At 62.2% G+C, this 56,266-nt stretch carries 51 protein-coding genes and 4 pseudogenes (1 of these 55 cut by a window edge); 32 read left to right on the top strand and 23 right to left on the bottom strand.

What is annotated here, in order from left to right; all coding sequences use genetic code 11:
- The 4 genes in view from CC207_RS11575 to CC207_RS11560 are tightly spaced (at most 8 nt apart) and all read left to right on the top strand, a layout consistent with a single transcriptional unit that may run on beyond the window.
- Nucleotides 1-183 carry the final stretch of a DUF3833 domain-containing protein gene (locus tag CC207_RS11575; protein WP_088852127.1) on the top strand. Its footprint begins 354 nt before the window's first position, so only the last 183 of its 537 coding nucleotides appear in the window; the start codon falls outside the window, past its left edge; the stop codon is at nucleotides 181-183.
- Nucleotides 180-485: a DUF6482 family protein gene (locus CC207_RS11570; protein ID WP_028689314.1), complete on the top strand. Its 306-nt coding sequence runs from the start codon at nucleotides 180-182 to the stop codon at nucleotides 483-485. The genes CC207_RS11575 and CC207_RS11570 overlap by 4 nt, the downstream gene beginning before the upstream one ends.
- A gap of 8 nt (nucleotides 486-493) precedes the next feature.
- On the top strand, nucleotides 494-2,020 hold the full coding sequence (locus CC207_RS11565) for a cryptochrome/photolyase family protein (protein ID WP_088852126.1): 1,527 nt from the start codon (nucleotides 494-496) through the stop codon (nucleotides 2,018-2,020).
- A complete protein-coding gene (locus CC207_RS11560; RefSeq protein ID WP_083242113.1) occupies nucleotides 2,017-2,199 on the top strand; it encodes a DUF2256 domain-containing protein in 183 nt (60 codons plus the stop codon). The genes CC207_RS11565 and CC207_RS11560 overlap by 4 nt, the downstream gene beginning before the upstream one ends.
- On the opposite strand, the pseudogene CC207_RS11555 reads toward CC207_RS11560, so the two are convergent.
- Nucleotides 2,137-2,289: pseudogene (locus CC207_RS11555) on the bottom strand (DUF2878 family protein); the annotation flags it as partial. The gene CC207_RS11560 and the pseudogene CC207_RS11555 overlap by 63 nt on opposite strands.
- A gap of 340 nt (nucleotides 2,290-2,629) precedes the next feature.
- Between CC207_RS11555 and CC207_RS11550 the strand changes: the two are divergent.
- Genes CC207_RS11550 through CC207_RS11520 form a run of 7 tightly spaced genes read left to right on the top strand, consistent with a single transcriptional unit; the run spans nucleotide 2,630 to nucleotide 8,906 of the window.
- Nucleotides 2,630-3,307, top strand: coding sequence for a thermostable hemolysin (locus CC207_RS11550; protein WP_088852124.1), 678 nt, complete (start codon nucleotides 2,630-2,632; stop codon nucleotides 3,305-3,307).
- Complete coding sequence (locus tag CC207_RS11545) at nucleotides 3,297-4,760, top strand: AMP-binding protein (protein ID WP_088852123.1); 1,464 nt, start codon at nucleotides 3,297-3,299, stop codon at nucleotides 4,758-4,760. The genes CC207_RS11550 and CC207_RS11545 overlap by 11 nt, the downstream gene beginning before the upstream one ends.
- An 8-nt stretch (nucleotides 4,761-4,768) precedes the next feature.
- On the top strand, nucleotides 4,769-5,449 hold the full coding sequence (locus tag CC207_RS11540) for a TenA family transcriptional regulator (protein ID WP_088852122.1): 681 nt from the start codon (nucleotides 4,769-4,771) through the stop codon (nucleotides 5,447-5,449).
- The gene (locus CC207_RS11535; protein ID WP_069017769.1) at nucleotides 5,436-6,242 is read left to right on the top strand and encodes an SDR family oxidoreductase; all 807 of its coding nucleotides are present in this window, start codon (nucleotides 5,436-5,438) and stop codon (nucleotides 6,240-6,242) included. The genes CC207_RS11540 and CC207_RS11535 overlap by 14 nt, the downstream gene beginning before the upstream one ends.
- Nucleotides 6,239-6,880: a tetratricopeptide repeat protein gene (locus CC207_RS11530; protein ID WP_028689321.1), complete on the top strand. Its 642-nt coding sequence runs from the start codon at nucleotides 6,239-6,241 to the stop codon at nucleotides 6,878-6,880. Before CC207_RS11535 ends, CC207_RS11530 begins: the two co-directional genes overlap by 4 nt.
- A 2-nt stretch (nucleotides 6,881-6,882) precedes the next feature.
- A complete protein-coding gene (locus tag CC207_RS11525) occupies nucleotides 6,883-7,545 on the top strand; it encodes a response regulator (protein ID WP_050705370.1) in 663 nt (220 codons plus the stop codon).
- Entirely contained in the window at nucleotides 7,542-8,906 is a 1,365-nt protein-coding gene (locus CC207_RS11520) for a sensor histidine kinase (protein WP_028689323.1), read from the top strand. The genes CC207_RS11525 and CC207_RS11520 overlap by 4 nt, the downstream gene beginning before the upstream one ends.
- A 228-nt stretch (nucleotides 8,907-9,134) precedes the next feature.
- Here the strand turns inward: CC207_RS11520 and CC207_RS11515 are convergent, their stop codons facing one another.
- Both CC207_RS11515 and CC207_RS11510 read right to left on the bottom strand, forming a co-directional pair.
- Nucleotides 9,135-10,232, bottom strand: coding sequence for a mechanosensitive ion channel family protein (locus CC207_RS11515; protein WP_028689324.1), 1,098 nt, complete (start codon nucleotides 10,230-10,232; stop codon nucleotides 9,135-9,137).
- A 72-nt stretch (nucleotides 10,233-10,304) separates the two neighbouring features.
- Nucleotides 10,305-10,805 carry a DUF4142 domain-containing protein gene (locus tag CC207_RS11510; RefSeq protein WP_028689325.1) on the bottom strand — a complete coding sequence of 167 codons (501 nt, stop codon included), beginning with the start codon at nucleotides 10,803-10,805 and terminating at the stop codon, nucleotides 10,305-10,307.
- Nucleotides 10,806-11,131: 326 nt separating this feature from the next.
- Here CC207_RS11510 and CC207_RS27150 point away from each other — a divergent pair, with 326 nt between their 5' ends.
- Complete coding sequence (locus CC207_RS27150) at nucleotides 11,132-11,296, top strand: DUF6021 family protein (RefSeq protein ID WP_167388388.1); 165 nt, start codon at nucleotides 11,132-11,134, stop codon at nucleotides 11,294-11,296.
- 77 nt (nucleotides 11,297-11,373) lie between these two features.
- Here CC207_RS27150 and CC207_RS27555 read toward each other — a convergent pair.
- Nucleotides 11,374-11,466 (bottom strand): annotated as a pseudogene (locus tag CC207_RS27555) (protease); the annotation flags it as partial.
- 152 nt (nucleotides 11,467-11,618) lie between these two features.
- Here CC207_RS27555 and CC207_RS11500 point away from each other — a divergent pair.
- Together CC207_RS11500 and xth are read left to right on the top strand one after the other, a co-directional pair.
- Entirely contained in the window at nucleotides 11,619-11,861 is a 243-nt protein-coding gene (locus CC207_RS11500) for a hypothetical protein (protein WP_016486338.1), read from the top strand.
- Nucleotides 11,858-12,655 (top strand): exodeoxyribonuclease III, encoded by a 798-nt coding sequence (gene xth / locus CC207_RS11495; RefSeq protein WP_050705374.1) that lies wholly within the window; start codon nucleotides 11,858-11,860, stop codon nucleotides 12,653-12,655. The genes CC207_RS11500 and xth overlap by 4 nt, the downstream gene beginning before the upstream one ends.
- Here xth and CC207_RS11490 read toward each other — a convergent pair.
- The 6 genes from CC207_RS11490 to CC207_RS11465 form a co-directional block, all read right to left on the bottom strand.
- Entirely contained in the window at nucleotides 12,652-12,918 is a 267-nt protein-coding gene (locus CC207_RS11490) for a hypothetical protein (protein WP_081791533.1), read from the bottom strand. The two genes, xth and CC207_RS11490, sit on opposite strands and share 4 nt — an antisense overlap.
- A 77-nt stretch (nucleotides 12,919-12,995) precedes the next feature.
- Nucleotides 12,996-13,460 carry a hemerythrin domain-containing protein gene (locus tag CC207_RS11485; RefSeq protein WP_028689328.1) on the bottom strand — a complete coding sequence of 155 codons (465 nt, stop codon included), beginning with the start codon at nucleotides 13,458-13,460 and terminating at the stop codon, nucleotides 12,996-12,998.
- Between the two features lie 144 nt (nucleotides 13,461-13,604).
- Nucleotides 13,605-14,048, bottom strand: coding sequence for a DUF421 domain-containing protein (locus CC207_RS11480; protein ID WP_062364383.1), 444 nt, complete (start codon nucleotides 14,046-14,048; stop codon nucleotides 13,605-13,607).
- Between the two features lie 9 nt (nucleotides 14,049-14,057).
- Entirely contained in the window at nucleotides 14,058-14,564 is a 507-nt protein-coding gene (locus tag CC207_RS11475; protein WP_178080965.1) for a hypothetical protein, read from the bottom strand.
- 11 nt (nucleotides 14,565-14,575) lie between these two features.
- The gene (locus CC207_RS11470) at nucleotides 14,576-15,079 is read right to left on the bottom strand and encodes a CinA family protein (RefSeq protein WP_028689331.1); all 504 of its coding nucleotides are present in this window, start codon (nucleotides 15,077-15,079) and stop codon (nucleotides 14,576-14,578) included.
- Between the two features lie 362 nt (nucleotides 15,080-15,441).
- Complete coding sequence (locus CC207_RS11465; RefSeq protein WP_028689332.1) at nucleotides 15,442-16,299, bottom strand: SDR family oxidoreductase; 858 nt, start codon at nucleotides 16,297-16,299, stop codon at nucleotides 15,442-15,444.
- Nucleotides 16,300-16,493: 194 nt separating this feature from the next.
- Here CC207_RS11465 and CC207_RS11460 point away from each other — a divergent pair, with 194 nt between their 5' ends.
- Together CC207_RS11460 and CC207_RS11455 are read left to right on the top strand one after the other, a co-directional pair.
- A complete protein-coding gene (locus CC207_RS11460) occupies nucleotides 16,494-17,018 on the top strand; it encodes a hypothetical protein (RefSeq protein WP_016486361.1) in 525 nt (174 codons plus the stop codon).
- A 79-nt stretch (nucleotides 17,019-17,097) separates the two neighbouring features.
- The gene (locus CC207_RS11455; RefSeq protein ID WP_028689333.1) at nucleotides 17,098-17,412 is read left to right on the top strand and encodes a DUF6555 family protein; all 315 of its coding nucleotides are present in this window, start codon (nucleotides 17,098-17,100) and stop codon (nucleotides 17,410-17,412) included.
- On the opposite strand, the gene CC207_RS11450 is transcribed toward CC207_RS11455, so the two are convergent.
- From CC207_RS11450 to CC207_RS11430, 5 genes are all read right to left on the bottom strand, one after another.
- Nucleotides 17,378-18,628 carry a zinc-dependent alcohol dehydrogenase gene (locus tag CC207_RS11450; protein ID WP_088852119.1) on the bottom strand — a complete coding sequence of 417 codons (1,251 nt, stop codon included), beginning with the start codon at nucleotides 18,626-18,628 and terminating at the stop codon, nucleotides 17,378-17,380. The genes CC207_RS11455 and CC207_RS11450 overlap by 35 nt on opposite strands.
- Before the next feature lie 255 nt (nucleotides 18,629-18,883).
- Nucleotides 18,884-21,082 carry a xanthine dehydrogenase family protein molybdopterin-binding subunit gene (locus CC207_RS11445; RefSeq protein ID WP_088852118.1) on the bottom strand — a complete coding sequence of 733 codons (2,199 nt, stop codon included), beginning with the start codon at nucleotides 21,080-21,082 and terminating at the stop codon, nucleotides 18,884-18,886.
- Nucleotides 21,079-22,080 (bottom strand): xanthine dehydrogenase family protein subunit M, encoded by a 1,002-nt coding sequence (locus CC207_RS11440; protein ID WP_062573746.1) that lies wholly within the window; start codon nucleotides 22,078-22,080, stop codon nucleotides 21,079-21,081. Before CC207_RS11440 ends, CC207_RS11445 begins: the two co-directional genes overlap by 4 nt.
- Nucleotides 22,077-22,604 (bottom strand): (2Fe-2S)-binding protein, encoded by a 528-nt coding sequence (locus CC207_RS11435; RefSeq protein ID WP_062573747.1) that lies wholly within the window; start codon nucleotides 22,602-22,604, stop codon nucleotides 22,077-22,079. Before CC207_RS11435 ends, CC207_RS11440 begins: the two co-directional genes overlap by 4 nt.
- Nucleotides 22,605-22,702: 98 nt before the next feature.
- Entirely contained in the window at nucleotides 22,703-24,490 is a 1,788-nt protein-coding gene (locus CC207_RS11430; protein WP_088852117.1) for a thiamine pyrophosphate-requiring protein, read from the bottom strand.
- Between the two features lie 148 nt (nucleotides 24,491-24,638).
- Here CC207_RS11430 and CC207_RS11425 point away from each other — a divergent pair, with 148 nt between their 5' ends.
- A complete protein-coding gene (locus CC207_RS11425; protein ID WP_088852116.1) occupies nucleotides 24,639-25,163 on the top strand; it encodes a cupin domain-containing protein in 525 nt (174 codons plus the stop codon).
- A 409-nt stretch (nucleotides 25,164-25,572) separates the two neighbouring features.
- On the opposite strand, the gene CC207_RS11420 is transcribed toward CC207_RS11425, so the two are convergent.
- Complete coding sequence (locus CC207_RS11420; RefSeq protein ID WP_062364375.1) at nucleotides 25,573-26,556, bottom strand: MDR family oxidoreductase; 984 nt, start codon at nucleotides 26,554-26,556, stop codon at nucleotides 25,573-25,575.
- A gap of 47 nt (nucleotides 26,557-26,603) precedes the next feature.
- A complete protein-coding gene (locus CC207_RS11415) occupies nucleotides 26,604-27,236 on the bottom strand; it encodes a TetR/AcrR family transcriptional regulator (RefSeq protein ID WP_178080964.1) in 633 nt (210 codons plus the stop codon).
- Between the two features lie 80 nt (nucleotides 27,237-27,316).
- Between CC207_RS11415 and gcvA the strand changes: the two genes are divergently transcribed.
- The 6 genes and pseudogenes from gcvA to CC207_RS11385 all read left to right on the top strand — a co-directional run.
- Nucleotides 27,317-28,246, top strand: coding sequence for a transcriptional regulator GcvA (gene gcvA / locus CC207_RS11410; RefSeq protein WP_028689341.1), 930 nt, complete (start codon nucleotides 27,317-27,319; stop codon nucleotides 28,244-28,246).
- 207 nt (nucleotides 28,247-28,453) lie between these two features.
- On the top strand, nucleotides 28,454-30,952 hold the full coding sequence (locus CC207_RS11405; protein ID WP_088852114.1) for a CoA transferase: 2,499 nt from the start codon (nucleotides 28,454-28,456) through the stop codon (nucleotides 30,950-30,952).
- A gap of 118 nt (nucleotides 30,953-31,070) precedes the next feature.
- Entirely contained in the window at nucleotides 31,071-32,228 is a 1,158-nt protein-coding gene (locus CC207_RS11400; RefSeq protein WP_088852113.1) for an iron-containing alcohol dehydrogenase, read from the top strand.
- A 45-nt stretch (nucleotides 32,229-32,273) separates the two neighbouring features.
- On the top strand, nucleotides 32,274-33,770 hold the full coding sequence (locus tag CC207_RS11395; RefSeq protein ID WP_088852112.1) for a CoA-acylating methylmalonate-semialdehyde dehydrogenase: 1,497 nt from the start codon (nucleotides 32,274-32,276) through the stop codon (nucleotides 33,768-33,770).
- 303 nt (nucleotides 33,771-34,073) lie between these two features.
- On the top strand, nucleotides 34,074-35,708 hold the full coding sequence (locus tag CC207_RS11390; protein ID WP_088852111.1) for a BCCT family transporter: 1,635 nt from the start codon (nucleotides 34,074-34,076) through the stop codon (nucleotides 35,706-35,708).
- A 100-nt stretch (nucleotides 35,709-35,808) separates the two neighbouring features.
- Nucleotides 35,809-35,963: pseudogene (locus CC207_RS11385) on the top strand (transposase); the annotation flags it as partial.
- A 327-nt stretch (nucleotides 35,964-36,290) separates the two neighbouring features.
- On the opposite strand, the gene CC207_RS11380 reads toward CC207_RS11385, so the two are convergent.
- The gene (locus CC207_RS11380) at nucleotides 36,291-36,947 is read right to left on the bottom strand and encodes a response regulator transcription factor (RefSeq protein ID WP_069017762.1); all 657 of its coding nucleotides are present in this window, start codon (nucleotides 36,945-36,947) and stop codon (nucleotides 36,291-36,293) included.
- Entirely contained in the window at nucleotides 36,944-38,368 is a 1,425-nt protein-coding gene (locus CC207_RS11375; RefSeq protein WP_036985830.1) for a sensor histidine kinase, read from the bottom strand. The genes CC207_RS11380 and CC207_RS11375 overlap by 4 nt, the downstream gene beginning before the upstream one ends.
- Nucleotides 38,369-38,549: 181 nt before the next feature.
- Between CC207_RS11375 and CC207_RS11370 the strand changes: the two genes are divergently transcribed.
- Both CC207_RS11370 and CC207_RS11365 read left to right on the top strand, forming a co-directional pair.
- Nucleotides 38,550-40,172: an acyl-CoA synthetase gene (locus CC207_RS11370; RefSeq protein WP_062364358.1), complete on the top strand. Its 1,623-nt coding sequence runs from the start codon at nucleotides 38,550-38,552 to the stop codon at nucleotides 40,170-40,172.
- 99 nt (nucleotides 40,173-40,271) lie between these two features.
- Entirely contained in the window at nucleotides 40,272-42,041 is a 1,770-nt protein-coding gene (locus tag CC207_RS11365) for an acyl-CoA dehydrogenase C-terminal domain-containing protein (RefSeq protein ID WP_028689349.1), read from the top strand.
- Nucleotides 42,042-42,188: 147 nt separating this feature from the next.
- Here CC207_RS11365 and CC207_RS11360 read toward each other — a convergent pair.
- Both CC207_RS11360 and CC207_RS11355 read right to left on the bottom strand, forming a co-directional pair.
- Nucleotides 42,189-43,055, bottom strand: a pseudogene (locus CC207_RS11360) (tyrosine-type recombinase/integrase); the annotation flags it as partial.
- Between the two features lie 153 nt (nucleotides 43,056-43,208).
- Complete coding sequence (locus CC207_RS11355) at nucleotides 43,209-44,123, bottom strand: LysR family transcriptional regulator (RefSeq protein ID WP_028689350.1); 915 nt, start codon at nucleotides 44,121-44,123, stop codon at nucleotides 43,209-43,211.
- Nucleotides 44,124-44,330: 207 nt separating this feature from the next.
- On the opposite strand from CC207_RS11355, the gene CC207_RS11350 reads away from it, so the two are divergent.
- The 6 genes from CC207_RS11350 (at nucleotide 44,331) to CC207_RS11325 (ending at nucleotide 53,763) form a co-directional block, all read left to right on the top strand.
- Nucleotides 44,331-45,353 (top strand): zinc-dependent alcohol dehydrogenase family protein, encoded by a 1,023-nt coding sequence (locus CC207_RS11350; protein ID WP_062573758.1) that lies wholly within the window; start codon nucleotides 44,331-44,333, stop codon nucleotides 45,351-45,353.
- A 191-nt stretch (nucleotides 45,354-45,544) separates the two neighbouring features.
- Nucleotides 45,545-46,945: a hypothetical protein gene (locus CC207_RS11345; protein ID WP_069017759.1), complete on the top strand. Its 1,401-nt coding sequence runs from the start codon at nucleotides 45,545-45,547 to the stop codon at nucleotides 46,943-46,945.
- 116 nt (nucleotides 46,946-47,061) lie between these two features.
- A complete protein-coding gene (locus CC207_RS11340) occupies nucleotides 47,062-48,717 on the top strand; it encodes a VRR-NUC domain-containing protein (protein ID WP_088852109.1) in 1,656 nt (551 codons plus the stop codon).
- The gene (locus CC207_RS11335; RefSeq protein WP_088852108.1) at nucleotides 48,714-50,969 is read left to right on the top strand and encodes an ATP-dependent DNA helicase; all 2,256 of its coding nucleotides are present in this window, start codon (nucleotides 48,714-48,716) and stop codon (nucleotides 50,967-50,969) included. Before CC207_RS11340 ends, CC207_RS11335 begins: the two co-directional genes overlap by 4 nt.
- Before the next feature lie 79 nt (nucleotides 50,970-51,048).
- On the top strand, nucleotides 51,049-52,686 hold the full coding sequence (gene pgm / locus CC207_RS11330) for a phosphoglucomutase (alpha-D-glucose-1,6-bisphosphate-dependent) (RefSeq protein WP_088852107.1): 1,638 nt from the start codon (nucleotides 51,049-51,051) through the stop codon (nucleotides 52,684-52,686).
- Nucleotides 52,687-52,875: 189 nt separating this feature from the next.
- On the top strand, nucleotides 52,876-53,763 hold the full coding sequence (locus tag CC207_RS11325; RefSeq protein WP_088852106.1) for a pirin family protein: 888 nt from the start codon (nucleotides 52,876-52,878) through the stop codon (nucleotides 53,761-53,763).
- 95 nt (nucleotides 53,764-53,858) lie between these two features.
- Here the strand turns inward: CC207_RS11325 and CC207_RS11320 are convergent, their stop codons facing one another.
- Together CC207_RS11320 and CC207_RS11315 are read right to left on the bottom strand one after the other, a co-directional pair.
- The gene (locus CC207_RS11320; RefSeq protein WP_028689357.1) at nucleotides 53,859-54,275 is read right to left on the bottom strand and encodes a RidA family protein; all 417 of its coding nucleotides are present in this window, start codon (nucleotides 54,273-54,275) and stop codon (nucleotides 53,859-53,861) included.
- Nucleotides 54,275-55,591, bottom strand: a complete 1,317-nt coding sequence (locus CC207_RS11315) for an NAD(P)/FAD-dependent oxidoreductase (RefSeq protein WP_036985833.1) — start codon at nucleotides 55,589-55,591, stop codon at nucleotides 54,275-54,277. The genes CC207_RS11320 and CC207_RS11315 overlap by 1 nt, the downstream gene beginning before the upstream one ends.
- A gap of 286 nt (nucleotides 55,592-55,877) precedes the next feature.
- On the opposite strand from CC207_RS11315, the gene CC207_RS27550 reads away from it, so the two are divergent.
- Nucleotides 55,878-56,266 (top strand): DUF1028 domain-containing protein (locus CC207_RS27550; RefSeq protein WP_256582070.1); only part of this gene is annotated, 389 nt, incomplete at its 3' end.

Below are 56,266 nucleotides of genomic sequence, written 5' to 3'. Positions count from 1 at the left end.
TTGCGATGGCGTTACCAGCTGGACCTGCCAGTTGACGGGCGGCACTGGCAGGTAGACCTGGACGACTGGATGTACCTCATGGATGACGACACCCTGATCAACCGTTCAAGCATGAGCAAGCTGGGCGTCGAAATCGGCCAGATCACCCTGTTTTTCCGCCGCCAGCCAGAGGGCACACAATGAACCTGATAGCGCTTACCCAGCTGGTCTCGACCGGCGCAGCAAAGGAGCTTGAACTGCTGTCGCTGGAGGGCGGCTTCTACCTTCTGCGCGCCTTGACCGACGCCGGCCCCGTGACATTGAGCGATGCCCATGGGCAGCCCGTTCGCGTGCGTTCCACTACCGAGCTGCGGCAGCTGTTGGCCGACCTGCCACCCGTGCCTTGCATGCTGGTACAGCAGGTGGTGCATGATGAGATGTGCGGGCAACGTGACGGCCCCATTGCGCCGCTTCGCGTACCGGTCACGCTCACCAGCCAGTGGTAGCCTGAACGATGCGCCTGGGCCTTGTGCTGGGTGACCAGCTGTCGTTCGACTTGGCGAGCCTGGCTGCCCTTGACCCCGCCCGCGATGCTGTTCTGATGGCGGAAGTGGAGGGTGAGGCTCGCTATGTGCCGCATCATCCGCTCAAGATCGTGCTCATCTTCAGTGCCATGCGGCACTTTGCCCAGACCCTGCGTGAGCGGGGTTGGCAGGTGCATTATGTCGAGCTTGATGCTGACGGCAACAGCGGCAGCATCGTTGGCGAGTTGCATCGCTGGCAAGAAGCCCTGGGCGCCACGCAAATTCACCTGACCGAGTGCGGGGAATGGCGCCTGGAGCAGGCTCTGCGTGATGCCGGTTTGCCCCTCGTGTGGCATCGCGACACGCGTTTTCTGTGCTCTCGCGAAGCCTTTGCGCGCTGGGCCCACGAGCGTCGTCAGCTGCGTATGGAGCACTTCTACCGGGGCATGCGCAAGCGAACCGGCCTGCTTATGCAGCCCGACGGCAGCCCGGCAGGTGGGGCCTGGAATTTTGATGGTGACAACCGCAAGCCCCTGCCTCGCCAGTTGCGTGGGCCGTTCGCTGCGCAGTTCGCGCAGGACGGGATCACAGCAGCGGTGGTCGCCTTGGTACGACGGCGCTTCAGCGAACACTACGGGGACATCGACGGCTTTGACTACCCCGTGACCCACGCCGAGGCAAAGCAGCTGTGGCAGCACTTTCTGGATTTTGGCCTGGCGGCTTTCGGCGACTACCAGGACGCGATGGCCGAGGGCGAGCCGTACCTGTTCCATGCGCGCATCAGTGCGGCGCTCAACATCGGGCTTCTGGATGTGCGATGTGTGTGTGAAGAGGTCGACAAGGCCTGGCGCGAGGGGCGGGTGCCGCTCAATGCAGCGGAAGGCTTCATTCGCCAGTTGATCGGCTGGCGCGAGTATGTGCGCGGTATCTATTGGCTGCGCATGCCTGAGTATGCCGGGCTCAATCACCTGGGCAACGACCGAGCGTTACCTGAATTCTATTGGACCGGGCGCACCCGCATGCGCTGCATGGAGCAAGCCATCGGGCAGACCCTGCGGTTGGGCTACGCGCACCATATCCAGCGGTTGATGGTGACCGGCAACTTCGCCTTGCTGGCGGGTATCGTGCCTACCGCGATTTGCGAGTGGTACCTGGCGGTATATATGGATGCCTTCGACTGGGTCGAGCTGCCCAACACGCTTGGCATGGTGATGCACGCCGACGGCGGCTACCTGGGGTCCAAGCCATACTGCGCCAGTGGTCGTTACATCCAGCGCATGTCCGATCATTGCCAGGCGTGCAGTTACAAGGTGAATCATGTGATCGAGGACGACGGCTGCCCGTTCAATGCCCTGTACTGGCATTTCCTCATCCGCCATCGCTCCTTGCTGTCGACGAACCCGCGTTTGGCTCTGGTCTATCGCAGCCTTGATGGCATGACTGCTAGTCGGCGCGACGCCGTGTGGCAGCGTGGCCAAGCACTGTTGGCGCAGCTTGATGCGCAGCAGCCGTTATGAAAAAGAGTCTTTTGCCCAGCAAGGTCTGCGTGGCATGTGATCGGCCGTTCAACTGGCGCAAGCGCTGGGCCCGCTGTTGGGACCAAGTGCGCTACTGTTCAGAGCGATGCCGCAGGTCAGCGCCGCGCCGCGAGGCGCGCGAGCAGTGGCATGGCCAAGGCCCATATCGGCATCAGTAGCAGGCCGGTTTGCAGCGCGCCAAGCGGCAGGGCGACATCCGCAAACCTTGCGCCGCCTACGTAGGCCAACGGGCCACCCCGTGCACCCATCCCTCTTGAAGCGCGCATCGTGGCGCTGTGCAATGTGTATGACGCCTTGTGCATGCCCCATCCCTACAAACCCAGGTAGAGCCGCGCCCAAGCCTTCCTCCTGGAGCAGTCAGGGCAGCATTTTGATCCGCATTTGGTCCAGGTCATCCAAGGATGCTTCGAGCAAATCGAGCAGTATTTCGAATCATCCAAAACGGCACAGGGCCTTCGCCTACAAAGGTGGGTGTTTGTGGCAGTTAGCCGTCAGGCCGAATTCACCTGAAGTCGAAAACGTCACTTCAGATTCTATTCAGATTCGACCCCGATAATCCCCCCGTCGAACCCAATCGGGGGGAGTTTCATGACCGAATCTCAATGGAGCAGTCTGCTCCCGCTACCCATCGGTAGCCATGCCGACCACCGCGCGCAGCTTTCGCTTTGTCTGGAGGGAGATGCTTCACGTGCGGATCTTGAGCAATTCATCCACGCGTGCTTCGCCGCCGTGCATCAAGCGAATGTGCAGCATTACCTGCCAGAACTCCTGGCATTGCATGACAGCCACGGCCGCCTGATCGCCGCGGCCGGCATGCGCCCGGCCAGCCAGGGTCCAGTATTTCTCGAACGGTACCTGGACGTGCCTTTGGAAACCGCCGTTTCTCAAGTTGCGGGTATTTCATTGGATCGCACCTGCATAGTCGAGGTAGGAAACCTGGCCTCCCTCAGCGCTGGCAGTGCTCGCATCATGATCATCGCTGTCACGTGGTTGTTGGCCAACCGCGGCCTTGAGTGGGTCACGTTCACTGGGGCGGCGACACTGATAAACAGTTTTCAACGGCTTGGGCTTACGCCCTGCGTGTTGGCCGCCGCCGATCCCGATCGCCTACAGGGGCAGATGGATCAGTGGGGGACCTACTATGACCAACATCCGCAGGTGTTTGCCGGAAACATCGGCTATGGCTTCGACGCCCTGTCCCGAGCCGGCGTGTTCCAAAGGCTGGGTTTTCCAGTGCTCGCCGAGGAGACTGGCCATGCCGCGTGAACTGGAGCGGTTTCAAGAGCTGCTGATGTCGTTCGCCCGAGATCATGCCGGTGCCGTGGCGGTGAAAGGTGATGCTCACAGCTACACATACCGGCAGTTACTCGGTGAAGTGGGACTGCGAGCCCATGTGCTGCACCGGCAACCTGCTGGGGCATTGGTGCTGGCCCTGGATAACGGCCCTGATCTGCTGTTCTGGGACCTGGCCGCCTTGTTCGCGGCGCGCCCCTGCGTGATCGTGCCGTCGTTCTTCAGCGCGACGCAGTTTGATCACTGCATTGCTCAGAGTGGTGCTTCAACCGTGCTTTGCACGACGCAGTGGGAGCCGCGACTGGTCAGTGAGGGGTTTGTTCAGGAAGGTGAGTTCTGGGTGCGCGAGCGGCTGGCCAGCGCCCGATTGCCTGATGGTACCGCCAAGATTACCTACACCTCTGGCAGCACCGGGCACCCTAAAGGTGTCTGCCTGAGCGCTGACGCCATGCTGCGGGTAGCACGGGAATTGGAGGCGGCAAGCCGGCCCACTGAACCGCAACAGTACCTGGCCGTGCTGCCTTTGGGCGTATTGCTGGAGAACCTCGGCGTATATGCCGCACTGATGGCGGGTGCCTGCGTACAGCTCTATCCGCAGCATCAGTTGGGCATGGGCGGGGCAAGTCAGGTGGATTTCAAGCGACTGCTGGGCGCCATTGCCCTCAGTGGTGCGCAGAGCCTGATCCTCGTTCCGCAGTTGCTGATGGGGCTGGTCACGGCCATCGAGCGCGGGTTGATGCGCGTTGGCCCACTGCGTTTCGTGGCGGTGGGCGGTGCCCGGGTATCGCCAAGCCTGCTAGCCCGGGCCGAGGCGGTCGGGTTGCCGGTGTTCGAAGGCTACGGCTTGTCGGAGTGTGCCTCCGTGGTCGCATTGAATCGCCCTGGTGCCGTACGCCACGGCAGCGTCGGCCAGCCATTGCCCCATGTGCAAGTGCGTATTGCCGACGACGGCGAGGTGCTGGTGGCCGGCTCGACACTGCTTGGCTACCTTGAGGACGCCCCGGTGACCCAGTCCTGGTGGGCAACGGGCGACCTGGGCCACCTCGACGAAGAAGGCTATCTGTTCCTCGATGGACGCAAGAAACACCAGTTCATCACCAGCTTCGGGCGCAACGTCAACCCGGAGTGGGTAGAAGCCGAACTCACCCAGAGCGGCGTCATCGCCCAGGCATTCGTGCATGGCGAAGCCTTGCCGCACAACCTGGCTCTGCTTTGGCCTCTTGACCCTGCCGCCAGCGACGATGCCATCGAACAGGCCGTGCAGCAGTGCAACGCGCAGTTGCCCGACTACGCCCGGGTACATACCTGGCGGCGCTTGCCGGCCCCCTTCAGCACCCGTGACGAAACCCTGACTGCCAACGGCCGCCCGCGACGCGAGGCGATCCTGCAGCACTACCAAACCCTGTTATCCGACATCTCGTTGTGAGGCTCCCCATGTCCTTTTTCGACACCCTGCAACTACAAACAACCCAAGAGCGTCAGGCGTTGTTCGCCGTGCCGGTGATCCGTGACGCCCTGGCCGGCCAGGTCAGCCTGGACAGTTACATTGCCTTCCTGACCCAGGCCTACCACCATGTCCGCCACACGGTTCCGCTGATGATGGCCTGTGGCGCGCGCTTGCCGTCGCGCCTGGAGTGGCTGCGCGGCGCGGTGTGCGAGTACATCGACGAGGAATACGGCCATGAGCAGTGGATCCTCAACGATATCAACGCCTGTGGTGGTGATTGGGAGGCGGTGCGCGATGGTCGGCCGGCGCGGTCGATCGAGCTGATGGTCGCCTACCTCTACGACCAGATCGCCCGCGGCAACCCGGTCGGGCTCTTCGGCATGGTCAACGTGCTCGAAGGCACCAGCATCGCCCTGGCCACCCAAGCGGCGGGCACGATCAAAACCACACTGAACCTGCCTGACAAGGCGTTCAGCTACCTGAGCTCCCATGGGGCGCTGGACCAGGACCACATGGTGACCTACAAGCAACTGATGGACCGCCTCGATGATGCCGCAGACCAGCAGGCCGTCATCCATGCGGCGAAGGTCGTCTATCACTTGTACACCGAAATGTTCCAAGGCTTGCCGCGCGCGGGGCAGCGAGAGGTGCATCATGCGCTTGCCTGAGTCCGTGGTGATCCTCACCGGCGCCAGTGGCGGCATCGGCCTGGAGCTGGCCGAACAGTTGTGCGCTGCCGGTGCCCAGGTACTGGCTGTCAGTCGGCACATGGGCAAGCTGGCAGGCTTGATGAATCGCTACCCGGATCGCCTGCGTTGGCAGGAGGCCGACTTGCGCAGCCAGGCGGGGCGCGAACAGGTCGTGAGCCGAGCCCGCGAGATGGGCACTGTCAACGTGCTGATCAACGCGGCCGGCGTGAATCGCTTCGCCCTGCTCGACCAATTGGACGAGCACGCGCTCGACGAGCTGCTGGACATCAACCTCAAGGCACCGCTGCAGCTGACGCGCGCCTGCCTGCCGCTGCTGCGTGCTCAGCCCAAGGCACTGGTGGTCAATGTCGGGTCCACCTATGGCTCGATCGGCTATCCCGGCTACGCCACCTACTGCGCCAGCAAGTTCGCCCTGCGCGGTTTCTCCGAGGCACTGCGACGCGAGCTGGCCGACACCACGGTCAACGTCTTGTATGCCGCCCCCCGGGCGACCCGTACCGGCATGAACAGCAGTGCTGCGACTGCGCTCAATCAAGCGCTTAAAGTCGGTATGGACGACCCGGCGGATGTTGCTCGCGCCGTGCTCGAGGCGGTGCAGTCCGAGCGCAGCGAACTTTACCTGGGGTGGCCGGAAAAGCTTTTCGTGCGCATCAACAGCATGTTGCCGGGCGTGGTCGACCGTGCACTGCGCAAGCAACTGCCCGTCATTCGGCGCTATATCGCTAACCACTCCAAGGAGTCGATCAAATGAAGCGTCTGTTCGTCGCCAGCTTGTTGGCATTCGCACCCTTGACCTGGGCATTGGACCAGGCAGGCACACAGCACCTGAGCGATCTGCAGCAGCACTGGGCGCAGATCCAGTACCAGGTACCCAAGGACAAACGTGCCGACGCCTTTGAAAAGCTCTCCGCTGACGCGGCGGCATTCGTTCATCAGTACCCCGGATCACCTGAGCCGTTGATCTGGCAAGGCATCATCGACAGCAGCTGGGCGGGCGCCACTGGTGGCCTCGGCGCACTGGGCAAGGTCAAGGCGGCGAAGGCCAGTCTTGAGCAGGCCATGAAACTGGACCCCAATGCCCTGCAGGGTTCGGCCTATACCAGCCTGGGCACTTTGTACGACCAGGTGCCCGGCTGGCCAATCGGTTTCGGCGACACCGACAAGGCTGACGCCCTGCTGCGCAAGGCGCTGCAAATCAACCCAAATGGTATCGACAGCAACTATTTCTGGGCCGATCATCTGTATCGACAAAAGCGCTACCCTGAGGCTACTGCTGCTCTGCAGAAAGCCTTGCAGGCCCCGGCCCGCCCAGGGCGTGAGTTGGCTGACCAGGGCCGGCGTGCCGATATCGATGTTTTAATGAAAGCGATCAAGGACAAACAGGACTGAACATGCGGCTGCTGCTGGTTGAGGACGACATCGCACTGGGAGAGGGCATCTGCGACGGCTTGCGCCAGGAAGGCTATACGCTCGACTGGTTGCGTGACGGCGTCAGTGGCTTGCATGCGCTGCAGCATGAAGCCTTCGACCTGGTGATCCTGGACCTTGGCCTGCCGCGCATGGATGGCCTGGAACTGCTGCGGCGGGTGCGCGCCGGCGGCGACAGCCTGCCGGTGCTGATCCTCACCGCGCGGGATGCGCTGGACGACCGCATTACCGGGCTTGATGCCGGTGCCGACGATTACCTGGTGAAACCTTTCGACCTCAACGAACTGAAGGCACGCTTGCGCGCGTTGCTGCGGCGCAGTGCGGGGCGAGCGAAGGTAGTGGTCGAGCATGCCGGGGTCAGCCTCGACCCTGCCACCCAGCAAGTGCACTACAACGGTGTCGAAGTGGTGCTGACCCCGAAGGAGTATGTGCTGTTACATGAACTGTTGGCGCAACCCGGCAAGGTATTCACCCGCGAGCGCTTGACCCAGCTGCTGTATGGCTGGGACGAAGAGCCCGAGAGCAATACGCTGGAGGTGAACATCTACCACCTGCGCAAGAAGCTGTTCAACGGGTTGATCCGAACGGTACGCGGCATCGGCTACCTGGTCGAGGCCAAGGCATGAGCTCGCTGCGCCAGCGCACACTGTGGCGGGTGATGTTGTTGCTGCTGCTCGGCACCGGTCTGCTGGCGCTCTACAACTACCACGATAGCCGCCGCGAAATTAACGAGGTGTATGACGCCCATCTCGCCCAGAACGCCCGCCTGCTGCAGGGTGTCATGAGCCTGCCGGTGCAGGACGGCTCGCGTGAGGCGCTGTACCAGGCCTTCAATGAGGCGTTGGGCAGGGCAGGGCGACATCAGGTGGGGCACCCTTACGAAAGCAAGCTGGCTTTTCAGGTCTGGCAGGTCGGCGGAGCCCTTCTGGTGCATACACCCAGCGCGCCAGCGTTCGATTCGCCACCGACGGTACCAGGCTTTTACGACTTCACCAGCGGCGGCGAACAATGGCGCGGTTTCGTCTTGCCGGTGCCGGAAAAACGCTGGGTGATCTGGGTCGGCGAGCGTGATGACGTACGCTACGACCTGATCGACCGTATTGTCCGCCATACCCTGTTCCCGTTCCTCCTGGGCAGCTTGGCATTGGCGCTGTTGGTCTGGGCGGCGATCGGCTGGGGGCTGCGGCCGTTACAGAACATGGCCAATGTCATCCGTGCGCGCCACGCCGACTCCCTTGAGCCATTGCAACTGGTGCCGCTTCCCTCGGAGCTTGAGCCGATGCAGGCCGCCATCAATCGCCTGTTGGCGCAGATCGAGGACCTTTTGCGGCGTGAGCATCGGTTCATTGCCGATGCCGCTCACGAAATGCGCACGCCGCTGGCCGTCCTGCGCCTGCATGCACAGAACGCGCTGGCCGCCAGCAACGACATGGAGCGGCAAAAAGCGCTGGGGTTCTTGATGGGCGGGGTCGACCGGCTGACCCGGGTGGTCAACCAGTTGCTGACACTCGCCCGCGTCGAGCCGAAACTGGGGCAGCGTGCCAGTACCTGCGTCGACCTGGCTGAGGTGGTTACCGAGACCTTGGCTGAGCTGACCCCGTGGATACTTGATCGCGGCCTGGAGCCCTCGCTGGAGATCGGTGAAGGCGACCATCACCTGGCGATCGATGCTGGCGCGTTGGGCATTGCGCTACAGAACCTGGTGTCCAACGCGGTTGAACATTCACCTCCGGCAGGCCGCATAACCGTATCACTCAGGCGTCTGGATGGCGCCTTGGAGCTAGTGGTCGAGGACGAGGGGCCAGGTATCGATGAAGCAAGCCTTTCTCGTGTATTCGAGCGCTTCTATAGCCGCAACAGCCCGAATGGCGCCGGCCTTGGTCTGTCGATCGTTGCGACCATCATCGATCGCCTGGGCGGGCAGGTCCGGTTGGAGAATCGAGCGGGCGGGGGACTGGCCGCCACCTTGCTGCTGCCAAGGGATTGAGTCCATCGGCACATGCGCTGGCCAAGTCCTGCCGATGACCTGCGCCGCCCGGGCTTGAACTGGCACTGAGCCTCGCCGCCGGTGCGGCGAGGCCAGGAGGGCAGCAGTTGTGCGACTGCCTGGCCATCCTTCTGGCGGCGTTGGTCTTGTGCACGATCAGGTACATCGGTGGGGACGGCATCGGGTAAACGCCCACCTGGCCGAGATGGGCCAAAATGCGACCCGCCGTCACAGTACCTGAGACTGAACGAAGGGTTGCGGCAGCGCCGTAACTTTGATGGCACGCACTGGCACGGCAAATTTGGCGCCGATTCGGGTGAAGCGTTCGAGCAGGTGAAAGTTGATGGCCTGTTGAATATCCATGTAGAGGTTATAGCCAGGGTCTCTCACGATATAGACGCATTCGAACTCCAGCGCCTCTTTGCCAAAGCCGCGCAAGTGAGCGCGGTCGAAACGCACCTGCTGCTGGGCCTTGATCGCCTCTTCGACGATGGCGGGCGCCTGTTTCACCGCCTCGGTGGGCGTGTCGTAGGACAAGCCGAACTCGAACACAATACGTCGTTCCTGCAAGCGCTTGTAGTTCTGGATGGTGCTGCTGATCATGCTGGCATTGGCCATGACGATCTGCTCACCGCCCAGGCTGCGGATGCGAGTAGTCTTCAGCCCAACATGTTCCACCGTGCCGGCCAGTGGGCCGATGACGATGAAATCACCGACTTCGAAGGGTTTGTCGACGGCAATCGACAATGAGGCGAACAGGTCACCCAGGATGTTCTGCACGGCCAGGGCCACGGCAATGCCGCCCACACCCAGGCTGGCCACGAAGGCGGTGATATTGACGCCGAGATTGGACAGCATGGCCAGCAACACTACCGACCACAGCAGCACCCGTGCCCCCCAGGCCGAAAGCGTGGCCAATGCACTGCCTTGATACAGGCCGTCGGCGCTGTGCCGGCTGAAGTAGCGTGTCAGCCCCAGCGCGATGGCGCGATTGACCCAGAGGCCGATCTGCAAGGCGGCGACCACGAACCACAAGCTACTGACCCGGCCCAACCAGCGCTCGGGCAGGTCCAGCATGCTCAAACCGACCAGCAGCGAAGCGAGCAGCAGCAGGCTGTTGCTGGTACCAGCCAGTACCTTGGCCAGCACCTGACTCATCGCCCCGTCATGTTCGGACCAGCGCTGCACCCGGCGCATCAACAGGCCGATGACAGCTCTGGCAATCACGAACGTCAGCACGGCAACGCACAGCGCTACCAACAGGTTGAGGATGGAAATGCCGAAGAATGTGGTGTCGGTGAACAGTTCGATGATTCGATCATTCATGGGGAGCCCACCTCCAGATGGCTCAAGGCAGGGCCGCAAGGCGGCCCCTGGGATTGCGCGGTGACGTGTGGGTTACTTGCCGTGGGTGGCTTTCAGCGCCCTGGCCTGTTCCAGATGGTGTTGCAGCGTTGGCAGCTTGTCGCTGGCAAAGGCCTTCAGCTCAGGCTTGTCGGAGGAGGCGGCCTCTTTCTTGAACAGTTCCACGGCCTTTTCGTGCGCGTCGACCTGGTTATTGACGTAGGACCGGTCGAACGACTCCTCGCGCCATTCGAGGATCATCTTCTTGACCTTGTCGGTCAGCGCCGCCTCGTCGGGCACGCTGATGTCCAGCTTGCGGGCGATATCACCGAGTTCCTGGTTGGCTTTGGTATGGTCTGTGACCATTTGCTGGGCGAATTGCTTGATGTCTGCGCTTTGGCTCTTTTCGTGCGCCAGGTTGCCGGTGACCACTTCGGCGATACCGGCTTCAGTGGCCGCATCGACGAAATCGTCCGAAGACGCTGCCTGTACCTGCAGCGAAGCCAGGCCCATCAACAGGGTTACCCCGGCGATTTTCAAGAATGGTTTGTTCATCTTTCACTCCTTCGCTTGGTGGCTGCGACCTCTATGCCGCAATCGGTTGAGCCGTAGGAGCAGGTGAAGGTTTAGTTTTTCTCGAATAACCGGCCACTGTGAGGGCGCAACCGGCGTTTTGGGCACCGCTCATCCACTATGTCGCAATCAGAACGAACTCACGGGTACCGTTCAGACTTGTCCAGCAGATGGCATGTAGAAGGAACTTTACCGATCTTGCGATCCTCCACCGGATGCGAGTGCTTCACCGAAATATTTCATGAACAGCCCGTTCAGAAAGGGGCAAGACCCTGACGGTGAATACATCACACTCCGGAGACCGCAAAATGAACAAATCCGACGATCAGCAGCAGAAAGGCCCCCATTCCTCCGATCATGCAACGACTGATCAGGACCTGGGATTCGATCCGGACTCTCCAGACCTGGACGACCCTCAAGTGGACCCCCAAGGCCCAGCGAAAGCGCCCAGGGATGTGGAAAAGAAACCGTGAGCTTGCCTACCCTGAATGTTTGCCTGAGCAGAACAGTAGGTTGAAGTGTTTGCTAGCCCACGGTTAGCAAGTGAACAAGCAAGGGCTTGGATCAACCGATCATTGAAGGCGGGTATATCATCCGGCATGCGGCGGGTGATCAGATTCCCGTCCACCACCTCTTCATCTACTTTCGCCAGGTGTGGACGTGGGACGTCTCGGACGGAGTGAGAAGTTCCATCGCACTACTTCAGCGGTAGGGTTGCTAACCGTCTGACCGTTGCGGTTGAACATTGCGCGGTGCTTGGGCTCTCACTTGCAGGGATAGAACGAGGCGGCCGTCATGAGCATCGAACGCAGCATTCCTGAACTTGAAGCCTGGTACGCGCAGTACGACGACATCAGCTACCGGCGCGAATCGCCGGACGCCTACCACCATGAACTGGTTCGCACCGCCGAGGCGCTAAGGGACGATGGTGCCATTGACTGGGATGACTGGTTGGCGCTGAAGGCACTGGCCGACGAGGCTCATATCCGGGCTCTGGAAGATGCCGTGCAGGCTCATGTGAGCGACCCTGACGCATGAGAGCGCTGAAGATCGCCACCTTCAATATCAATGGCATCCGCAGCCGCCTGCCCGCGCTGTTGGCCTGGCTGGAGCGGGAGCAGCCGGACATTGCCTGCTTGCAGGAACTAAAGGCGGCCGACCAGCAGTTTCCTCGCCAGGCCATCGAAGCGGCAGGTTATGGCTGCCTTTACCAGGGGCAACCCTCCTGGAACGGTGTGGCGATCCTGGCGCGCGATAGCGAGCCGCTGGAGGTACGTCGCGGGCTGCCCGGCATGCAGGACGATCAGCAGAGCCGCTATCTCGAAGCTGCGGCGCACGGTGTACTGGTGGGCTGCCTTTACCTGCCCAACGGCAACCCGCAACCCGGCCCGAAGTTCGATTACAAACTGCGCTGGTTCGAGTGCTTGATCAAGCATGCCCAAACACTGCATGTCAGCAGCCATCCTGCGGTATTAGCGGGGGACTTCAACGTTGTGCCCACCGATCTGGACATCTATAACCCGCGCTCATGGCTCAAGGACGCGCTGCTGCAACCTGAATCGCGGGCGTTATTCCAAGAATTGTTGGCCCAGGGCTGGGTCGATGCTGTTCGTCACCTTTATCCCGAGCAGCGCATTTACACGTTCTGGGACTATTTTCGCAATCACTGGGCGCGTAATGCCGGGCTTCGTATCGATCACCTGCTGCTCAACTCGGGTCTGAGCCCTTATTTGAAGCGGGCGGGCGTGGATGCCTGGGTGCGCAACGAAGCCAAGGCCAGTGATCATGCGCCGGTCTGGATCCAGTTGGGCGGGCGCCGCCAGCAACGCTAGGCTGTTCCCTGCAACGTGCGGGCAGCTTGCAGTTGTGTGTTTTTTCGCCACCCTCGCAGATTCATGGCACAGAGGCACAATTGCAGGATGATCAATGCCCAGGCTTCTGCTTGCCAGCCCCAGACGGCCCACAGAACGTTGCTTGCAAGAAAACAACAGAAACCTGCCTTCCTGCGCCCCGGACGGCGTGAACCGATGCACCAGGCTGCCAGCACGGTCATTACCATGGCGGGCCATTCAAGTAAGCCAATCCAATATTCCATGAAACCTTCCGACTGATGATGGGTAGCTGAAACTGATCACCTGCCAGCGTACTGAGCGCTGGCAGGTGATCGCTTGACTAAGCTGCTCGCTGCTCGCCCTTGAGCATCTTTTTCTGCATTTCCATGGTTTGCCCCAGCTCCTCGAGGGTGTCCTTGCTGAGCAGCTTCTTCGCGGTGGGGAAGAGTTCGCCTTCCTCTTCCTCGATGTGATGCTCCAACAACTCTTTCATGACCTTGACCCGCCCGGCGAATTCGACGGTGCCGGTTTCGGTATGCAGGAGGTCGGGTAGGACGAGGGAGTCGACAGTCCGGTGTTCTTCCTTGGCCTCGTAGTACATCTTCGCTTCTTCCTTGCCACCCGCTTGCTTGATGGCCGGGTAGAGTATTTCTTCCTCGAGCGTGGTGTGGATCCGCAACTCCTGCTCGATCCTGTGAAGTAACTCGGCCCGTTTCTTCACTGCGCGCTCGGTGGTGGTCGACAGTTCTTCGAGAAGTTTTTTCACCAGCTTGTGGTCTTGAATCAGTAAGTCGATAGCGTTCATTGGCGTTACCTCATCACGGATTGAGTCAAGAACTTGCTCGTGGTTGAGTACGCGCAGAGTGACAGGGTTCAATGCTTACGATGGCTGGCATCATCGCGTGTGCATGCGAAGCGATGGACGTAGCTTTACTGTTGCCAAAAGGCCTCACTTGGCAGGAATGATCGAAATCTTTCCATTGCGTTCGACGATGGCGAACTTGACCTGCTCAATGTCCTCGATGCCTTGGCTGTCCCGCGCTGACTCGAGGATATCGTCCTCCGTGAGGCGTACCCGGCGCATGCGGTGATGCAGAAAGCGCCCATTCTCGACAACCAGGGTAGCGTGCCCATCCAGAAACCTGGCCAAGGGCTTGGAGTTGAGCTTCGCGAGCGAAAGACCGACGTCCAGGACGATCAGCGTGGCAATCACCAGCATGGCATTGGTGAACGAAAAGTCTTCGCCCAGAAGCGCCTGCTGGGTGGCCTCCCCGATGATCAGCAGCAAGACGAAGTCAAAGGTCGTCAGGTCGGCCAGCGAGCGCCGCCCGGCTACGCGAAACAGCAGCATGAGGGCGACGTACATTCCGGCTGCGCGGAGGATCGAATCCATGACGCACCCCTAGGGGTAAAGGAATGTGGAGAAACGAACGGCGCTTTTGGGGCCAGCCCTGACGATGCCCTCCAGAGTGCCTACGTGCTCACTTCGAAGGGTCAGGTACAAGGTGGCCACGCCATCTTGCCTTGTACCCAATTGGAACAGCATGGCCTGGCCATGTGACATCGACCGTTGCGGCTCCGGTTGTAACGTCTCGATACTGGCGTCACGAAGCAATGATCCTGCGAGTTGCACCTCTACCGGCTGACCAGGGGTACCCTGAACGGTGATGAAAAGGCTATCTGTCGTGCCGCTTCGGCTGAGGCGCTGATACTCAACCCGTACCCTGCCATCCTGGCTCACCACCTCGGCATCGCTCAACGGGCCATTACCGAACAGGCCTGCCAAGGCAAGCAGTACCATGGTCACGAGTACATACCACCCCACGCGCTCAAAGCGCCAGACGCGCTGCTGCATCGGCATGTCTTCTTGAACAGGGTGACGCCGGGATACCAGTTCATCTTCCGACATGATCACAGCCCTCAAGCGCGCTCACCGTGTAACCAGCGCTGGTGATAGTGGGAAACCTGGGTCAGACCGAACAGGGCGCCTTCGCGCATGACTTCAGATCGCTCGCCGAAGAACCGTCGAGTGCGCGTGAAAACGGCAATTGGATCGCCGGCGAAAGCCCACGCAAAGCACATCGTCCCCGGCGGTATTCCGGATTCGGGCGCCGGGCCGGCTACCCCGGTGGTGGCTATAACCACATTGGCATCGCTGTCTCGCAAGGCGCCCAAGGCCATTTCCCAGGCCACTGCTTCGCTGGTCAAGCCGTATCGTTCGATGGTTTCGGCGCTGACGCCCAGCAGGCGTTTCTTGGCGCTGGGTGAGTAGACGACGTAGCCGCTTTCCAGCACCTCTGCGGTACCCGGTACCGCCGCCAGCAAAGCCACCATGCAGCCCGCAGTGCACGATTCTGCTGTGGTCAAAATCAGTTTGTTGTTCTTGAGATAGCCGAGGGCGGCCAGTACAGGGTCGTTTGCCATTCCAGTGTCGACTCGCTTGTTTTGCGGTGGACGCGATCCTGGGGTATTTGGTTCATCGCATCTATTGCCCGGCTATCTCGAGAAGTGAATGTGACGTGAACTTTGCCCGTGCTTCGGCTTCCCTAGTTCAAAGGCAATGGCAGGAGAGCAACATGAAGAAAGTGAGCGATAGGCAAAAGGAGTCTGCGCAGACGAGGCCGCATGGGGAAGAAGAGCGAGACAACGATGCTCATCGTCCGGATGGATCCACCGGTACATCACATGACTCGACAGCGCAAAAAACGGCCCGTGATCACGATCGGCACAAACACTGAATCTGCCCCGCAAAAGGGAGGCCCGCCAGCACGGCGAGCCTCTTGGCGCTAAAGTATCGGTTTGCCGCCAGTCACCGCGTAACGTGAGCCACTGATGTAACTGGCCTGGTCGGAGCCCAGCAGCACGTAGATCGGCGCGACCTCGACCGGCTGCCCCGGCCGCCCCATCGGGTAGCTGGAACCAAAGTTCTTGACGGCCTCGTCCGGCATGGTTGCCGGAATCAAAGGCGTCCAGATAGGGCCTGGCGCGACACTGTTGACCCTGATGCCTTTCTTGCCCAGCAACTGAGCCAAGCCAGCAGTGAAATTGGCAATGGCCCCCTTGGTCGTGGCATAGGCCAGCAGGCTGGGGGATGGATCGTCGGAGTTGACCGAGCTCGTATTGATGATCGAACTGCCCTTGGGCATGGAGGGTAGTGCCGCCTGGCAAATACGGAAGATGGCGGTGATATTGGTATCGAACGTTTTCACCCATTCATCATCGTCGATTTCCTCCAGGGTCTCATGGGACATCTGGAACGCCGCGTTGTTGACCAGGATGTCGATACGCCCGAACTGGCGGACGGTCTTTTCGACGATGTCGTAGCAGTGCTGTTTCTGCGCCAAGTCTCCGGGTAACAGCAGGCATTGACGGCCCGCGGCCTCGACCCAGCGCGCGGTTTCTTGCGCGTCTTCATGCTCATTCAGGTAAGCGATGGCGACGTCTGCACCTTCACGGGCATAGGCGATCGCTACTGCCCGCCCGATGCCGCTGTCTGCTCCGGTGATGAGCGCGATCTTGCCTTCGAGTCGATTGTGACCGGTATACGACTGCTCACCACAATCCGGGTAGGGTTCCATTTTGCGCTGTGAGCCGGGGACATTTTGAGGCTGTGAAGGGAAGGGCGGGGTAGGGAAGTCTCGCATGGTAGAAGCTCCTGCAGTTGAGAACGTTCATACCGGTTCGAAAGGCCGGGCCCCGGCGTGTTGGTTTCAATCTGCGGTTGATACGACGAGCGGTGGGGATACCAATCCAATTGAATTTCACGCCCCATCGCCGTTCTACCGAGCTCAGCTCCAGGCGCATCTCGTCGTTCGGAGCCCAACTCCCGGAGTAGCAAGTGCCTCGAATCATTACCCCAACGACCCCTGAACACGAGATCAGCGAGCACAATGCCAGGATGTTTGGTTCTCCCAAGGAGCGTCTGGACTTTTACCGGCGTGAGATCCAGTACGAAACCAGCATCCTGGCCAACCGCACCGACGCCTACCTGGCGGCGCAGTCATTCCTGGTCATCGCCTTCGTCTCCTCCATGGGCAACCTAAATCAAGGATGGGGCGAGATGTTCACCCTGATCGTGCCCGCGTTCCTCGCCCTGCTCGGGGTATTGAGCTCGCTCAATGCCTGGCCTGGCATCCGTGCGGCCTACAACATCATCGATCATTGGCAGCTCAAGCAAAGCCATCTGCTGCGCAGCGAGCCGTTGATGGGGTTGGCTTACGACGAATCGCCGCTGTTCTGCGAGGCGGAAACCTCGCGTGCAGGCCATCGGAAATCACTGCTGTTCTCGCTGCGCACACCGTGGATCTTTCTGGTGTTCTGGGTGCTGCTGGGTAGCTACTCGGTGTACATCCAACTCGCCTGACAGTCCGCTGCATGGATTGGCTGCGCGTCGTCCTGCGAATCCGATGGAATTATCTCTTCCAGGAGTCGCTCAATAGCGTATGAACCAGGGAGCGGATCTTGTGCCAGCACTTCAATTGTACGTAATCGAGTATGACCTTCACGGTGACCATCGGACGTTCATCATCCGCCTGGAGAAAATGGACAACGCCGTGGCTTGGCACTGGGCCAGTTGCGATGCCGGCGTTGGCATCATCCCAAGATTCAGTCAGCAGAAAATCAAGTTGGTCAGTCGACCGATGGCCGAGCGCTACGGCATCGCCAAGGTGAAGTGGCGGCTCGCTGGCGATGGCCCTGAATTCGTGGCGCCACCTATCGACGTCAAAAAGTTTTCGGGCGTTGCTGGAGGTAGTTGAAGCCCAGCGCCCGATCCATCTGCCCAGGGCCCAGGGTGCCCGCTGCAGCGCCTGGCACGAGGATGACCTTGCGACAGTCATCCTGCTTCTGATCGAACAACTTGTAGCCCATGGCTGCTTCTTCGAGGGCCAGGCGGTGAGTGACGATCAATTCCGGTTGTAGACGTCCTGCTTCGATGTGTTCCAGCAGTTCGGGCAGGTATTTCTGGACATGGGTCTGGCCCATCTTGAAGGTAAGGCCCTTGTCGAACGCGTCGCCGAACATGAATGCGTGAATGAAGCCCGCGTACACACCGGGGACACTCACGACGCCGCCACGCCGCACGGCTGCAATGCTCTGGCGCAATGCTTTGCCACTGCTGCCTTCAATCTTCAGGGCCGTCATCACCGTTTCGGCAGTGCTGCCCTTGGCCTCGAAACCGACCGCGTCGATCACTGCATCGACCCCGCGCATGCCGGGTGTCTGACGAATGATGCTGTCGGCTGGATCGTCGTCCTGCTCGAAATTGATCGGTATGACGCCGTAAGCCTCGCGGGCGTAGGCCAAGCGGTAATCATTGTCATCGACCATGAAGATGGTCTGAGCGCCGAGCATTCGCGCGCAGGCTGCGCTCAGCAAGCCCACTGGCCCGGCGCCGTAGACTGCCAACGTTGAACCCGGGCCAATCTCGGCATTGATGACCGCCTGCCAAGCGGTGGGCAGAATGTCCGAGAGGAACAGCACCTTGTCATCGGCCAGGTTTGTGGGCACTTTGAACGGGCCGACGTTACCCTTGGGTACCCTCACGTAATCCGCTTGGCCACCAGGGATTCCGCCATAGAGATGACTGTACCCGAACAGCGCGGCGCCCGGTAGAATGCCTTTCTTGTTGATGATCGAGCCACGACCTGTGTTGGTGGTTTCGCAGGCAGCGAACAGATCACGCTGACAGAAAAAGCAGTGGCCGCAAGCGATCACGAAGGGAATCACAACCCGATCGCCGATCTGGAGATTGGTGACGGCACACCCTGTGTCTTCGATGATGCCCATGAATTCATGGCCAAAGATATCGCCCGCTTCGGTTTCTGGAATTTTTCCTCGGTAGAGGTGCAGGTCGGAACCGCAAATGGCCGTAGCGGTGACCCTGAGGATGATGTCGTCTTCTTGCTCGATGATGGTATCAGGGACGTTATCGACTCTGACGTCGTTTGCTCCGTGGTAGGTCAGTGCTCTCATGAAAGTCAGCTCCTGCAGCCGCGTGTTTGCGTTATCGGTATGCAGGGGAAGCCATGGCGGACAGTAAAGTTCAGACCAACAAGTCTGGCGGTACTGATTTACTGCAGCCCCGAAAATTGGCGGAACCATTCAGATCATCCTGGTATCTGAGCAATCATCGTCGTACCGAGGAGCGCGAGGTGCTCGTGCGGACGATCCTGCCGACCTGGCTGCTGCTGACCGCAAAGCGGGTGGGGGGACTTGGCCCCCGCCCGATCAGAGCACTTTGTCGAGCGTGATCGGAAACTCCCTCACACGCTTGCCTGTGGCATGGTAGACCGCGTTGGCCACCGCAGCGGCCACCCCGACGACGCCGATTTCGCCCACGCCCTTGGACCCCAGTTCGTTGACAATGTCATCGTGCTCTTCAACGAAGATCACTTCGATATCCCCACAGTCTGCATTGACCGGAATGTGGTACTCCGCCAGGTTGTGATTGACGATGCGGCCTAGCCGATGGTCGGTCAACGCTGCTTCGTGCAGGGCCATGCCCACCCCCCACACCACGCCACCCAGGATCTGACTGCGCGCGGTTTTCGGGTTGACCACCCGTCCTGCGGCCACAGCGCTGACCACCCGGGAGACCTTGATCGTGCCAAGCTCTTCGTCGACGTGGACTTCCACGAATACCGCCGAATGGGTGGCGGTGGAGAATGGTTGGCGCCTGGCGCCGGGCTCGGCGTCGATCTGCACTTCGAACGCACCGGCGGGTGCGCTGGCGACGATGTCCGCCAATGCCAGGCGATGGCTGCCAGCGTGCAGATAGCCGTCGGCGAAAGCGATCTGCTGCCCGGCAGTGCTGGCCACCTGGGGGTGCATGTTGCGCGCGTGTGCCAGCACCTTGGCGCGCAGTACCTGGCAGGCCTGGCGCACGGCCGAGCCCACCGACGACACCGTGAATGATCCACCCTGAAGCGGTGCGGTGGGGAGTGAAGAGTCACCCAGCACGAAGGTGACATCCTGCACCCTGACGCCAGCTGCCTCGGCGGCGATCTGGGTCATGACGGTATAAGTGCCGGTCCCGATATCGGTGGTGGCACTGCTGACGGTGAGATGGCCCTGGGCATCGATGCGCGCCCTGGCGCTGGCCTTCATCTGCATGGCTTCCCAGACGCCGCCGGCCATCCCCCAGCCGACCAGCTGGTTGCCATTGCGCATGCTGCGCGGTTGGGGAGTGCGGTTATGCCAGCCAAAACGTTCGGCACCTTGCTGGTAGCACGCCAGCAGTTCCTTGCTGGAGTAAGGTTTGCCCTCGTTGGCGTTGTTGGCGGCGAAATTGCGCCGGCGCAGATCTACCGGGTCGACCTGCACTGCACAGGCGAGCTCATCCATGGCGCATTCCAGCGCAATCATCCCGGACGCAGCCCCAGGCGCCCGCATGTCCAGCGGGGTGTACACATCGAGCGAGGCCAGGCGATAGCTGAGCGCAACGTTGTCGCATTGGTAAAGCATGCCGCTCCATTCCACCAGGTGCTCGGTGAAGTCCTCGAAGCGGGAGGTCTGGCCAAGCGCATCATGAGCGATCGCCAGCAAGCGCCCGTTTGCGTCTGCACCCAGGCGCAAGCGTTGCTCGGTGCGGGGCCGGTAGCCAAAAGTGAACATCTGCTGGCGTGTCAGGGTCACGCGCACCGAGCGCTTCAGGTGCAACGCCGCCATCACTGCCAGCGGCAACTGGTACTGCGGGCGCAAACCCGAGCCGAAGGCGCCGCCGACGAATGCCGCGCGCACACGGATGTTTGCCTTGGGCAGGCCGAACACCTTGTGCAGGTAGTCCTGGCAGTTCTGCGTACCTTGGGTCTTGTCGTGGATTTCCAGGGTGCCGTCGGCCTTGTAGTGCACGGTCGACGCATGGGGCTCCATCGGGTTGTGGTGCTCGTTGGCCGTCAGGTAGGTGGCATCCACCTGCACCGGCGCCCTGGCAAACTGCCCGGCGAAGTCGCCACGCGGCGCTGGCGTTTCGGCGGGTGCCGCATGCGATTGTTGGCAGGCGCCCAGGTCTGTCTGGTGAGCCTGCTCGGCATAGTCGATTTTGATCAGCGAGCCTGCATAGCGGGCCAGTTCCAGGGTTTCGGCGATCACCAGCGCCAACGGTTGCCCACTGTACAGCACTCGATCATTGAACAAAGGCCGAAACGGTGAGCCCTCGGCAGTGTCGGCATCGCTGTAGTCGTTGTCATAACTGGATATAGGCGGGCGATGGCCATGGTCGAGCACGGCGATTACCCCGGGCACGCGCATGGCCTGCGTGCTGTCGATGTCGAGTACCCGGCCGCGGGCAATGGTACTGGACACGACGCTGCCGTGCAGCAGGCCCGCCTCGGGGTATTCGCCCGCATAGCGGGCCTGCCCGGTGACCTTCGCCACACCGTCCACGCGGTCCAGGGGTGTGCCGAATACGGGTGTGCTTTTGATCATGAGCGTGCCCTCCCGTCAGCGGCGCCGCGCGCCGCGTCATCCAATGCCCGTACGATTGCTCGCTGGGCGAGGGTCACCTTGAAACCGTTGTGGCTCAGGGGTTGTGCACCTTGCAGCAACGTTTGCGCGGCGCGGGTGAAGAGCGCTTCAGATGGCACCTGGCCAGCCAGCATGCACTCCACAACCGGGTCCCGCCAGGGTTTGTGGGCAACGCCGCCCAGCGCAAGGCGCGCCTGCCGGATCACATCGCCATCGAAATTCAAGGCGGCAGCGACGGACACCAGCGCGAACGCGTAGGAGGCGCGGTCGCGTATTTTCAGATATCGAAAATGATGTTCGAACATCGGGGGCGGCAGCTCGATGCCAGTTACCAGTTCAGCGACTGCCAGTTGATTGTCGCGTTCGGGCGTGTCCCCGGGCAGACGATGGAAATCCGCAAAGGGTATCTCCCGTTTACCCGACGGCCCTGCTACATGCACCACGGCTTCAAGCGCTGCCAATGCCACGCACATGTCCGAGGGATGGGTCGCGACACAGGCATCGCTGGCACCGAGAATGGCATGGATGCGGTTCGACCCTTTACGCGCAGGGCACCCGCTGCCGGGCTCACGTTTGTTGCAGGGGGTGCCGGTGTCGTAGAAGTAGTAGCACCGGGTACGCTGCAGCAAGTTGCCACCGGTGCTGGCCATGTTCCTCAACTGCGGTGACGCCCCGGCCAGGATCGCGTCCGACAGCAGTGGATAATGCTGCTCGATCATCGGGTGCCAGGCCAGCTCGGCATTGCTCACCAGAGCACCGATCAGTACACCGCCGTTCGAGGTGGGATGGATACCGTTCAGCTCAAGGCCGGTGATATCGATGAGCCGCTCGGGACGAACGACGTTTTCCTTCATCAGGTCGACAAGGTTGGTGCCCCCGGCGATGAAATGCGAGCGTGTGTCAGCCAAGCTCACCGCTTCGCGGACTGATGCGGGCTTGCAGTAGTTGAAGGGCATCATGAATTTGGCCCTCGTTGCGGCTGGGCTGCGCCTCTTATCAACGGCAGCGCTTCTTCCACCGCTGCGACGATGTTGCCGTAGGCACCACAACGGCAAAGGTTGCCGCTCATCTGCTCGCGGATGGCCTCGCGGGTGTCGGCACGTCCTTCGTGCGCAAGCCCGACCGCAGAGCAGATCTGCCCCGGGGTGCAGTAGCCGCACTGGAACGCATCGTGAGTAATGAAGGCGCGCTGCATCGGGTGCAGGGCGTCACCGTTGGCCAGCCCTTCGATGGTCACCAACTCGGCCCCGTCACACATGATGGCCAAGGTCAGGCAGGCATTGACGCGCTTGCCGTCGCGCAGCACCGTGCAGGCACCGCACTGACCATGATCGCAACCTTTCTTGGTGCCGATCAGGTCCAATTGCTCACGCAGCAGGTCGAGCAAGGTAACCCAGGGATGCACCTGCAGGGTTCGGGGCTGACCATTGAGGGTCAGACAGATGGGGTGCTCTGCAGCCCCGTTGGAAGCGATCGCGCTCATGGTAGGTCCTCACGGTCAGGGTTCGCGCAGTCGGCTGCGTCTTAGTCGTGCGACCGGGCCGGCCGAATAAACGTTCAGCCGGCTCGCCGAGGTGTCGCTCATTTCTTGCCAGGCAGCACCGAGCCGAGCACCTGCTTGGCTGTCTGCACGATGATGCCCGCCTGGTCGGGGTCTCCCTTGAGCAAGGTACCGGCAAACTTCTTCGCCTGTTCCAGCGTGATGTGGGGAGGCAGGGGCGGCACGTTCGGGTCGGTCTTGAACTCGATCAGTACGGGTCGATCAGCCGCCAGGGCGCGCTCCCACGCAGCGGCAACGTCCTCTTCGCGATCTACGTAGATACCTTGCAGGCCAATGGACATGGCAAACACATGGTAGGGCACGTCAGGGATTGTCTGCGACGCGTCGAACTTGGGGTCCCCCTCCATGACCCGTTGCTCCCAAGTCACCTGGTTGAGGTCCTCATTGTTGAACACGGCACAGATCCATTGAGGGTTGTCCCACTGCTGCCAGTATTTGGCCACGGTGATCAATTCGGCGAGGTTGTTCATCTGCATCGCCCCATCGCCCACCAGGGCAACCACGGTCCGTTGCGGGTGGGCGAACTTGGCTGCAATCGCATAAGGCACGGCTGCGCCCATGCAAGCCAGGCCGCCAGACAGCGAACACTGCATCCCGTGGCGAATCTGCAGGTCGCGGGCAAACCAGTTGGCGCAGGAGCCGGAGTCGCTGGTGATGATGGCGTGGTCGGGCAGGCGAGGAGACAGTTCATGGACCACGCGTTGCGGGTTGATCGGGTCAGCCTTGACCAGCGCGCGTTTGGCCACGGTCCTGTCCCACCGTGCACGCCAGGTCTCTACCTTGTCGCGCCAGCGCCGGTCGGTCTTGTGCTCAACCAACGGCAACAGTGCGCGCAATGTTTCGCTGGCGTCGCCGACCAGGTTGACCTCCATCGGATAGCGCAGGCTGAGCATGTCGGGTTGCAGGTCGATCTGCACGCCACGCGCCTGGCCTTCCCTGGGCAAAAACTCGGAATAGGGAAAGCCGGAGCCGATCATCAGCAAGGTGTCGCATTCGGTCATCAGCTGATAGCTGGGTTCGGTGCCGAGCAGGCCTATCGATCCGGTGACCCACGGCAGCTCATCCGGCAGCACAGCCTTGCCCAACAGCGCTTTGGCAACCCCGGCACCCAGTCTTTCGGCGATTGAAATGACCTGGTCTGTCGCCTGCAGTGCGCCGGCACCCACCAGTATCGCCACCTTTCGCCCAGCGTTTAATACATCGGCGGCGCGCTGCAGGTCTTCGTCGAACGGCAACACGCGGGGCTTGCTGTAGCCGATGCCGGAATGCACGGTACCGTGGGCCCTCGGTGGTTCGTTGTAAGGTAGGTCCTGCAGGTCGTTGGGCAGGATGATGGTGGTGACGCGGCGTTCGCCGACGGCCGTACGCACTGCACGGTCAAGCAGGTGGCGCACTTGCTCCGGTGTCGATGCCTGCTGGACGAACGCACCGGCGACGTCCTTGAACATCGACAGCAGGTCCAGCTCCTGCTGGTAGTGCCCGCCCAGTGCCGCGCGGGCCTGTTGACCCACGATGGCCAGTACCGGCTGGTGATCCATGCGTGCATCGTACAGGCCGGTAAGCAGGTGCGAGGCGCCCGGGCCGGAGGTGGCGATGCACACGCCGAGCTCGCCGGTGAACTTGGCATGGGCGCTGGCCATGAAGGCGGCCATTTCCTCATGGCGGGCCTGGATGAATTGAATCTTGCCGTTGGCCCGACTCAGCGCGCCGAACACACCATTGATGCCGTCGCCGGGGTAACCGAAGATGCGCCGTACGCCCCATTGATACAAACGCTCCACCAGAAAGTCGCCTACCGTGCCGGTCATTGCCTGCTCCCGTTCTGTTATCGATAGGCGTCTGGAGTTGGCACGTGGCAGGAAAGTTTCATCGGTCTGTGTAGCGCTCTGCCGGCCGGAACCTGGCAACAGCCGAGGGGCTCGAAGGTAAACCAATCACTCGATCAGGAAGCGCATCATGACGCGCATGAATACGCAAGATGCCAGCGTGCAGGCCTTGTTTTTCGAAGACGACGGCGCGACGCCGAATAGCCGTTTTCCGGTACTGCTCTACCGGCTGAAACTCGATCGGGCAGGGGATACTGCCAGCGCCTTCGAGGCCCTGTTTGCGGCTCACGAATGGACCCCGCTCTGGCGCGACGGGATCTTCGATTATCACCACTTTCATCCTAACGCCCACGAGGCACTCGGGATTGCCGGTGGGCGGGCCCGATTGACGCTTGGCGGGGAATGCGGGCAAAGCGTGAGCGTGGAGCGGGGGGATGTGCTGGTGCTGCCAGCAGGCACGGGCCATCGCTGCATCGAGTGCAGTGATGATTTCCTGGTGGTGGGCGCCTATCCTCACGGGCAGGAAGATTACGACATCCAACGGCCCGATAGTGCGGCGCACCTGCGTGCCTTGGAGCGCATCGCCAAGGTGCCGCAGCCTGAGCAGGATCCGGTCAGTGGCTTGCATGGCGCGTTGAAGACACGCTGGCGATGAGGCTGCACATAATTTCTATGTGTTTGAGTGTTTCTGGTGCTTGGCTGGGACTCGGTCACAGGCTATCGGGATCCCCGAAGGCACAGGGCATCAGGGCAGTGCAGAGTGCTTGATAGCGTGCATTGAAAGCCCGCAGGGCGAGAGGTCTATGGCGGCAACACGTCCCCGTTACAGCAGCGCGGTAGTCAAGGTTACAGGTTAGGCTGATGGACAGATGCAATGACAGTGGGGGCGTCAACCTGATTGCGTTTACGGCGTGGGCTGCTTGGAGGGCTTACGGATGATGGCACGCTGGCGTTGGGTCGCTGTTACGGGGTCTTCGGAAATGATAGATGCCGGTCAAGTGAGCACAGCTGAGCAGCCCTCGATCAGTAATAGAGAGGACTGCTCTGAAGACATTTGCAAACGGCTATCCGTTTACGTCCACAATCAAGCGACCCCGGATCTTTCCATTTATCAAGTCTGAGGCTGACGCGATCACGCTTTGCAGGCCGATTTCTTTTGTCATGAGCGATAATGCGCCCAGGTTCAGCTGAGTCGAGAGTCTCTCCCACGCTTGCACTCGTCGCTCATAAGGCTGAGTCACGCTATTGATGCCGAGCAGGCTTACCCCTCTGAGAATGAACGGCGCGACGGTGGCCGGAAAATCCATACCTTGAGCCAATCCGCAGGCAGCTACCAAACCTTCGGACATTGTGCTTGCGCACGCATTGACTAGCGTATGGCTGCCGACCGAGTCCACGACGGCCGCCCATTTCTCTTTCGCCAACGGACGCCCCGGGGCCGACAGTTCGGCGCGGTCGATGATAGTTGTCGCACCCAGGCTTTTCAGGTACTCGTGCTCACTGGATTTGCCTGTGGCGGCGGTTACGGTATACCCCGCACCTGCCAGAAGGCTGATGGCGAAACTGCCCACGCCGCCGGTGGCGCCGGTAACCAGCACTGGCCCGTGGGAGGGTTTCAGCCCATGGCGTTCCAATGCCATCAGGCACAACATGGCGGTGTAACCGGCTGTGCCAATGGCCATCGATTGGCGCTCATTCAGCCCCTGGGGATGGGGGATGAGCCAGTCGGCGTTCAACCGAGCCTTTTGTGCAAGGCCTCCCCAATGGCCCTCGCCAACGCCCCAGCCATTGAGCAGCACGCGATCGCCAGGCTGGTAGCGAGGATCGTCACTCGTCTCGACAGTACCCGCGAGGTCGATACCAGGGACCATCGGAAACTGACGTACAACCGGCCCCTTACCGGTGATTGCCAGCGCATCTTTGTAGTTCAAGGTGCTGTAGGCCACCTTGACGGCCACGTTTGCGGGTGGGAGTTGATCCTCCCGCAGCTCGGTGACGCGGGCGGTGTGTTGGTCATCTTGCTTCTCGATCAGAATGGCATTGAACATGGTGCGCCCTCATTTAGACCGGTTGTCTTTAAATCATCCGAAAGGAATCAGTGGGTGATTCCGTTCAGAAAACCTTGATAGAAAATGTCCAGCGGACGGACATTCTGCGTAAGCCGTGCACGAAGCACAGCACCCTCCCAACCTACCCAAAAGTAGGCTGCGAGTGCCTTGCAATCATGTTCGCAAGGCACTTCTCCCAGATTGACTGCTTCTTCCAGGCAGGCTGCCAAGCGCTGCTCCCAATCCTGCAGGGTCAGTTCCAGCTGTTCGCGGAAGCTGTCGGGGAGCACCAGTACCTCTTGGCCAAGGTTGCCTACCAGGCAGCCTCTTCTAAACTGATACCGGGCCATCCCCGCTTTCGCCTCCTCGACGAAGTTGGACAGCCGTCGCAAGGGCGATGCGCTCAAATCACCGAAGTTGCGCTCGAGCTTTTGAGCGAAATAGTCGGCATAGCGTTGCAGTACGGCTTGGCCAAATGCTTCTTTACTGTCGAAGTAGTGATAAAACGAACCCTTGGGCACCTGCACGCGCTTGAGCACGGCCTCGATGCCGGTGGCGGCGAAGCCTTGTTCGGTGAGGATTTCCATACCGCAACGCAATAGCATTTCGAGGGTTTCGCCATGCTCACGTGCAACTTTGGGGGGGCGGCCTCGACGAGGTGCAGGTTTGGAGATAGTCATGCGTTGTAATTTAGACTGATCGTCTCTAATGTCAACCTCCGAGCGATTCGATCCCCGAGCAGCCGAGTGTTGGATGCGTCATGAAAAAGCGTTTACCGCCCTTGAACTGGCTTCGAGCATTTGAGGTTTCTGCCCGGATGCTCAATTTCACCCACGCCGCTGAAGAGCTCAACCTCACGCAAGCGGCGATCAGCCAGCAGGTTAAAGCGTTGGAGTCCCAGCTTGGCGTTGCGTTGTTCAAGCGTCTGCCACGTGGACTTGAGCTTACCGAGGTGGGTAAATCGTATTTTCCAGTGGTCAGAGAGTCGGTTGAACGCCTGGCTGCATCGACCGACGAAATCTTTGGGCAAGGCCATCGCAGCGCACTCATTTTGCGTAGCAGTCTGGTTTTTTTTACCCACTGGATAGCCCCGCGCTTACCTCGATTTCAAGCAAGCCATCCAGACATACCCATTCGCATTGCCAGCAACATCTGGGTGGATGAAACAGCGTTCGATGCCGATCTCGAAATCCGCTACGGGCAGGGCCGCTGGCCCGGCATGAAGGCTGAACGATTGACCTGGGATACCCTGGTGCCGGTGTGTTCGCCTGCGCTGATCACGCAAGACCGCCCGCTGCAGCGCCCCAAGGACCTTGCCAGACACCCGTTGCTGCACGTGTTGGGTTATGAGGAGGGGTGGGGCTACTGGCTGAAGAAGAACCATGCGGAGAACGTTGATTCCTCGCAAGGGTTGCAGTTCGACACCCTTATCTCGGCATTGACGGTGGCGGAATTGGGGCAGGGTGTAGCCCTGGCGCGTTCCTCGTTGGTCAAGCACCTGTTGGATCAAGGCCGTCTCGTAGCCCCCCTCGGGCGCAGTGTGCCCACCAAGGAGGCGTTCTACCTGGTGTATGCCGCCCACAGCATGGTTAACCCTGACGCCGCGGCTTTTGCGCAGTGGCTGTGCGAGGAGGCACAGGCCTTCAGGGACGAGCACCGCTCGCTGGAGGAGGAAAACGCCAAGCGATAAGGAAATTTCCACAGCAATAAAAAAAATGGCCCCTTAGGGCCATTTTTTATTGCTTTCGCGATGCCGTCGAATTTCTGAAAGTAGCTTCCACATCGCAAGCCCTTGGATGGATCAATCGTCCAGGTGACCGGTTGGTACGAGGTCTCAATAACAACAATAACCGCGCCGGCGAATCTCGTTGGCCCGGGGCTAAGTAGGGTTATCGTCATGCAGCATTGCAACCAATTGCCTTTGCAAGGCGTCAATGTCATCGATTTTGGTCAGTACATCGCAGGCCCTGCCGTCGCGATGATCCTTGCGGACCTGGGCGCGACTGTCGTACACATCGACCCGCTCGACGGGCCGCTGTGGGACAGCCCAGCCAACGCCACGCTCAACCGCAACAAGCTCTGCCTGCGGCTGGATCTGAAGACTGCCCAGGGGCTGCATCAGGCTCGCGAACTCATCTCCCGCTCAGACATTGTGATCGAAAACTTCCGGCCGGGTGTCATGTCCCGGCTGGGCCTTGATTTCGCAGCGCTGCGGCGCGCTCGCCCTGAGCTGATCACGCTATCGATCCCTGGGTTTGCCAGTGATGACGAACTGCGTGCGCAGTGGCGTGCGACGGAGGCGGTGATCGCTTCGGCCTCCGGTGTGTTCACCGATATGGGCCAGAACCGCGTACTGATGGGCATCAACCCCAGTTTTTCGCCGCTTCCGCTGGCGTCGGCCTATGGCACCATGCTGGCTGTGTCTTCTGTCGTGCTTGCCTTGCAGGCGCGTGAGAAGCACGGCGTTGGCGATCAGATCGAAGTGCCGCTGGCCGCCGCCGTGATGGAAGGTCTGTCGTACAACTCGATCAAGATCGACGGCTACCCGCTGCGTTACAAGACGCTGCGTGAGAAGGAGAGCGAGCGGCGCCGTGCCGAAAACCTGCCGATGAACCTGAGCTACCAGGACCTGCAGGAGTTCCTCGACCCGTTCTACCGCACCTATGAATGTGCCGATGGCCGCAAGTTCTACGCCGTTTGCCCGTCCCATCGTGAGCATGCCAAGCGCTGCCTGCAGGCAATGGGCATCTATGAGGAAATGGTGGTCGCCGGCCTGCCGAAAGTAGATGACCCCTACCTGCCGATCGACCAATGGGAAGGCAATGCATCCCTGGGCGTTTACCCGTTGCCGGCTGATTGGGCGGCGCGTATTTCTGCCAGGATGAAAGAGGTGTTCCTGACCAAAACAGCCGCCGAGTGGGAGGTCATCTTCGGTGAAGGGCGTTTCCCTGGGGCGCCACACAGATCGACCCAGGAGTGGCTCCACGACGAGCACTCGAATACTGCTGGGTTGATCGTCGAGGTCGATGACCGCGAGTTCGGCGTGATGAAGCAGCCTGGCCCAATTGCCTGGTTGGAGGGGTGTTCGGAGCCCATGCTCAAGCCGCTGTCGCGTCGTGATGTCAGCTTCGAGCAAGCGCTGGCAACACTGTCCGAACGTCCTGATCCTGTATTGCCGCCTGCCAAGCTCGACACGCCTGCCGGTTGGCTGGAAGGCGTGAAGATCCTCGACCTGACGAACGTGATCGCAGGGCCGCACTCGACATCGTTCCTGGGCCGCTTCGGCGCAGATGTCATCAAGCTCGACCCTGTGGTGCCCAACTATGACCCGTGGAATACCGTGGTCTTCGGCATGTCGTCGGCACGTGGCAAGGAAAGTGTGCTGGTCGATCTGAACAAGCCCGAAGGGCGCGAGGTTTTCAATCGCCTCGTGCGCGAGGTCGATGTAATCGTCATGAACGCGCCGGATCGCCAATTGGCACCGCTGGGCCTTGATGAGGCGAGTCTGCAGGCGGTGAATCCTGGCGTGATCTTCTGTCAGCTGGACTGCTTCGGCGGCCCGCGTCGCGGACCTCGTACGGATTATCTGGGGTATGACGACCTGATCCAGGCCACTACCGGAATCATGCTGCGCTTTGGCGGCGGCATGGAAACGCCGGAAGAACATGCACATGTCGGCACGATCGATGTGATGTGCGGGTTTGCTGCTGCGCTGGGCGTGGCAACCGCCCTGTATCGTAAGCATCACTCGGGTGAGGCCTACCGGGCACGCACCTCGTTGGCTTCGCTGGGCAACCTGGTGCAAATTCCATTCTGCTACGACTACCCAGGCCGTGGCCCATTCAATGAGCCATCCGGCCGTGACGTGGTCGGCTACAGCGACCTTTCCCGGTTCTACAGGACGGCGGATGGCTGGATCTACCTGGATGCCAGCGAAGGGGAGCTGCACAAGTTCGCGGCCATCGCCGATCTCAGCGGCGTGACCTGCGCAAGTGATCGGGTGGGCTATCTGCAATCTGCTATCGGCAGGATGAGCAGCGCGGTGCTTCAAGAGCGCCTGCAGGCTGCCAACATCGCTGCCGCAGTACCGGACAACATCGATCACCTGCGCAGCCAGTACAGCCGCAGTGCCGATGGCCAGCCGGGTATCGAGAATGGCAGCTACTCCTTCAGCATCTATAACGACCATCCGAGCGGGCATCGGGTTACGCAACTCGATCCTTACGCCATTCGCCCACGGGTCGGGCGTATCCGAGCGCTGTCACCGGCTGAGAAGTTCGGTGCCTCGACTCGCAAGGTGCTGAGCCGCTACGGCTACACCGAGGCGCAGATTCAGTCGCTCCTGGACGCCAGCGCAATCGGCGAATCCTGGAGTGAAGAATATCTGCCGAGCTGACTGCTGAGGGCAGGTCAAGGCGCTGGATTTCCCGCCCTGGCTTGCCCATTTCGATCAAGCGAACACGAGCCCAAGGCTGCTCGCGGGCGCGTTCATGCCCAAAAAATGAGATAGAGCCATGAATTACAACAGCATCCTTCCACGAATCCTGCAAACCGGAGCTGGTGCCAGCCAGCAAATCCATCAGGTTCTAGCCAGCCTGGGCTGCCACAAACCGCTGATCATCACTGACCGGATGATGGTCGAGCTAGGCTACGCAGGGCGTATCAGCGCAGTCCTGGCAGAGCAGGGGATTCAAGGCGACGTATTTTCCGACACCGTACCCGAGCCGACCGTCGCTTCGATTCAAGCCGGCGTAGCGACCGCCAGGGAAGGTGGCTACGACAGCATCATCGCACTGGGCGGCGGAAGCCCTATCGATAGCGCCAAAGCGATCGGCATTCTGGCCAAATTCGGCGGTGTCATGCGCGATTACAAGTTCCCGCGCAACGTGACCGAGATAGGTTTGCCGATCATTGCCATTCCAACCACTGCCGGCACTGGCTCGGAAGTGACCCGGTTCACCATCATCACCGACGAATCGACTGACGAAAAAATGCTCTGTGTGGGCGCAGGATTCATGCCGGTGGCGGCACTGGTCGATTACGAACTCACGCTGTCGTTGCCACCTCGCGTCACCGCCGATACCGGTATCGATGCATTGACCCACGCCATCGAGGCATACGTCAGCAAGAAAGCGAACCTGTTTAGCGATGCCCAGGCACTGGCTGCCATGCGCCTGATCGGGCCGAACCTGCGCAAGGTCTACCACGACGGTAGCGACCGTGCTGCGCGCGAAGCCGTGATGCTGGGGTCGACTTTGGCGGGCCTGGCGTTCTCTGCAGCTTCCGTTGCCCTGGTGCACGGCATGAGCCGCCCGATCGGCGCGGCATTCCATGTGCCCCATGGTTTGTCGAACGCCATGCTGCTGCCTGAAGTGACAGCCTTTTCCATTCCCGCTGCACGTGATCGGTACGCCGATTGCGCACGTGCCATGGGCGTCGCCACGCAAAGCGACAACGACCAGTCGGCGGTAGAGAAACTGCTGGATGAGCTGGTGGCGATCAATGATGAGCTCAAGGTGCCCACCCCTGCAGAGTTCGGCATCGATCGCGAAAAATTCTTCGAGCTGATGCCAACCATGGCCGCTCAGGCGCTGGCGTCCGGTTCACCTGGCAATAATCCGCGTGTACCGACCGAGGCCGAGATGGTCGAGCTGTATCGCAGCCTTTGGTAGTGGCGCCTCATCGCATTATTTGAATAACAAAAAGTGGAGTTACACATGAATACTGTCGGTCATCTGATTAACGGCGACGTTGTTGTCGAATCCAAGCGCACCCAGGATGTCTTCAACCCTGCCACCGGCCAGGTCGCTCGCCAGGTCGCCCTGGCATCGAGCCAGACCGTGGAGCACGCCATCGCGACTGCTGAGGCTGCTTTCCCGGCCTGGCGTGATACGCCGCCCATCAAGCGCGCACGTATCATGTTCCGCTTCAAGGAACTGCTGGAGCAGAACGCTGATGCGATCTGCAAACTGATTGGTGAAGAACACGGGAAGATTTCCCATGATGCGGCAGGCGAACTGCAGCGGGGTATCGAGAACGTCGAGTACGCTTGCGGGATCGCCGAGCTCCTGAAAGGTGAACACAGCAAGAATGTCGGCCCGAACATCGATGCCTGGAGCGAGTTCCAGCCCCTGGGCGTGGTGGCAGGTATCACGCCGTTCAACTTCCCAGTGATGGTGCCGCTTTGGATGATCCCGGTGGCCATTGCGGCAGGCAACTGCTTCATCCTCAAACCTTCCGAACGCGATCCAAGCTCCACGTTGTTCATTGCCCAACTGCTGCAGGAAGCGGGCCTGCCCAAGGGTGTACTTAATGTGGTGAACGGCGACAAGGAAGCGGTCGATATCCTGCTGCGCGACTCGCGCATCCAGGCAGTCAGCTTCGTAGGTTCGACCCCGGTGGCCGAGTACATCTACGCCACCGCCACGGCTCACGGCAAACGCTGCCAGGCACTGGGTGGGGCGAAAAACCACGCCATCGTCATGCCAGACGCCGACATCGACAATGCGGTAAACCAGCTGCTGGGCGCGGCGTTCGGTTCCTCCGGTGAGCGTTGCATGGCCCTGTCGGTCGCCGTTGCGGTGGGCGACGCGGCAGCCGATGCGCTGATCGCCAAGATGAAAGAAGCCATGAAGAACCTGAAGGTAGGGGCTTACAACGACAGCACGAACGACTTTGGCCCGGTGATTACCCGCCAGCACCAGCAGAAGGTGGTCGGCTACATCGACAGCGCCGAAGAGCAGGGTGCTACGGTGGTTGTCGACGGTCGTCAGCCAAACGTTGCGGGCTATGAGGAAGGCTTCTTCGTCGGCGGCACCCTGATCGATCACGTCACCCCAGACATGCAGAGCTACAGGGAAGAGATCTTTGGTCCGGTTCTGCAGGTCGTGCGTGTCAACAGCATGCAGGAGGCCATGGCGTTGATCGACAAGCACGAGTACGGCAATGGTACGTGCATCTTTACCCGTGACGGTGAGGCTGCTCGTTACTTCTCCGACAACATCAAGGTGGGCATGGTCGGCATCAATGTGCCGCTGCCAGTACCTGTCGCGTACCACAGCTTCGGCGGTTGGAAGCGCTCGCTGTTCGGTGACTTGCATGCCTACGGGCCGGATGGCGTGCGGTTCTACACCCGACGCAAGACCGTTACCCAACGCTGGCCGTCGTCAGGTGTTCGCGAGGGTGCTGAATTCTCCATGCCGACCATGAAGTAACGCATGTACAAGAGGTGTGCCTGGCTGTCGCCAAGCACACCGTTTCGTATGACACCGATGATCAATGATCGTCGTACTGCCGAGTGATGGTGTGCTGTTTTGTGGTGCCGCTGAAATAATAATTAGATAAAGCTAGAGGCGAATATGAATAATAAGCACAATATATGTTCGGGAAAGGCGGGTGGCCTTTCATTTCTTCAAGGGACGAGGTCTGTTCGAGCAAGGTTTGCAGTTCGTGCTTGACCTATCTGTATTCAACAGGTGTTTGGTGTTGAGTCGAAACGTTCTGAGGAGGTATGCCAAATGAGTACGTTGAAAGAAGGTGCGTCGATGGATGGGCGGGTGTTTTGGCCATCCATTGCAGTGATACTTGGCGTCACAATTCCGCTTATTGCATTTCCCGAGGCTGGAAATGCAGTGATCAATCAAATGTTTGCGTTTGCCACCGGCAAGTTTGGCTGGCTCTACTTGGTTTCAGGCCTGATGACGGTCGCGTTTCTGTTGTGGATGGCGTTCGGGCGCTATGGAAATATACGCCTTGGGCGAAAGAGTGACGCGCCAGAATTTTCCTATTTCAGCTGGGTCGCCATGATTTTTTGTGGCGGTATCGGCATCGCGATTGTCAATTGGGCCTGGGTTGAGCCGATTTATTATTTCAACGGCCCTCCTTTGAATGTCGCGGCTCACAGTCGGGAAGCGGCAGAGTGGGCGTTGACTTACGGACAGTTCCATTGGGGCCTGACCCCATGGGCATTCTATTGCCTGCCAGCCTTGCCGATTGCCTATTCGATGTATGTACGCCGGCAGCCAGGGGTGAGATTGTCCGTGGCTGCCCGTGGTGTGCTGGGTGAGAAGTCCAACGGGTGGCTGGGCCTTACACTGGATACGGTGGTGGTGTTCGGGATCGTGGGTGGCGTGGGCACTTCCCTCGGCCTGGCCGTTCCGCTGGTTTCGACCTTGGCGGGTGACATCTTCGGTATTCAGCAGTCCTTCGCATTCGACATGGGTGTGCTGGCGCTCTGGACACTGATGTTCGGCATGAGTGTGTGGTTCGGACTGAGCAAAGGGATCAAGATTCTCAGTGATATCAACGTCTACCTGGCGTTTGCACTGCTGTTGTTCGCGGCCGTCGTGGGCCCCACGCTGCTGCTGATCAACGGCTGGGCAAACAGCCTGGGCCTGATGATCAATAACTTCATTCACATGAGCTTGTGGACGGATCCGGTTGCCAAGGGTTCTTTCCCTCAGGACTGGACAATTTTCTATTGGGCCTGGTGGATTGCCTATGCACCCATGATGGGCTTGTTCGTCGCCCGAATTTCCCGGGGGCGAACGATCAAGGAACTGATTCTGGCCGAGCTTGTGTGGGGCAGCCTGGGGTGCTGGGTATTCTTCGCAGTCTGGGGCGGGTACTCACTTAATCTGCAACTCAGTGGTGAGTTGGATATCAGCGCCATCTTGACCGCGCAAGGTATCCCTGCGGCGGTGCTCGCCATTTTGAAAACCATGCCCTATTCGGGTATTGCTATTGCAGCGTTCGTGCTCCTTTGCTTTGTGTTCCTGGCGACAACGCTTGATTCGGCGGCCTATGTGCTTGCTTCGGTGACATCGAAAGAACTCAGTGGTTATGAGGAGCCTCAGCGCTGGCTGCGAATTGTATGGGCGCTGTTGCTGGCGGTCATCGGCATCGGGCTTCTCAAGGTGGGCGGGTTGAAGGCTGTGCAAACATCTACCATCGTCGTCGCACTGCCATTGATTCCCGTACTTGGCGTACTGGCTTGGTCACTGCTTCGCATGATTCGTGCAGATCTTGGGCATGCACTAGGAACGACCGAAGTTGTTTTGGACGACGCGCTAACGCTTGACAAGACTCCTGAAATGGACCAGCGACAGACTGCTGATACTGTCTTGATTACGATACACCCAGAGGCTAGATAGCAAGATTTCTATTTTTCTGCTTACTAGGAAGAACCCAGAATTTTCTGGGCTCTTCCTTTCCACCCAGCATATGTATGCCGGACTCTAAGGATTCTGTTAACAGCAGCGGAACGCTATCGAACGGCTATTTGGTTGGTTGAAGGAGCTCCGCCGCCTGGGTACACGCTATTGCAAGCTAGCGGAAGGCTTCGCAGTGATAATTATGTGGCTTGCTGGCGGCGGTGTTTACGACATTACTTTTCGTACAGCGCATAACAAGCGTGCGCGAAGCCCCTAAAGACTTTCAGGGTCGCCGAAGAACATTTGGACAGGTCTCTAGCGCGGGTTTTGCGGGTAGAAAAATCAGAAATTTACCCCCAAAAATACCCGCGATACCCCCAGTAGAATGCGCGATCGAGAATGGCGATTTCTGACAACTTTCGTACAGGCGCTCGCTGGACTTCAGTGTACCTCCACGGTTGAGTGGTCGAAGACGGGACAAGGCGGAATTCCTATTGGAATGCATTTCACGAAGGGCTGCTATCGACCCTTTGCAGCTGTTCGGGGTATCTACGAAACCGAGGTCGATTCAGTTTGTACAAATCATCCGAGCTCACTGATATTCTCGTCTGGCTTGACACGAAGACTGAGTGCATCGATCTGCCCACAAGCAATGGCCATACCGACAAGCGCTGGCAAGCTCTCGGCCTGCATTCGTTTCATCACGCGGCTTCGATAGAGATCGATGGTCTTGGTGCTGACATCGAGGTGTTCGGCAATCTCCCGGTTGCTGAACCCCTGCACCAGCGGGATGAAGACATCCTGCTCTCGCGGGGTGAGGGCGTTGATGCGCTCCTGAACCGAGGCAAGCTCCGTCATGCCAGCCAGTGAGCTCCCTGCTTGCTGCAGCGCTGCCTGAACGCTGTCCAGCAACAGTTGATCGTTGTAGGGCTTTTCGATGAAGTCGCAGGCACCGGATTTGAATGCGCGCACGACAATCGGCACATCGGCATGGGCGCTGACAAAGATGACCGAGGTCTTGATATCACGTTTTTGCAGCGCTTCCTGTACAGCCAGCCCACCCATGCCAGGCATGCGCACATCAAGCAATACACAAGCCGGCCCGCTCAGGTCTGCCGCATCCAGAAAGGCCTGGCCGTTCGTGAAAGGCACGGCCTCGAGGCCTACCGACTCCAGCAGCCAGACCGTCGAGTCGAGCATGCCCTGATCATCGTCGATCACATAAACCCTTGGCTTCATCGCCGGTTGTCGCTCCTGAGGTTATTGGTCGGCAGGCGGCAGCACAGCACCAGACCACCTGACTCATAGGCACGCGCATGCAGGTTGCCACCAAAGCCTTCGACAATACTTCGGCTCATCGACAGGCCAAGCCCAAGCCCCTCGGGCTTGCTGGTGATAAACGGGGTGAAGATCTCATCGAGGCGTTCAGCAGGGACACCGCATCCCTGATCTGCCACTTCGATCTGCAGCCAATCGCCTTGGCGCTCTGCCGTGAGAAATATACGTGATGGTTGGCTGGAATGCTGCTCACGATTGGCTTCGATGGCGTTGCGCAGAAGGTTGAGCAGGACCTGCTCCAGCAGTACCCGGTCGGCGTTCACCCTCGGCAACTGCCCGCCCAGGCGTTGCTCGATACGCACCTGCGCGCCAGCCGCTTCCCAGGCGCACAGGCGCATGGCTTCCTCGATCACTTCGCCAATCTCCAGTGCCTGCAGCTGGCGTGGACCCTTGCGCAGGAAGGCGCGCAGGCGACGGATAACCTCGGCGGCATGGGTGGCCTGGGCGTTGATGCGCTGCAGCCCCTGCTCGACCCGGTCCCGCGCCTGGGGATCGTGCTCCAGGTTGCTCAGGTAGCGCAGGCTGGCATTGCTGTAGTTGAGCACCGCGGCCAGTGGCTGGTTGATCTCGTGGGCGATACCCGAGGCCAGCTCGCCCAGGGTGGCGACCCGGGCGCTGTGGGCCAGGGTTTCCTGGGCCTCGATGCGCAGAGTGATGTCGCGGGACACGGCGACGATCTCCACCACGGCGCCGGTGTAGGTCTCGCGGATCGCCCTGCAGGCGATTTCGAACCAGCGATAGCGGCCATCGGCATGCCGCACGCGACAGGTCATGGTGTGGTAGCCGTCCGCGTCCAGCGCGGTGCCGGCCTGCAGCAAGGCCTGGAGGCGCTCGCCCGGGTGCAGAAGACCACGCACGAGGCTGCCGCGCAGTTGTTCGGGCCACAGCCCGAGCAGGCGGAACGCGGCAGGGGTGGCATCGAGAAAGCGTCCGTCCGGGCTGTGCCGCGAGATCAGGTCGGTGGTGTTCTCGGTGATCAGCCGGTACAGCCTTCGCGCGCGACTGGCTTCGCGCTCGCCACCGCGTTCGGCGCTGGCGTCGCGGCAGCGCGCCAGTACCTGTTGGTGTTGGTCATCGGGAATGAAGGTCCAGAGCAGGATGCGCCCGTTGGCCTCGGCCTCGACCTCGCTGATGGCCCGGCCTTGCTTCAGGCTGGCGCGTACCAGCTCGACATGGTTGGCGGGCAGCCATTGCGCCAGGGGCGGCCCCTGGCGAACCAAGGCCTCGCAGGCAGGATTGAGCTGCACGGGGCTGGCGTCAGCGGCCAGCAGCAGGCTGGGTTGTGGGTCCAGGGCGAGCAGGGGAGAGCAGGTGGCGATCACGATAAAAGGCTCTTTTATAGTAGTTTTACCATATTGCTATAGTCGATCTTCCAGATACGATAGCGGTTCGCGTAAAAAAGCGACAGGGAGGAAAACGCCTCCCACACCCTGATCAGAGCTAACAATCAGCCACCGGGGGCTTGCGCACAGCGCGCGCCTGCCTCCACTACAGGACCCGCGCATGTCGATATTCTCCCAGGGCCTGATGCCCGCACCGGTCAACCACGTCGCCCTGACGCCACTCAGCTTCATCGAACGCACCGCCGCAGTGTATGGCCAGTACCCGGCCGTGATCCATGGCGCCATCCGCCGCGACTGGGCCGCAACCTATGCCCGTTGCCGGCGCCTGGCCAGTGCCCTGCAGGGCCGTGGCGTGGGTCGCGGCGACACGGTGGCGGTGATGTTGCCGAACATTCCCGCCATGCTCGAAGCGCACTTCGGCGTGCCGATGATCGGCGCCGTGCTCAACACCCTCAACGTTCGCCTGGACGCCGAGGCCATTGCCTTCATGCTGCGTCATGGTGAGGCCAAGGTGCTGATCGGTGATCGCGAGTTCCACGGCGTCATCAAGGACGCCCTGGCCTTGCTCGAACACCCACCTCTGGTGATTGATGTGGACGACCCGGAATATGGCGAAGGCCAGCCGGTCAGCGATCTGGACTACGAGGCCCTGCTGGCCGAAGGCGACCCCGAGTTCGCCTGGGAATGGCCCGAGGACGAATGGCAGGCGATCTCGCTCAACTACACCTCCGGCACCACCGGCAACCCCAAGGGCGTGGTCTATCACCACCGTGGCGCCTACCTCAACGCCATCGGCAACCAGATGACCTGGGCCATGGGCCACCGCCCGGTGTACCTGTGGACCCTGCCGATGTTCCACTGCAACGGTTGGTGCTACCCCTGGACCATTACCGCCCTGGCCGGCACCCATGTGTTCCTGCGCCGGGTCGATCCGCAGAAAATCCTCACCCTGATTCGCGAGCACCGGGTCAGCCACCTGTGCGGCGCACCGATCGTGCTCAACGCCTTGGTCAACATGCCCGAGAGCGCCAAGGCCGCCATCGAGCACCCGGTTCAGGCGATGGTTGCCGGCGCGGCGCCACCGGCCAAGGTGATCGGCGCGGTTGAGGAGATGGGCATTCACATCACTCACACCTATGGTCTGACCGAGGTTTACGGCCCGGTGACGGTGTGCGCCTGGCACGCGCAATGGGATGCCTTGACCCTGGAAGAGCGGGCGCGGATCAAGTCGCGCCAGGGCGTGCGCTACCCGACCCTGGACGGCCTGATGGTCGCCGACCCGCAGACCTTGGAACCGGTGCCGCGCGACGGCAATACCCTGGGCGAGATCTTCATGCGCGGCAATACGGTGATGAAGGGGTACCTGAAGAATCCCGAGGCCACCGCCGAGGCCTTCCGCGGCGGCTGGTTCCACACCGGTGACCTGGCGGTGTGGCATGCCGACGGCTACGTCGAGATCAAGGATCGACTCAAGGACATCATCATTTCCGGCGGCGAAAACATCTCCACCATCGAGGTCGAGGACGTCCTGTACAAGCATCCCGCCGTGCTCGAGGCCGCGGTGGTCGCCCGCCCCGACGAGAAATGGGGCGAGACGCCCTGCGCCTTCGTCACCCTCAAGAACGGCCACGGTGCCACCCGCGAAGGCGAGATCGTCGCCTGGTGTCGCGAACACCTGGCTGGCTTCAAGATGCCCAAGACCGTGGTGTTTGGCGAATTGCCCAAGACCAGTACCGGCAAGATCCAGAAGTACGTGCTGCGCGACCGCGCCCGGGCGCTCTGAGCGTTCAGCCACAGCGGCCAGTGCGGCCGCATCGCCGGCTTGCCGGCGATGAGGCCGGGCCTGCCAACTCAAAACCCAAAGCCTAACCGCGAGCCTGAGATGACCACCTACACCGCCCCCCTGCGTGACATGCGCTTCATTCTCAAGGACGTCTTCCACGGCCCTGCCTTGTGGGCCCATCTGCCGGCCCTGGCTGAGCGGGTCGACGCCGACACCGCCGACGCCATCCTCGAAGAAGCCGCCAGGCTAACCGGCCAGCTGATCGCCCCGCTCAGCCGCAACGGCGATGAACAGGGCGTGCAGTTCGCCAACGGCCAGGTGCGCACCCCCGACGGTTTCCGCGAGGCCTGGCGCACCTACCGCGAAGGCGGCTGGGTGGGCCTGGGCGGCAACCCCGAGCACGGCGGCATGGGCATGCCGAAGATGCTCGGCGTGCTGTTCGAGGAGATGATGTACGCCGCCGACAGCAGCTTCAGCCTGTACTCGGCCCTCACCGCCGGCAGTTGCCTGGCCATCGACGCCCATGCCAGCGCGAGGCTCAAGGCCACCTTCCTGCCGCCGCTGTACGCAGGCCGCTGGGCCGGCACCATGTGCCTGACCGAACCCCAAGCCGGCACCGACCTGGGCCTGATCCGCAGTCGCGCCGAACCCCAGGCCGACGGCAGCTACCGCATCAGCGGCAGCAAGATCTTCATCACTGGCGGTGAGCAGGACCTCACCGAGAACATCGTCCACCTGGTGCTGGCGCGGCTGCCGGATGCGCCGGTCGGGCCCAAGGGCATTTCGCTGTTCCTGGTGCCCAAGTACCTGGTGAACGACGACGGCAGCCTGGGGGCGCGCAATCCGGCCCACTGTGGCTCGATCGAGCACAAGATGGGCATCAAGGCCTCGGCCACCTGCGTGATGAACTTCGACCAGGCCGAGGGTTACCTGGTCGGTGAGTCGAACAAGGGCCTGGCCGCGATGTTTACCATGATGAACTACGAGCGGCTGTCCATTGGCATCCAGGGCATCGGCTGCGCCGAGGCCTCTTACCAGAGCGCTGCGGGCTATGCCAACGAGCGTCTGCAGAGCCGCTCGGCGGCCGGTGTGCAAGCCCCAGAGCGCAGCGCCGACCCGATCATCGTGCATGGCGATGTGCGGCGCATGCTGCTGACTATGCGCACCCTCACCGAGGGCGGCCGCGCCTTCGCCGTGTATGTCGGCCAGCAGTTGGACATCGCCCGCTACGCCGAGGATGCCGGCGAGCGCGAACGGGCGCAGCGCCAGGTAGCGTTGCTCACGCCAGTGGCCAAGGCGTTCTTCACCGACAATGGCCTGGAGAGCTGCGTGCTCGGCCAGCAGGTGTTCGGCGGCCACGGCTATATTCGCGAGTGGGGCCAGGAGCAGCGAGTGCGGGACGTGCGCATCGCGCAGATCTACGAGGGCACCAACGGCATCCAGGCGCTCGACCTGCTCGGGCGCAAGGTGCTGGCCGACGGCCGCCAGGCCTTGGCTGGCCTGGCAGCGGAAATCCGTGCCTGGTGCGTCGATGCTCCGCTGCACCGGGAAGCGCTGTTGGCAGCACTGGTGCGCCTGGAGCGCGTCAGCCAATGGCTGCAGGTACAGGCAAGTGACGAACCGAACCTGGTCAACGCCTCGGCGGTGGAGTACCTGCACCTGTTCGGCCTGACCGCCTACGCCTACATGTGGGCGCGCATGGCCAACACCGCGCAGGCGCTGCAGGCCGAGGATCCGGCTTTCCATGGCGCCAAGCTGGCGTGCGCGGAGTTCTTTTTCCAGCGGTTGTTGCCTCGTACCCAGGCTCTGGAGGACAGCATCAAAGCGGGTAGCCAGAGCTTGTATAAAATGTCGCCCGAGCAGTTCTGAGGCGTGCTTGGAGTGGAAATTGCCAGCGTCCGGGTTGCCCTGAGGCAGGGCGACCCGGACGCTGGCAGTGCGACTTAGAACGCCGTAACGGGCAAGGCCATGATACTGCTGGCGCCATTGATGATCGTGTCATGCTGGCCGTGGATTGCTCTTGTCTAGGTGCCGCGTCTTGCTGACCACGTAGCGCCAGTCGGCGCTGATCAGATCGACATCCTCCCAGCGCATTTTGACAAGTTCGCCCGGGCGCACTGGCAGCATCACCAGCAGGCGCATTGCGGTGGTCACGCTGCTCGCATCTAGTTCATCCAGGCGCAACAGGAACTGACCCAAATCTGCCGGTCGTTCGATCGCTGGATTGCTGGTGACTACGTGGCGGATCTTGAGCTCCTCGGTGTTGCTCAGCGCCACGTTGCGTTCCACCCAGCCCCTGCCTTCAGCGAAGCCGAGTACGGCGCGAATGATGGTGCGAACGCGCTTGGCCATGGCCATCGTCCGAGCACGGCGCAGCGTATTGATGATCGAAGTGATGTGTTCAAGTCTGATCTCGGTGACTGGTTTTTCGCCGATGGCCGGCAAGATGTGATTGCGCAGTGCGCCGCGAAACCCTGCAATGGACTTGCTGACCAAATCCGGAGATTTGAAATTCATCCACTCTTCGGCCACGTAGGCAAACGTACGCGCCTCGTTGAGCCATTGTGCCTCGATCTTGGCTTTTTTTGCTTTGAGTGGGTCGATGTGATTGGCCACGCTATTGCGCGCTGTCCGGGCGAGCTCACGGGCTTCCTTCAAGCCCACATCCGGATACCTGCCGATCACGAATACGTTTTCCTTGCCGCGAAGACGGTACTTCAGTCGCCAGTGCCGGGAGGGTGACTTGCCAGGCTTGAGCGAGGCAAGCACCTGTAGATACAGACCCGGTACGTCGCCATCGGCGTACTTTCCTGGTGTGGTCAGCGAACGGATGAAGGCATCGCTGAGCTTTGGAAGGAAAGGAGGTGGTTTGTCGGGGGGCATGGTGTGGGGATATCTTTTTTAATCTGGGCTTGATGTACCCCCGAGATACCCCCAGTCAAGCTGGAATTGAGTGGATTCTGACGGATGGCTATGGATGGAGAATATTTCTAACTATATGAATTTAAAGGCTTTATGGCGCTTGGGGGAACTCGGTCAGAGACTGTCGGGGTCGCCGAAAAACATCTGAATCCGCGAGCGTAACCACCGTTCCGCCGGGTCATTGTCCTGCGCCCCGCGCCAGGCCATGTGCAGCTCGAAGCTGCGCACCTCCAGCGGCAGGTCTTCCGCGCGCAACCCACCCGCCGCGGTCAGCGCATCGGCGGTGTAGTCCGGCACCGTGGCGACGATATCGGTCCCCGCCAGCAAACTCCCCAATCCGTTGAACTGCGGCACCGCCAGCACCACATGACGCTTGCGGCCGATCTCGTCCAGCGCCTCGTCGATGAACCCCGAGAGGTCGCCGGCGAATGACACCAGGGCATGGGGGCGGGCGCAGAAGTCATCCAGGGTGATGCTGCCGGGCATGCTGTCGGCGCGTAGCAGCTTGGGCATGCTGCGGCGCAGCACCTTGCGCTTGGCGTTGGCGGGGAGTTCACTGGTGTAGCTCACGCCCACCGAGATCTCGCCCGAGGCCAGCAGGGTGGGCATCAGCAGGTAGTTGACCCGGCGCACCACCAGGACGATGCCGGGGGCTTCGGCGCGGATGCGCTTGAGCAGCTGCGGCAGCAGGGCGAATTCGGCGTCGTCCGACAGACCGATGCGGAACACCGCGTTGCTGGTCGCCGGGTCGAACTCGGCGGCGCGGCTGACGGCGGTGGAGATCGAGTCCAGCGCCGGCGACAGCAGGGCGAAGATTTCGTGGGCCCGTGCCGACGGTTCCATGCTGCGGCCGGTGCGCACGAACAGCGGGTCGTCAAACAGGTTGCGCAGGCGCGAAAGCGCGGCGCTGATCGCCGGCTGGCCGAGGAACAGTTTCTCGGCGGCGCGGGTAACGCTGCGTTCGTGCATGAGCGTTTCGAACACGATCAACAGGTTGAGGTCTACGCGACGCAAGTCGTTACGATTCATTCGATGCGGCTCGCCAGAAGTGGGGCAGGGGTGAATCTTAAGGCCAAAGGCTGGTACCCTGCACCGATTTCCGGGTGCCAATGCACAGAATTGTCAGGGGCCCAATCAATGACAGGCATGTCGACTATTAACAGCCACTGATGGTCCAACCGTGAAAGCCCGGATAAAGTCCGTGGTAATACGAGATTCACACAGGCGAGGTATGCGATGTCCCGCATGATCCGTTTCCACAAGTTCGGCCAAGCCGATGTGCTCCGATGCGAGGAGCAGGCCGAACCGTCCCCGGCTGCAGGCGAGGTGCAGATCCGCGTCGAGGCGATCGGCGTCAGCTGGTACGACGTGCTCTGGCGGCAGAACCTGGCGCCGTCCCAGGCGCGGCTGCCGGCCGGTATCGGCCACGAGATGGCCGGCGTGGTTACCGCCGTGGGCGAGGGTGTGGACGATATCGCGGTGGGCGATCGGGTCGCCAGCTTCCCGGCCACCAGCGCCAACGACCACCCGGTTTACGGCGACGTGATCGTCCTGCCGCGCAGCGCCATCACCCGTTACCCGGATGTGCTGACCCCGATTGAGGCCAGCGTGCACTACACGCCCCTGCTGATCGCCTATTTCGCCTACGTCGACCTGGCCCGGGCCAAGGCCGGGCAGACCGCGCTGGTCACCGATGCCAGCCACTGCGCGGGGCCGGCCTTCGTGCAACTGGGCAAGGCCCTGGGGTTGAAGGTGATCGCCGCCACCAAGGAGCCCGAGCAGCGCGAGTACCTGCTGGGGCTGGGCGCGGACAAGGTGATCGTCACCGAGGAACAGGACCTGCTGATGCAGATCGGCAAGTACACCGATGGGCGTGGCGTGGACATGGTCCTTGACGGCATGGGTGGCCCACAGATGTCACTGCTCGGCGATGTCCTGGCACCGCGTGGCAGCCTGGTGCTGTACGGCCTGCAGGGCGGCAACCAGACGCCGTTCCCGGCCTGCGCGGCGTTCCAGAAAAACATCCAGTTCCATGTGCACTGCATCGGCAACTTCACCGGCAAGCCGGAGCTGGGCATCGCCCAGGACCAGGTGGCCCTGCAGCGTGCGTTGCGCGACATCAACCAGTTCACCGCCGACCAACTGCTGACGCCGCAGATCATCAAGGTGTATCCGTTCGAGCAGGTGGTCGAGGCGCACCGGCACATGGACGAGTGTCCGTGTGGTGGGCGGGTGGTGCTGGACATGGGGGCGCACTGATCGGGCGATGAAGAAGCTCTCAGGATATTCACGCTCCCGCAGGGGAGCGTGCAGCCTGCAGGGCTGAGACATCAGCCAGTTTTTGCTAAATGTCCTACTGGGGTTTGGGAGGTTTCCTTCAAGCTCGGTTTGCTATTCATCTGCCAGAATCGGACTTCAACTCGAAGCCGTCAGGGAGATGGAGCGATAGCATGACCGAGACTCACGACCAAGCCATGCATTATGTCTACCAGCAAGTCCTGCAGCGCCTGCTGGAGCACATGACCCAGGCCCAGCGCGCCTCGGTGCAGCTGTTGGTCCAGCGATTGCTGGTCGTCGCCGGCGGCCAGGAATACGTCGGTAACGTCCGGGTGCTGGTGCTGCACGGCGTTGACCGACGCAGCGCGCACCTGCTGGCCTGCCTGCGCGCCGCGCAGTTGAGCATCGCCCTGCGCCATGGTGCCACCTTCCGCCTGCGGGTGCTGGCGGCCCGTTTGCCAACCCTCGACGACACCGCCCTTGCCCTTCACGACCGCTGTTTCAGCGCGCTGTTCCTGCACGACGACCCGCGGGTAGAGCTACTGCGTGCGGATGGCGGGCGGCTCGGCCCGTTCGGCGCTCGCCAGGCCTGCTCGGCCGAACAACTGACCGAGACGGGCAACGCCTGGCTGCTGTTCGGTCATCTGGTCGGCGGTCAGCCGGACGCGCTGCTCGGTGCCAGGGGTTACCTGGAGCTGGCTAACGGCTTGGGCCAGGCACTGATGGAGGAGGCCGGCGAGCAGATCCTGATCAGCGCCGAGCCGTTCGCTCAACGCCATCGCCTGCTGGCCTGGGGGCGGCGCTGCCTGCGCCATACCGTGGAGGTGGCCCACGCCCTGACGCCCCACAATGTGCTGGCAGCGGGCCTCGAGCAGTTAGGCAAGGTGCTGGCCGATCCCTGGCAACCGCCGACTTCACCCGTGCTGCGCCAGCCTGGCGGCGAGCCGCGGCTGGTGATGGTTGAGGACCTGTTGCGCCACCCGGACGACGGTGAGCTGCTGGACCGCATGCTCGGCCGGCAGGACGCCCTGGGCAGGCACGCCCAGGGGCCGTCAGGGCTGTTCGATCCCTTGCCGTTGGCCCACCTGCATGGGCTCAAGGCGCAGTACCTGAATCAGCGCAGCTATCGCGAAGGCACGCAGGCGTTCTTCCAGCGTTTTGGCCAACCGTCGGTTGCCTGGCCACAGGGGCGGGCCTTGCGCAGCGAGGCACAGGCACGCCTGGCTGGCGCCTATGACGTGAACGAGGCGCAACTGGTCTGCCAGCTGTTCACCCCGTTCGAGGCGCAGGGGCACAACTTAGAGACCTTTGTGCTGCGCTGTCATCCAGGGATGCGTGTCGCGCTGCCGTATCTGCACCGCGCCTTGCAGGGGCTCCCTTGCCCGGAACCGGTTAGCCAGTGGCTGGTTGAAACCAGTGGCCTGCAGCTCACGCAACTGCGGGGGGTGTATGCTGGCACGCTCAGCCTCCACGCCCGGCGCCTGTTCCAGCTGTTGGGCCGGCGCGATCAGTGGTTGCGGCCCCTGTCAGCCAGTCCGAGCGGCGGCTTTGCGCCATTGCGCGCGGTCGATTAGTCCTGTTGTCGTGGCGAGCACGAGTACTGATCGCGTGACCGTCGATCCAGCGCGCTTGCCCACGACTGCGGCCTGTATGTATAACCAGTGCTTGTTCATCACACCTGACTTGCACCGTGATCGCCCACTCCGTCGATGATCCCCTGTACTACCTGCACAACTTTCGCCAGGTCCTGAGCTGGGTCGGGCAGCGCTATGCCGACCTGCTGGACCGCAACGAGCATGGATTCATCCAGGTTTTCAGCCAACTGCCGGTACCCAGCCAAGCTGTGCTGGTGCGCATGGTCATGCGCAAGGGCGAGCTGTTTCGCAGCGACAAGCTCGCCTATGCCGAGATCGGCGAAACCGAGGCGGCTCTGGCGCCGTTGCTGGTGCTGGGCTGGGTGGTCGACGATGCGCCGGTGACGGTGGAGCAACTGTGGGCGTTGCTGCGCAAGGACGAGCTGGCGACATGCTTCGCAGGGCGGCTTCCCCGCCCGCGCGCTGGCAAGGGCGACTTGCTGGAGCAGTTGCAGGCCCTGGGCTTGCCGCCAGGCCCGCTGGCCCAGTGGTGTCCCGGTTTCCCGGTGCGGATCCTGCACTGGCGCCGGCAGCCGTTGTGCGACCGTCTGCGCCTGCTGTTCTTCGGCAACCTCTACCAGAGCTGGTCGGACTTCGTGCTGGCCGACCTGGGCGTGTTCCGCTATGAACAGGTGGCGTTCAGCGACGACTCGCGGGCCTTGCGCCAGCGCTCCGAGGTCGATCTGGCCATCGCCCTGCACCAGTGTGCCGAGCGTCTGGAGCAGGGCGCCGCGCCTGCCGAGCTGCTCGCGGCGCTGGACGGATTCGACGACAGCAACCCCTGGCTGGCCAGGCGCCGGGCGCGCCTGCTGTTCAGCCTCGGCCAGCAATGCGAGCGCCTGGGGGACTGGGACTTGGCACTGGGGATCTACGCCGAGTGCGCGCACCCCGAGGCACGTATCCGCCAGGTCCGGGTCTACGAGCGCAGCGAGCAATGGCCGCAGGCTCACGCTTTGGCCCAGCATATGGCCCTGGCACCCGCCAACGCCCTGGAGCGTCAGGCCCTGGAACGCCTGCTGCCACGCCTGGTGCGCAAGCTGGGCGGTCCGGCACAGCCGCGCCGGCGCAGCGAGGCGGTGATGCTGATCGAACTGGAACTGCCGACGGAACTTGCGTCACTGGGAGTGGAAGAGGCGGTGCGTCAGCACCTGGAGCAGGAAGGCGGCAGTGTTCACTATGTCGAGAACTCCCTGTTCAACAGTCTGTTCGGCCTGCTGTGCTGGGAGGCGGTCTTCGCCCCGGTGCCGGGGGCGTTCTTCCACCCGTTCCAGAGCGGGCCTCAGGACTTGCACGACGTCGACTTCCAGCAGCGCCGCGCGGCACTGTTCGACGTCTGCCTCGGGCGCCTGGACGATGGCAGTCATCGCCAGGCCATCCTTGACTGCTTCCAGGCCAAGAAGGGCCTGCAGTCGCCTTTCGTGTTCTGGCAGATGCTCGATGAGGCGCTGCTCGAACAGGCACTCGACTACCTGCCGCCCGCGCACCTGAAGGCCTGCTTCCTGCGCCTGCTGCAGGATATCCGCGCCAACCGCGCCGGCATGCCTGACCTGATCCAGTTCTGGCCGGGGCAGGGCGGTTACCGCATGGTTGAGGTCAAGGGGCCGGGCGATCGCCTGCAGGACAACCAACTGCGCTGGCTCGAGTTCTGCCATGCCCACGGTCTGCCGGTCGCGGTGTGCCATGTGCGTTGGAAGGGGGGCGTATCGGTATGAGCTACACCGTGGCCGTGCGCGCACTGTGTGAGTTCAGCGCCAAGGTCGGCGACCTCGACCTGCGTTTCACCCCGTCGCCCACCGCCCAGGAGGGCATCGCCGGGCACCGTCGGGTGGTGGCGCGGCGCGCCGCTGGTTATGAGTCGGAGGTGGCGCTGGAGGGCGAGTACCAGGGGCTGCGGGTACGCGGCCGCGCCGATGGCTACGACCCGGCGCGCAACCGTCTGGAGGAAATCAAGACCCACCGCGGCGACCTGGCCCGGCAGCCCGACAACCATCGTCAACTGCACTGGGCCCAGGCCAAGGTCTACGCCTGGTTGCTGTGCCAGGCCCGGCAGTTGCCGGCGATCGATGTGGCGCTGGTCTATCTCGATGTCGACAGTGATGGCCAGACGCTGATCAGCGAGGGTTATCAAGCCGATGACCTGAAGCGCTTCTTCGAGACCCAGTGCCAGCGTTTTTTGGCCTGGGCGCAGGCGCAAGAGCAGCGGCTGAGCGAGCGGGACCGGGATCTTGGCGCGTTGACATTTCCCTATCCCGAATTCAGGCAGGGCCAGCGCCAACTGGCCGAGACGCTGTACAAGGCCGTGAGCACCGGCCGCTGTCTGATGGCCCAGGCCAGCACCGGTATCGGCAAGACCCTCGGCACCCTGTTTCCGCTGCTCAAGGCCGTGGTGCCGCAGCAGTTGGACAAGCTCTACTTTCTCACCGCCAAGACCCCGGGCCGGGCCCTGGCCCTCGATGCACTGCGCCAGATCACCCGGGCGTCGCCGCAGCCGGCGCTGCGCAGCCTTGAACTGATCGCCCGCGACAAGGCCTGCGAGCACCCCGAAAACGCCTGCCATGGTGAGTCCTGCCCCTTGGCGCGAGGTTTCTACGAGCGCCTGCCGGCCGCCCGCGAAGCCGCCGCGCAGGTGCCGCTGCTCGACCGCGCCAACCTGCGCGAGGTGGCCCTGGCGCATCAGGTCTGCCCCTATTACCTGGCCCAGGAAATGGCGCGCTGGGTCGACCTGCTGGTGGCCGACTACAACTACTACTTCGACGCTCATGCCCTGCTGTTCGGCCTGGCCCAGGCCAACCAATGGCGCACGGCGGTGCTGGTGGACGAGGCGCACAACCTGGTGGAGCGGGGACGGCAGATGTACAGTGCCAGCCTTGACCAGGGCCAGTTGCTGGCACTGCGCCAGAGCAAGCCGGCCGGACTCGGCAGTGCCCTCGACCGACTCAACCGGCAGTGGAACGCGCTGTACAAGGCCCAGGTGGCGCCGTATCAAGCCAGCGAACAACTGCCGGACGCCTTCCTGCGTGCCCTGCAGCAATGCATCGGGCTGATCCAGGAACGCATGAACCAGGCGCCCGCCGAGGTCGAGCCCAAGGTGCTGGAGTTCTTCTTCCAGGCCCTGCAGTTCAGCCGCATCGCCGAGCTGTTCGATGAGCACTTCCTGTTCGATATCAGCCCGCGCAACGGCCCACGGGGGCGGCGCCTGGCCACGTTGTGCCTGCGCAACGTGGTGCCGGCGCGGCTGCTGGGGCCGCGAATGAGCGCGGCGCGCAGCGTCACGCTGTTTTCCGCCACGCTCAATCCGCGGCACTTCTACAGCGACCTGCTGGGCATGCCCGCCGACACGGCCTGGCTGGAGGTCGCCGCGCCGTTCCGCGCCGAGCAGTTGCAGGTGCGCATCGTCAGCGAGGTGTCCACCCGCTACCAGCAGCGCCAGGCGTCGCTTGCGCCGATTGTCGAACTCATCGCCGCCCAGTTCACCCGCCAGCCGGGCAACTACCTGGCCTTTTTCAGCAGTTTCGAATACCTGGAGCAGGTGGCGCGACTGCTGGCCGAGCGCTATCCGGTACTGCCGATCTGGTGCCAGGCGCCCGGCATGGACGAGGCCGGGCGCGAGGCCTTCCTGGCGCGGTTCGTGGAGCACGGGCAGGGGGTGGGCTTCGCCGTGCTCGGCGGCGCCTTCGGCGAGGGCGTGGACCTGCCCGGCACGCGCCTGATCGGCGCCTTCGTCGCCACCCTCGGGCTGCCCCAGGTCAACCCGGTCAACGAGCAGTTCAAGCAGCGCCTGGGCCGCCAGTTCGGCGCCGGTTTCGACTACGCGTACCTGTACCCGGGCGTGCGCAAGGTGATCCAGGCCGCCGGCCGGGTGATCCGCGGCGACCAGGACCGTGGCGTGCTGATGCTGATCGACGAACGCTTCGCCGAGCCCCGGGTGCGGCAGATGTTCCCCAGCTGGTGGCAACTGGGGTGAACGCCGCCATCGCCTGGCGCTGAAACTCCCAGTACACTGCGCGTTCCAACACCTACTTCTGTTGATTTCGAGGTTCCGCATGACGCTCAGTCCTTTGGCAGGCAAGCCGGCTCCGGCCAGCGTGCTGGTCGATATTCCCCGCCTGTTGACCGCCTACTACACCGGCCGTCCCGACGCCGCGGTTGCGGCCCAGCGCGTGGCCTTCGGCACCTCGGGCCACCGCGGCACGTCGTTCGATCTGAGCTTCAACGAGTACCACGTGCTGGCGATCACCCAGGCTATCTGCCTGTATCGCCAGGAAAAGGGCATCGATGGCCCACTGTTCATCGGCGCCGACACCCACGCGCTGTCGGCGCCGGCCGCGGCCAGCGCCCTGGAAGTGCTGGCCGCCAACGGCGTGCAGGTGATGCTGAGCCAGGATGACGAGTACACCCCGACCCCGGCGGTGTCCCACGCTATCCTCTGCTACAACCGTGGCCGCCAGCAGGGCCTCGCCGACGGCATCGTCATCACACCGTCGCACAACCCGCCGCAGAGCGGCGGCTTCAAGTACAACCCGCCCAACGGCGGCCCGGCCGACAGCGACGTGACCAAGTGGATCGAGGCCAAGGCCAACGAGCTGCTGGCGGCGAACCTGGCCGGTGTCAAGCGCATGGACTACAAGCAGGCGCTGGCGGCACCCACCACCCAGCGTCACGACTACGTCAGCAGCTACGTCGCCGACCTGGAAAACGTCATCGACTTCGAGGTAATCCGTGGCGCCAACTTGCGCCTGGGCGTCGATCCACTGGGCGGCGCCGGGGTGCGCTACTGGTCGGCCATCGCCGAGCGCTACCAGCTGAACCTGGAAGTGGTGAACACCGAGGTCGACCCGACCTTCCGCTTCATGACCGTCGACTGGGACGGCCAGATCCGCATGGACCCATCCTCGCCGTACGCCATGCAGGGCCTGATCGGCCTGCGCGAGCGCTTCGACGTGGCTTTCGCCTGCGACCCCGACCACGACCGTCACGGCATCGTCACTGCCGATGGCCTGCTGCAACCGAACAACTACCTGGCCGTGGCCATCGACTACTTGTACCGCAACCGCCCGCAATGGCGTAGAGACGCGGCCGTGGGCAAGACCGTGGTCTCCAGTGGCCTGATCGACCGGGTCACCGCCGCGCTGGGCCGTGACCTGTACGAAGTGCCGGTTGGCTTCAAGTTCTTCGCCCAAGGCCTGTTCGACGGCTCGCTGGGCTTTGGCGGCGAGGAGAGCGCCGGCGCCTCGTTCCTGCGCAAGGACGGCAGCGTCTGGGCCACCGACAAGGACGGCCTGATTCCAGCGCTGCTGGCGGCCGAAATGACTGCTCGTACCGGGCGCAACCCGAGCCAGATCTACGCCGACCTCACCGCCAAGCTGGGCAAGCCTTACGCCACCCGCGTCGAGGCCAAGGCCGACGCGCGGCAGAAAGCGCTGCTGAGCAAGCTGGCGCCGGAGCAGGTCAAGTCCACCGAGCTGGCCGGCGAACCGATCCAGCAGATCCTCAGCCACGCGCCGGGCAACAATCAGGCCATCGGCGGGCTGAAGGTGATGACCGAGAACGGCTGGTTCGCCGCTCGTCCTTCGGGCACCGAGGACATCTACAAGATCTACGCCGAGAGCTTCATCGACGAGGCGCACCTCAAGCGCCTGGTGGCCGAAGCCCAGGTGCTGGTGGACGCGGCGATCGCCTGATCGTCCGTTGAAGCCAATCGCGGGGCAAGCCCGCTCCCACAAGGCCCATGTACGTTGGCCTTGTGGGAGCGCGCTTGCCCCGCGATGCCTTTGATTGTTCCGTTTGTGGAACGAGCAGTGCTGTTTTTGCTGCCTACCGAATCATTAGTCTCATCTGTAAGGTGATAGCCATCAAACAGGAGGCTTCTCATGAAAAACATCCAGGGTATCCACCGCAGCCCCCACGCTCACTGGGTGGGCGACGGCTTCCCGGTGCGCAGCCTGTTCACCTACGACCACCTGGCCCGGCACATCAGCCCGTTTCTGCTGCTGGACTACGCCGGCCCCCACGACTTCACCCCGACCACGGCCAGGCGTGGCGTCGGCCAGCATCCGCATCGCGGCTTCGAGACGGTGACCATCGTCTACCAGGGCGAACTGGAGCACCGTGACTCCACCGGCGCCGGCGGCCTGATCGGTCCGGGCGATGTGCAATGGATGACCGCCGCGGGCGGCATCATCCACGAGGAGTTCCATTCCCCGGCCTTTGCCCGTAGTGGCGGCACCCTGGAGATGGTGCAACTGTGGGTCAACCTGCCGGCCAAGGACAAGCGTGCCGCGGCGGGTTACCAGACGCTGTTGGCCAACGACATTCCCGTGGTGGCGCTGGCAGGCGAGGCGGGCAGCCTGCGGGTGATTGCCGGACGCTACCTGAATCATCAGGGGCCGGCGCGCACCTTCACCGAGATGGACGTCTGGGACCTGCGGCTGAAGGCCGGCGCGACACTGCAACTGCCCTTGGCCGCCGGGCGCAATGCCGCGCTGGTGGTGCTGCGCGGCAACCTGCGGGTCAACGACGAGCGCGAGGCCGGCCCGGCCAGCCTGGTGCTGCTGGAGCGCGATGGCAGCGATGTGCGCCTCGAGGCGGTGGAGGAGGTCAGCGTGCTGCTGCTCAGCGGCGAGCCGATCGACGAACCCATCGTTGGCTACGGGCCGTTCGTGATGAACAGCCAGGCGGAAATCGCCGAGTCGTTCGATGATTTCCAGGCCGGGCGGTTCGGGCAGATGGGCGGCGTCGAGCGCGGCGCCCGACAATAACAAAGCGTTGACTCCAATCGCCGGCAAGCTGGCACCCACAGGATCTGCGCGATCCCTGTGGGAGCCGGCTTGCCGGCGATTGCTTTTTCAAGGGATCACGGCTGATCCGGCACCACCGCGATCACGTCGATTTCCATCAGCCACTCAGCCTGGGCCAACCCCGCCACCACCAACCCGGTGGAAATCGGGAACACCCCCTTGAGCCACTTGCCCACTTCCTTGTACACCGGCTCGCGGAAGCGCGGGTCGGTGATGTAGGTGGTGGTCTTGACGATATGCGACAGGTCCGAGCCCGCTTCTTCGAGCAGCTGCTTGACGTTCTTCATCGCCTGCTCGGCCTGGGCCCGTGGGTCGCCCAGGCCCACCAGCCGGCCTTCGAAGTCGGTGCCGACCTGACCGCGCACGTAGATGGTGTTGCCGGCCCGCACAGCCTGGCACAGGTCGTTGTCCAGGGTCTGGTTGGGGTAGGTGGCCTTGGTGTTGAACATGCGGATGCGAGTGTGGGTAGGCATCAGAGGGCTCCGAAGGTGCTGACGTTGCTGATCGAGGGTTGCTGCTCATCCGCCGCGCGCTGCTCGCGGTCGCGGTAGGCCAGGTAGGTGCGCTGGGTGGCGATGTGGCCGGCGACGTGCTTGGCGTCGTGCCACACGCCCCAGATGAATGACGAGCCGCGGCGCGACAGCCAGGGCAGGCCGAGGAAGTACACGCCCGGCTCCTTCGATACGCCGCGCTGGTGTTGCGGTTTGCCGTTGGCGTCGAAGGCGTCCACCTGCAACCAGCTGAAATCCACGCCATAGCCGGTGGCCCAGATGATGCTCCTGACGTTGGCCTTGGCGAGGTTGAGTTCCAGCAGCGGCTGGCTGACGCAGGCCGGGTCCGGCAGGCGCTTGCGGGCCTCGGGCTCCTCCGGCAGGTCCAGACCGTTGCGTTCGATATAGGCGTCGGCGGCGTCCAGCAGGGCCAGGTAGTTCTCGTCGCCGCGGTTGATGTTCTCGGCCAGGTTGTCCTGGAAACGGGCCACGCCGCCCTCGAACGACTGGGTCAGGCCGACCAGGGTCATGCCCTGGTGGGCGAGGGCGCGAAAGTCCACGGTGTGGCCGCCGCGGGCGCCGGACACGGCGATGGTCACGTGCTCGCGGCCGGGCTTGGCGATCTCCGCGTCCCACTCGCCGAGCACGCCCAGCCACCAGCAGAAATCGCGGTTGCGGTAGCTGCGCGGCGGACGGTCATGGGCGCCGACCGACAGGTACACCTGGCGCCCGGCACGCATCAGTTCCTCGGCGATCTGCACCCCGGAAGAGCCGGCGCCGACCACCAGCACCGCGCCCTCAGGCAGTTGCTGCGGGTTGAAGTAGGCGGCGGAGTGGATCTGGTGCAGGCCTTCGTCCTTTGGCGCGATGGCCGGGATCACCGGGCGCTGGAACGGGCCGGTGGCGGCCACCACGCGGTTGGCGCGGATCACGCCCTGGTTGGTGTCGATGGTGAAGCCCGGGCGGTCGGCGTTGCGCACCACCTTCCTCACCTCGACCCCGGTGCGTACCGGCAGGTTGTACTTGCGCACGTACTGCTCGAAGTAGTCGGCGACCTGGTCCTTGCCGGCGAAGGCGTCGGCGTCGAGGTCGAATTCCAGGCCCGGGAAGCGGTCGTGCCAGACCGGCCCGTTGGCCACCAGCGAATCCCAGCGTCCGGTGCGCCAGGCCTCGGCGATGCGCTTGCGCTCCAGCACCAGGTGTGGCACGCCGAGCTTGCTCAGGTGTTCGCTCATGGCCACGCCGGCCTGGCCGGCGCCGACCACGAGGGTGTCGATTTCGATGTTGTTCAGTGTCATGTCCCAGCCCTTCTTCAGCGGCGTTCTTGTTCAGGTCGGTGGGGACCGCCTTTGCCTGGGGCCAGACTAGGGATGGGCGGGAAATCGCGAAAATAGTATTTAGTTGGGGCTTGCCGATAAATTGGCGAAGGCTCTGCTGGCAATGGGCTGCAGCGGTTTCTAGGGATTGCGCAGGACCCTGTGGAGCGGCCTTAGTTTTTTCCTGCCCAGTGCCGAGGAAAATGTTGGTTTCGCAGCTCCCGGGGCCCACCGAGAATGCCGGTAACCCCAACACAGGAGCTGCACCATGACCTTCTCCATCATCGGCCGCTGCCAGGAAACCGGCCAGGTCGGCATCGCCATCAGTTCATCGAGCATCGCCGTCGGCGCCCGCTGCCCATGGGTGCGGGCCGGGGTCGGTGCCGTGGCCACCCAGAACATCACCCTGCCGGCCCTCGGCCCGCAGATCCTCGACGCCCTCGAGCAGGGCCAGCTGCCGCCCGCCGCGGCACTGGACCGGGTGCTGAGCGCCAATGGCTGGAGCGAGTATCGCCAGGTCACGGTGATCGACAGCCAGGGCCAGGTAGCGTTGTTCACCGGCAAGGAGGCCCTGGGCGTGCACAACGCCGTGGCCGGCGAACAATGCGCCGCGGCCGGCAACCTGCTGTCGTCGCGGGCGGTGATCGAGGCCATGGT

It is taken from the genome of Pseudomonas sp. DrBHI1 (assembly GCF_002205115.1).
Taxonomy (GTDB): Bacteria; Pseudomonadota; Gammaproteobacteria; order Pseudomonadales; family Pseudomonadaceae; genus Aquipseudomonas; species Aquipseudomonas mosselii.
The sequence above is the reverse complement of the archived record's forward strand: the minus strand, read 5'-3'. Positions and strand labels throughout refer to the sequence as shown.

Excerpts from the sequence above, each read along its gene's own strand:
- CC207_RS11315 (WP_036985833.1), bottom strand. The coding sequence starts at position 55,591 with ATGACACTGAACAACATCGAAATCGACACCCTCGTGGTCGGCGCCGGC.
- CC207_RS11355 (WP_028689350.1), bottom strand. The coding sequence starts at position 44,123 with ATGAATCGTAACGACTTGCGTCGCGTAGACCTCAACCTGTTGATCGTG.
- CC207_RS11405 (WP_088852114.1), top strand. The coding sequence starts at position 28,454 with ATGCAGCATTGCAACCAATTGCCTTTGCAAGGCGTCAATGTCATCGAT.
- CC207_RS11500 (WP_016486338.1), top strand. The coding sequence starts at position 11,619 with ATGAGCATCGAACGCAGCATTCCTGAACTTGAAGCCTGGTACGCGCAG.
- pgm (WP_088852107.1), top strand. The coding sequence starts at position 51,049 with ATGACGCTCAGTCCTTTGGCAGGCAAGCCGGCTCCGGCCAGCGTGCTG.
- CC207_RS11570 (WP_028689314.1), top strand. The coding sequence starts at position 180 with ATGAACCTGATAGCGCTTACCCAGCTGGTCTCGACCGGCGCAGCAAAG.
- CC207_RS11400 (WP_088852113.1), top strand. The coding sequence starts at position 31,071 with ATGAATTACAACAGCATCCTTCCACGAATCCTGCAAACCGGAGCTGGT.
- CC207_RS11390 (WP_088852111.1), top strand. The coding sequence starts at position 34,074 with ATGAGTACGTTGAAAGAAGGTGCGTCGATGGATGGGCGGGTGTTTTGG.
- CC207_RS11380 (WP_069017762.1), bottom strand. The coding sequence starts at position 36,947 with ATGAAGCCAAGGGTTTATGTGATCGACGATGATCAGGGCATGCTCGAC.
- CC207_RS11550 (WP_088852124.1), top strand. The coding sequence starts at position 2,630 with ATGACCGAATCTCAATGGAGCAGTCTGCTCCCGCTACCCATCGGTAGC.
- CC207_RS11445 (WP_088852118.1), bottom strand. The coding sequence starts at position 21,082 with ATGATCAAAAGCACACCCGTATTCGGCACACCCCTGGACCGCGTGGAC.
- CC207_RS11540 (WP_088852122.1), top strand. The coding sequence starts at position 4,769 with ATGTCCTTTTTCGACACCCTGCAACTACAAACAACCCAAGAGCGTCAG.
- CC207_RS11425 (WP_088852116.1), top strand. The coding sequence starts at position 24,639 with ATGACGCGCATGAATACGCAAGATGCCAGCGTGCAGGCCTTGTTTTTC.
- CC207_RS11435 (WP_062573747.1), bottom strand. The coding sequence starts at position 22,604 with ATGAGCGCGATCGCTTCCAACGGGGCTGCAGAGCACCCCATCTGTCTG.
- CC207_RS11415 (WP_178080964.1), bottom strand. The coding sequence starts at position 27,236 with ATGACTATCTCCAAACCTGCACCTCGTCGAGGCCGCCCCCCCAAAGTT.
- CC207_RS11515 (WP_028689324.1), bottom strand. The coding sequence starts at position 10,232 with ATGAATGATCGAATCATCGAACTGTTCACCGACACCACATTCTTCGGC.
- CC207_RS11420 (WP_062364375.1), bottom strand. The coding sequence starts at position 26,556 with ATGTTCAATGCCATTCTGATCGAGAAGCAAGATGACCAACACACCGCC.
- CC207_RS11450 (WP_088852119.1), bottom strand. The coding sequence starts at position 18,628 with ATGAGAGCACTGACCTACCACGGAGCAAACGACGTCAGAGTCGATAAC.
- CC207_RS11325 (WP_088852106.1), top strand. The coding sequence starts at position 52,876 with ATGAAAAACATCCAGGGTATCCACCGCAGCCCCCACGCTCACTGGGTG.
- CC207_RS11535 (WP_069017769.1), top strand. The coding sequence starts at position 5,436 with ATGCGCTTGCCTGAGTCCGTGGTGATCCTCACCGGCGCCAGTGGCGGC.
- CC207_RS11485 (WP_028689328.1), bottom strand. The coding sequence starts at position 13,460 with ATGAACGCTATCGACTTACTGATTCAAGACCACAAGCTGGTGAAAAAA.
- CC207_RS11470 (WP_028689331.1), bottom strand. The coding sequence starts at position 15,079 with ATGGCAAACGACCCTGTACTGGCCGCCCTCGGCTATCTCAAGAACAAC.
- CC207_RS27150 (WP_167388388.1), top strand. The coding sequence starts at position 11,132 with ATGAACAAATCCGACGATCAGCAGCAGAAAGGCCCCCATTCCTCCGAT.
- CC207_RS11490 (WP_081791533.1), bottom strand. The coding sequence starts at position 12,918 with ATGGAATATTGGATTGGCTTACTTGAATGGCCCGCCATGGTAATGACC.
- CC207_RS11350 (WP_062573758.1), top strand. The coding sequence starts at position 44,331 with ATGTCCCGCATGATCCGTTTCCACAAGTTCGGCCAAGCCGATGTGCTC.
- CC207_RS11565 (WP_088852126.1), top strand. The coding sequence starts at position 494 with ATGCGCCTGGGCCTTGTGCTGGGTGACCAGCTGTCGTTCGACTTGGCG.
- CC207_RS11335 (WP_088852108.1), top strand. The coding sequence starts at position 48,714 with ATGAGCTACACCGTGGCCGTGCGCGCACTGTGTGAGTTCAGCGCCAAG.
- CC207_RS11520 (WP_028689323.1), top strand. The coding sequence starts at position 7,542 with ATGAGCTCGCTGCGCCAGCGCACACTGTGGCGGGTGATGTTGTTGCTG.
- CC207_RS11395 (WP_088852112.1), top strand. The coding sequence starts at position 32,274 with ATGAATACTGTCGGTCATCTGATTAACGGCGACGTTGTTGTCGAATCC.
- CC207_RS11440 (WP_062573746.1), bottom strand. The coding sequence starts at position 22,080 with ATGATGCCCTTCAACTACTGCAAGCCCGCATCAGTCCGCGAAGCGGTG.
- CC207_RS11430 (WP_088852117.1), bottom strand. The coding sequence starts at position 24,490 with ATGACCGGCACGGTAGGCGACTTTCTGGTGGAGCGTTTGTATCAATGG.
- CC207_RS11480 (WP_062364383.1), bottom strand. The coding sequence starts at position 14,048 with ATGGATTCGATCCTCCGCGCAGCCGGAATGTACGTCGCCCTCATGCTG.
- CC207_RS11370 (WP_062364358.1), top strand. The coding sequence starts at position 38,550 with ATGTCGATATTCTCCCAGGGCCTGATGCCCGCACCGGTCAACCACGTC.
- CC207_RS11525 (WP_050705370.1), top strand. The coding sequence starts at position 6,883 with ATGCGGCTGCTGCTGGTTGAGGACGACATCGCACTGGGAGAGGGCATC.
- CC207_RS11345 (WP_069017759.1), top strand. The coding sequence starts at position 45,545 with ATGACCGAGACTCACGACCAAGCCATGCATTATGTCTACCAGCAAGTC.
- CC207_RS11455 (WP_028689333.1), top strand. The coding sequence starts at position 17,098 with ATGAACCAGGGAGCGGATCTTGTGCCAGCACTTCAATTGTACGTAATC.
- CC207_RS11510 (WP_028689325.1), bottom strand. The coding sequence starts at position 10,805 with ATGAACAAACCATTCTTGAAAATCGCCGGGGTAACCCTGTTGATGGGC.
- gcvA (WP_028689341.1), top strand. The coding sequence starts at position 27,317 with ATGAAAAAGCGTTTACCGCCCTTGAACTGGCTTCGAGCATTTGAGGTT.
- CC207_RS11320 (WP_028689357.1), bottom strand. The coding sequence starts at position 54,275 with ATGCCTACCCACACTCGCATCCGCATGTTCAACACCAAGGCCACCTAC.
- xth (WP_050705374.1), top strand. The coding sequence starts at position 11,858 with ATGAGAGCGCTGAAGATCGCCACCTTCAATATCAATGGCATCCGCAGC.
- CC207_RS11545 (WP_088852123.1), top strand. The coding sequence starts at position 3,297 with ATGCCGCGTGAACTGGAGCGGTTTCAAGAGCTGCTGATGTCGTTCGCC.
- CC207_RS11465 (WP_028689332.1), bottom strand. The coding sequence starts at position 16,299 with ATGCGAGACTTCCCTACCCCGCCCTTCCCTTCACAGCCTCAAAATGTC.
- CC207_RS11560 (WP_083242113.1), top strand. The coding sequence starts at position 2,017 with ATGAAAAAGAGTCTTTTGCCCAGCAAGGTCTGCGTGGCATGTGATCGG.
- CC207_RS11475 (WP_178080965.1), bottom strand. The coding sequence starts at position 14,564 with ATGTCGGAAGATGAACTGGTATCCCGGCGTCACCCTGTTCAAGAAGAC.
- CC207_RS11530 (WP_028689321.1), top strand. The coding sequence starts at position 6,239 with ATGAAGCGTCTGTTCGTCGCCAGCTTGTTGGCATTCGCACCCTTGACC.
- CC207_RS11365 (WP_028689349.1), top strand. The coding sequence starts at position 40,272 with ATGACCACCTACACCGCCCCCCTGCGTGACATGCGCTTCATTCTCAAG.